Origin of the sequence: Acinetobacter sp. ABJ_C5_2, from assembly GCF_044538485.1 — a bacterium.
Classification (GTDB): Bacteria; Pseudomonadota; Gammaproteobacteria; order Pseudomonadales; family Moraxellaceae; genus Acinetobacter; species Acinetobacter nosocomialis_A.
The window spans coordinates 1-42,865 of record NZ_JBIUCS010000026.1; the positions used below are offsets into that span (position 1 = coordinate 1).

Genomic DNA, 42,865 nt, shown 5'->3' on the forward strand with positions numbered 1-42,865 from the left:
TCAGCATACCCTTCAATTTTAACAAAATTTTTAAAATTTAGATTAGACATTGCAAAATAATCAATATCTAATAAATTGATATTTTGCAATATTTTTTTATATTGTCTTTTGTATCTTTTAAAATTGGAAGACTTGTATTATAAAAATTAGAGCCTAGTGAAACATCAGGAAATATTACATATAGCTGTTCATTACCATTAAAAGAATCTAGATATTTTTCAAAAAAAATTATTTCGACTTTTCTTTTACAATCTACTTTTAGCTTTTCTTGACACTCAATATTTTGCAAAATTAGTGTAGTTTCTGGATAAAAAATTAAATTTTCCACATCGAATTGGAAATTATTTTTATTTAAAAATAATTTCCAATTTTGTCTTTGGCTAAATATTAATTTTTTTGTCTCAAAATTATTCATAATGACCTACTTCGATGCATGCTCTACTGTGATTCTACCAGTTTGATATTTCCAAGCACCATTATCAAAAGTCTCTGGTTTATTATCACTATTAAGTCGTTTAGGTATACCAACATGCCAATGTGCACAAACATGCTGCTTATCAGGTTAACGATGACTAACTATTCTATAGGATTTTACATCATTTGGATTGGCACTAACCTTATATAAATATTGCTTCCATCCGTTTACTTCCTTTGAGCTATTGGCTGACTTGAAACAGGAATTCCATTTTTAAATAATGCAAGCCTCCTTGTTCTTTTTTTGAAATTGTTGCTTTACATTTTGTGGTTTCTTTATCAAATTCACCGCTTTTAGGTATTCCACTTCTTGTCTTATGTTGCCCGCCTCTTGATTTCTTTTGTAAACCTAATAGATCTATCCATTCAATAGCATTCGGTGCATTGCATAAACATTATTACCACCCAATAATCCAATCGGATCTTGGGAAATAAAACGCCCTATATACGGTGAATAATAACAATTGTTATGTAAAATCGAACATGGTGGCGTAGATCTTGCTGCCTCTTCACTTCCATCATCTTCCCATTTACAAATACGACAAATTTCATATTCCAATAATGTCTTTAAAGAATAAAATTCACAACATGGACATTTATATAAACTCTTTCTCTCATCTCCTAATGTATAGAAGTACTACTTTTAATTTTGGAATACCCTTTATACCTTAACCATAAAAAAATTCTAAAAAATAATCTACATCCACTACTACATTTTCTTTTATAAGGGTTTTCTTTAGTTCGTCTAAGAAACCTGTCTTATATCCTCCATTTTCACCTCTAGGGTTAGAGTCATATAAATCAATAATTAAATTTTGTATAACATTAATTTGCGAAAAAAAATCAAATAAATTTTTAGCAATGATATGTAATTCATCGCCTGAAATACATGCTCCTATCTCGCCACTATTATGATTTATGTATACGACATTTACATCATGCTGTGTTAAGAATACTGTAGCACTTTCCCCATCAAATATATCTTCAAACATATATTGAATATTTTCTAACGAATCTTTTCCTAAAAAATCATTTATATTTCCTCCTAGATCAATATTAAAATCATTTCCAGGAATACAACTTAAATAGCTTTTAAATAGATCATCATTAACAGAATTATCCTGCTTAATAAGGAATCTTTCACCATAAATTATTTCATTACATTTATCAACTTCCTCTAATAATTTTTTAAAACAAACCTGCACTATTAAGACTCCCCATTTAATACAATTAAATAGTATCAAATATTTTATCTAAAAATCATTAAAACCCAACACAAAAACTAAAAATATTTGAAGGGATATCTTTCATATAAACCTTCATTAATAGAATTAACTAATTTCTTAAATTGATCTTGTTCAACTTTATTAAGCTCTTCGTTTATATCCAATTCTTCTTCAAGTTGTTGATAAGAAAATGCCATTTTAAGAAAGTCTTCAAAAGTAATTCTCATATCTATAAACTGATTAATATTCAAACACTCCCCTTGGTTATGATCATAAAACAAGATATTATTTTTTTCCTTATCTATAAACCATTCATCACCTTGACCAGTACGACCAATTATCCAAACTTTCTCACTAATTTCAGGATAATTTTCATGAAGATATTGATTTTCTTTTAATGCTGTTTCATACCCCAAAATTATAATATCAGGTGTAATTTCTATTTCTCTATATTTACCTAAAAAAGATAAATAATTATCATCAAGCTGAGGTAGATTGCCAAATTTCTTTATTTCGCTAGTTCTTTCAAATAATTTCGCTTTGATTTCTTGATCTGTCATTAATTTATCAAACATTTCATATACCTTTTAACTTACTGTAATTGACAAAAGTTTGCACCCTTAACAGCTGTAGCATTGTGCTTTCCAATACGCTCTTTCCTTGCTAATGCTCTCAAGCGTTGCTCCAAGATTTCCTTCGATTCAGCTTGTGATAAATTCATAGCTTCAACTTGGTTTAAAATTCCTCCCCAAGTTTTATTCCAATTCTGACCAGTACGCGAACTGTTAGTATGAATACCAGGAGATTTAGTATGCTTTTCTTTTGGAAGATTATAATAAAAAGCCTCATTTGTTTAATAATGAGGCTTTATTTACGTCTTGAGAATTACTTCACAATACTATTCATTAGAAAAAACAACTAGCTTTCCTTCTGGCAAATGGCCATCCCAACCACAGGGAAACCCACCATTTAAATAGACTTCAAGAATTTTTTTCCAGATTTCTGGGAAAAAATCATTCGCATAACACTGAAAAATAATCTCTATATCTCTATACATTAATTCAGTAAGTATACAAGCTTCCCCATAAACCCATTTTTCTTTAGCACCATTAAATTCTTTTTGTTCAAAATCAAAATAATTATTCTGTTTTAACTTGTATTTAATTTTATCACTCCATTCAAAATCATCTGGAAATACGTTGGGCGTATCTGTTACAGTTTCCCATTCATCAAAACTATCAAAGTCATCATTCGTAGCATAATTGATACCAACCTTAGCATCAGTAATGATTTTATAATCTCCACTCATTTGAAATGGTTTATTAAAGAAATTTCCTTGTTCTAAGAATGAAATAAAATCACTAGCCTCTTTAGTCACTTGATCCCAACTTTTCATTTATTTACTCATATAACTAACCTATATAAAACACCCTATTATTGAAAAATCATAATAAAACTATTTATTCAAAATTAAGGGTGTCTTTCAATATATTAAAATTATTTTTTTATCTCTAAAAAATCTTTTAGATTTTTGGTTAAAGTATTAATTTCTTTTGCAGTGGATACCTCTATATCAGGATTTCCTAAGATAGATACAAAGAAAACAATTTCTTCAATACTTTTACCCATTTTTTCTATTAATTTATTTTTTGCCTCTTTTAAAGCATATACATAGAGCTCTAAGTTTTCTTTAAATTCTACATCATAATCAAATCCTTTCTGAAACTTTGGAGCAATATCATTCTCATAATGTTCCATTATAATTGGAGTAAAAGCTCTAACTCCAAAAGTATCATCATCATCACTTAAGCCCTGCATCCATGAATGTGGTTCCCATTCAACTCCTGCATGTACACTATTTCTAGTACGTTCTGTCGATATCATTATATAATTTGTTAAAGCATCATCGTCAGTAATTAATGCTAAAGCATATATTTTATCTTCATCTTTATTATAATTTTCGTAAAGCACTAGAAACTCATCCACAATTAAATTTACTAACTTTTCTGAATATAACTTATGCCATGAATCCATTATCTATAACCTCCAAAAACTTTTTGCCCAATAATTTGCAATTCCGCACGCATCAATACTTTTGACTGAGCTACAGTAATTTGTCCACATTTTACAGCCGAACTAATTTCTTTATCAGCTTTAGTTAACTCAACAGATACTTTTTTTGCATTCTCTACAGTATGTACACCTTGTCCATTATTGGCAATCATCAAATTTGCTGGATCATTAACTGGATCAATACCATACTTTTTAAGAATAAATTTAGACTTATTCACGTAAGGCGCATACGCTGTTTTTTCAAATTTACCTTTAAAAACGATATGATGACCATGTGGTCTACTCATATCACTAGGAATAGTATGTCCTGCGTCTAAAGCCTTAGCTAACCATGACTTACATGTTAAGCCGAAAGGATCAATCCAAACCACTGGATTCGGCGCATACGCATAAACATTAAACCCACCCAATAATCCAATCGGGTCTTTGGAAATAAAACGCCCTACATACGGCGAATAATAACGATAACGGTTGTAATGAAGTCCTGTTTCCTCATCAAAATATTGACCTTGGAAACGGATATTATTTGAAATAATTTCACTGTTTTCGAAGAAATTCGACTTGGCTCTCTCTGCTTTACACTCACCCCAAGCCTTATATTCAGCTTTCCAAATGACCACACCTGTATGATCCGTCATTTCTTGTGGTGTACCCAAATGATCACAATGATAGAACCAAAAATCTTTAAAGTCTTTTGCAGTTTTGGTTACTTTCCATAATGGGTCACGTTGTAAACTATAAGGCTTATCTGCCCAGTCAGGTGGTTGATAAAGCTCTATTTCTTCTGCATAAACTGCCTGCGCCAGTGGTACAAATGAATCTTTCTCATATATAATGCTTGGTAATTTGCTCATTCGACTCATAAGCAAGTGTATTGCCATCCCACTCAAGATATAAATTACCCTTGGTTGATTTCTGGCAAACCAGTTGTCCATAAACATCATATTGGTATTGTTGATCTAGATATTCTTTAACTACGTTATTAACCAAACGATTATAACCATAACTCGTTTCGTCTAGCTTTTGTGAATGGCTTTGAGCCTTGTGACTATGATACGAATCTATAATGTTACTAGCAGGGTCAAAGTTAAATGTTTCTTTTCCAAGTTTACTGCTCGCTTCAAGTAAACGCCCTACAGGATCGTACTTATAGGCAATATTGCCACGGCGTGTATCTCGAATTGCCGTTAGCTCACCTGTTTTGTCATATTGATAAAGTCGCTGTACCAGTTGACTGGTCTGCTCTAATGCATTGTTGTGCGGCTTATATTGGTTTTGATAGCCCTTTTCATGTTCGCTCAGCATCATTTGGCTTTTCAAACGACCTACCAAATCATATTGCTGTTCTTGACTCACTACGCATATTAAATGCGAAAAAATTAAAAACTAAATAAATACTTAATAGTTTAAATGTTTACAAATTAACCATATAGATTGATCTTTTGAAAGACACTACAATTTAGTGACAAGTAAGGTACGTAGTATTTCGAGGTTGCTAACGGGGATTTACAGATCATTATGTGCATATCAACTCACCCATCGAAATAAGCCAATAATTCAAGTTATGGAACAATCGGCTTAAGTAGGATTTGGATTAACTAGATTTCGAATAAAAAACGTACCATCTGCATATCCAATATAAAATTTAATATACCTTAAAATTTAAATAGCATAATCAGGAATTTCTAGTTTTTTTAAAGAGCATATAAAAGATAGTCCATCATTTTTTTGTTTTACATGCCAAAGTATATAACCTGATTTCCAATTATTTATAAGATTATAGCCTTGTTCTAATTCCTCATTTAAAATAGAACCAATTGCAAATGGTGGAATCCATATCTCAGATATTACACCATCTCCACTCCATCCAGCAGCAATTAATTTCTCTTTAATGATATCTAAATTTGAACCATAATCATGCCTTTGGCACTCTTTCATATAACTTAAATTATCAATCCATTCATATATATACGTATAAACTGTTTGATTTAACTGTAGATATTCTAATTGAGCTTCTAAAGACATACTTAACTTTATCCTCTATTTAAAATTAAAAGATTTTAACCATTTTTTCACCAAATCGATCAGCATTTACAGGGAAATTCTGCCTTTGAGTTTTAAAAGAAAAAACTTTTGTTTTATTACCCAAACAAGGCAATGCCAATTTTATTGCACTGTTTATTGAGTTTTCTATCGGCTTAAGTTCTTTTGGAAATCTATTAGTACCATCTCCATATAATACCTTTGAAGCCACATAACCATCAATATCAGATTCTTTTTGACTCCATGGTTGTCCATTAGATCTAACCCCTGTAACTAAACTTCCTCGAATACCGACTCCTGCATTAGGATCAATTTTTTTATCAGCCCTTCATGAACTTTAACAATTGCTGTAACTTTAGCAATAACCTCTGGGCGAGAATAGACTGTACAACCTGATGACTGCATTAAACCTAACTTATCGACCCAATTAATCGGATTCAATGTATAGCTATATAAGTTTAATCCACCAAAAATTTTAATCGGGTCTTTGGAAATAAAACGTCCCACATAAGGCGAGTAATAACGATAACGGTTGTAATGTAATCCTGTCTCTTCATCAAAATACTGTCCTTGAAAACGGATATTATTACTGATGATCTCAGAGTTTTCGAAGAAATTGGACTTTGCTCTCTCCGCTTTACACTCGCCCCAAGCTTTATATTCGGCTTTCCAAATAATCGCACCTGTATGGTCGGTCATTTCTTGAGGTGTGCCTAAATGGTCACAGTGATAGAACCATACATCGTCAAACTCTTTACCCTCTTTTTCAGTTTTCCAAAGCGGGTCTCGGTGTATGTTATAAGGTCTATCTGTCCAATCTGGGGTGCTATGGAGTTCTATTGGACTTAAATAAACAGCCTGTAGCATTGGCACAAAACTGTCCTTTTCATAGATGTAATGCTTGGTCAACTGCTCGGTAGACTCATAAGCAAGCGTATCGCCATCCCATCCATAAATGATGTTCTGTTCTTGACCTGTATAGTGATGTTTACTCCGCTTTTGAATACGGCGACCTAATGCATCATAGCGATATTCTGCCGTATATTGGCTATTACGGCTCTTTATCATGCGGCCATAGACATCCCACTCAAGGTTTAAATCACCTTGACTCGTTTTTTGACGCACGAGTTGTCCATAAGCATCATATTGGTATTGTTGATCTAGATATTCTTTAACCACGTTATTAACTAAACGGTTATAACCATAGTCTTTTTCTTCAGCACTTTGTGAGTGGATTTGAGCTTTATGACTATGATATGAATCTAGAATGTTACTAGCAGGGTCAAAGTTAAACGTTTCTTTTCCAAGTTTACTGCTCGCTTCAAGTAAACGCCCAACTGGATCATATTTATAATTGATATTCCCCCTACGCGTATCATTAATTCCTGTTAATTGAACAGTTTTATCGTACTGATATAAACGTTGAATCAGTAGTTCTAGTTATTTTGCATTATAAAATCAGCCACCAATAAAAAAATCTTTGAAATAACAAAGGTCTTTTATTCTCTATTAACTTTTCTAAACTATCAATTGAACTTTATCTATTCAATTTTTTGATAGAAGATCATATTTCAATTGGATATTCATCTTGAAAATAGTCACTTCTTAGAAAATTTGATAATTCTAAATTTTCGGTCGAAGCTTTTATTATCTCCTTTATTCTAGTTTGATCATCAGCATTAATATAGCGACCAATAATAAGGAGTGGCCATTCTTGTTCAGATGATTTTTCCAATAAATGATGAAAATTTCTTAATAAACCCGAAATAAATTTATTATTAGATAACTGGTCTAATTTATTTAAAACTTTTTCCTGAACTCCAAAATCATCTTCATTACTAAATGTTAAAAAAAGTGCATCAACAATATCATCACTGGGATCATCGGGAATACTATTAACTATATTAATAAACTGATCAACATCATTATCATAACGATCTAAACCCAGTATCTTATATTTAAAATTCATACATATACCTTTTATTTATCAAGCATTTTAATACATTTTGCATAAACGAGCATTTCTTTGATTGCTACATTATATTTAGTTCTGTCTCCTGATAATGCAGCTACTCGTCTTACATCTTTGATTTCTTTTGCCATAGCTCCTCTCATATTACCTGCATCGATTAAAGCTTTTATATCTGCTCTATATGCTTTCCCAGCATTACCTTTATGACCATGACTAGATGTCTCAGAATGATCATTAGGATCCATTTGTATGGATGGACCTTGACTTTTAGCTAATATAGTTACGCTATTTGCGGGCATATGATGTGACTCAATTCCTGGTTTAGTTGTTCCCCCATATGAACCACCTCTATAATTGCCTGCACCACTTGGATTACCTTTTTTTTAGGCAATCACATTCACTTTTCAACCCCAATGGATCAACCCATTCCACTGGATTTGGTGCATATGCATATACATTATCTCCACCCAATAATCCAATCGGGTCTTTGGAAATAAAACCCTCTACATACGGCGAATAATAATGATAACGGTTGTAATGAAGACCTGTTTCTTGGTCGAAATATTGCCCTTGGAAACGGATATTATTTGAAATAATTTCACTATTTTCGAAGAAATTAGACTTAGCATTTTTAGATTTACACTTACATCACGCTAGTTGATTCGCTTTGTGTAAGAATCACTGCCTCCAATCCTTGCTTGAAGCGATTTCTGCTAATAAATCTATGTCTTCAGGATCTCCATCAAATCTAATAATAGAAGATTTCGAAGTATCTCCTGTGATACCTGTCAAAACATCACTAATATAATCAAATTGTTCTTGATATTAAGAATTACTTTCTACCATAATAACTTCATATTCTCTTAAAATCTCCATCAGTGAATTGTATGCTTCATAACGAGATATTTTTAACCGAATAAACTTATCTAATAAACTATCAATCTCAAGATTAGTAACTTCTTCATTTTGGAATCATGCGATTTCACGATGTAAATCATTATGATGAAAAGCAACCATATCTTGTTGATTGAAACCAACACCATAGACATGCCCTTAGCCATAGTTCAAATGAGAGATTGGGTTGAATGTTGCGAGAAATAAAAATAAACGGCATAGAACTAATGTTTCTATCATTTTTGGCAGAATCATTACCAAATAATTTCTATAGTAAATCAAAATATTACTGAAACTTATAAGCCCCTAACTTATTTTCCAGACTGATTTTTTTCAATACTCATTTCCTGTGCTTTTTTATCTTTTTCTACACCACGACTAATATGATTCGACGACCATACAAATGAAGTTATGATGATCAAAAGACAAATTAAAATATAAATTAAATTATTTCTGGTTCGCCATACTCTTAGATACCAATATAAAAATAGCAGAATATGCAGTACAGGGATTAAGCTCAATACAAAGGCAACAGCTCCCCACGCAACAACTTTACCGACTCTGACATCATCAAAAGTAATAGTTGAATTGAGTATCTTGACCAAAAAAACAAGCCATATGATTGCAAGTAACGACCACGAACCAAGATAAAGGATTAAAAAAAAATTTTTCTTCACTGAATTACTACTCAAGACCTTCATTTTTAATCCTCATAGCAAGTTCAGCCCAACGTCTTGGAGAATCTGGAACTACATGCGCATAATAAAAATGTCCTTCTGCCTTATTGTTGCTCATTTGTGTTCCAAGCAAAGGGGCATTTTTAACGAGATCGAAAAAACTCATCCCAGCATGAATAGGGTCACCATGTTCAGTTAAATCAATGATACTCACCTTTTTGATATTTTTATGCTTTTTTAACATCGCTAAAAAATCAGCATCTATGGGAGAACCGATCAAAACTAAATGATCAACCACATAACCAAGGTTTGCATAAGACTTTGCAGTTTGTGCAGCAAGCATTGAACCATAAGAATAACCAATCAAATTAAACTGCTTTGCTGTATTGGTCGAAACAGGTGGGTAAACACGCCAATCATCGGTTCCATCATTATTTTTGATCATCACACCAGTTCGAGCGGCATCCATCAAAGTACCAATAAAACCTTTACCTAAACTACCAATATAGGTTTTGGTTGAAGTATTACTCAATCCAGCCCAAACATAGTGAATTCCAGCAGTAGTAAATGCCTGAATCATTGGCTTTAAATATGCTCCATCCAATCCAGCCCCTCCCCAAAACACTGTACCGCGTGGTTTATTGACGGGAATTACAGTCTTAGTACCTGAATCCGATTTTAATACGAGTGTGCTACTGCCCGTGCCTACAATTAGAGGTATCATTTGGATTGCTCCTCATAATTCTCAGGATAAACCTCTATCAACACTTCTAACTTTTTAGATGCTGTCATTAATTGGGCTTGTCCTTGGCTATCTGTTTTCCCTGTAATTGTTTTACCATCTATGATTATTTTATAAAATCGATCCGCAAGCGGCATCTGAGTGAACTCATCGACCAATACAAATTGATGCTCATAGGCCTTTTCTGAAACAAAGCTTTGTGCAACAACATTATCAGTATTTGTTTTTGTTGATTTACTACTAGAATCGGTTCCAACCAGATCAACTGATTGAGTCGCCATCACAATATGATTTCCAGAGCAACCACATTGTACTTTGCATCCGTGGTATGCAACTCCAATATTCTGCACCAGTTGAAGGTTACTTGCCTGCACGATAGAGCCCATTTTTTTACAGACTGGGCAAAAAAATTTATCGCCTAATCGGATAATATTCTTGCCATTAGATTTGCGTGCCGTTTGAGACGGAATCATACGTCCGCCTGTAGTGGTTGGATCACCTTCTACAATAATTGGTTGGGACATTTAGCTGGCATCTCCTAACTCAGTCTCTGATTCAGAGAGTAGTTTTTTAGCAGGTGTAAGCAACCAGCTCAACCCAAGTTGATTTCCAGTATTGTTAATAAGTATAGATTGCTTTTGGTTTTCAGCCGTATTTGCAAGTGCAAGAGTTAATGAAAAGCCTGGAGCCATCGCAGAAGTATCATTTAATGCAGAACTTATGGAAACGATTTGATCATCTTCAATCTGAAAATGACTAGATACGGAAGTAAGCTCAACTAAAGATTTAGTCTGTGTTGCACCATGATCAGTAAATAGGAGCTCATCCGTTTCCAGCAGTTTGTCTTGATTATTTAAATTGTATGCTTGCTGAAGATGTTGTATCACCTGTACTAAATTCTCTGCAATGGTTGGATCTTGTTGAGCTGCTGAGTGTCTGTGTTGATACCGAACAGGTACGCTAATATTAGCAATAGGTTCTAGTTCAGTTGTTAGGAGTTGATCAGCAAAAAGTATTGCAAAGCCTCCTTCTGAAGGATTTACTGCTTTTTTTTCGTCCTCGAATTTAATGTCAAGATACTGTTGATCAATCCATGAATCTAATCCCATCATCAAAAGAAGTTGAGGATGCTTGTCATGGTCATGATTCGAGTGTTTCAACAATGCATCATAAATTAAACGTTGGGTATCTTCACTATTCTCAACATCAACAATATGATAGCTAAGCTCACGCTGCTCCCCCATATCTAACAAATTTAAATGCTGTTTTAGAATATCAGAGAGTATTTCCCTTTCTACTTCCAATATATGAGTAGGTAATATAAACAACACCTTCAAGCTCGGATCAGGACGATAGATAGTAGGAGTTTCTTCTGATATTGATTTTTTAGTTTGTGATATCCATTCAGGATGTAACCGTGCTTGATGAACTGACTTAGTACTTTCCTCTGGGTCTGGGTTCAATTTTTTAATATCAATACTTTGCAAAACCAAAGAAAGTTCTTTGAATAAATGAGCCATAATTTGCTCAACTCTTTTCGAACGATCAGTAAAAAGTGGTCTTGATGCTAAAGACTCTGATAAGTCTTCCTGTTTAAAAAATACTTTTTCCTGATTATTCAATGCTGGCATAGCTTGGATACGCCGACTTAAATAAGGATACGTTTTCTGAAATTTTAAGACTGGGTCTGGCTCTGCGAGTTTGTTGCTTCGTAATGACGCTATAATTTGAGTTACGTCATTTCCCAAAGGTGTTACCAGTGCTGTAGCTAAAATAGAGAGCGGTTGTTTAACCTCTAAGCTAAAAGGTTCTGCCACAGGTAAATCCCGATCTTCTTCTACAGCAGGTGACTCTACTGGATGATTTTCTTTCTTTGTAATATAAGAAAATAAGTAAGTGAGTGCATAGAAGCCTAGTACCAACGCTAAGGGTGCCACGATCAACATCTTTATGAGTAGTGATGCTGATACATCTAAATGTATGTCCTGCCAGTAACTAATGACAATCCAATCAAAAACAAGCAAAACAACAAGCGCAAATATAAGCCAACGTAAACCTTTAAACATCATAATTTCACTTTTTACTGACCAATGCCGGGTCTTGATAACTTGTATCAATTTGAACCCCTTGCGCTTTAAGCTCAGCTTCGGTTTTGACACGGATCTGGTTCATCTCTTTTTTTATGCCAGGATATAATGACACCCAACGTGCCTGATTTAGTGCCGATTTCTTTAAATCATCATCTTTAAAGTAAGGTGCATAATATTCTTTTTCTGATTCAAACTCATATCTTACAAAATACTCCCCTGGTTGTTGAGGATCCATTTTGCTTTGTTCTCTGTACATTTGAATGGTCAAATAAATACCATTGGCTTGAAATAACCATCGTGCACCATCTTTTAACTGCATCCATTCATCCAAGCTATATACATAATCTGGATCAAGCTCATAAATGTATAATTCTTTTTTTGCATAATTCCATGCATCTTTACCTGTCAATCTTGGATCAGATAAGCTGATATAACGTTGCCAGCCTTTATTTTTTAAATCTTTCAAAATAGCGAGCATTGCAAGGCGGGCTTGGTCATGACTCATGGTGTCGTCATTGCTTAAACCCGCACTGATATTATCGTAACCTGTAATCAAGGTATTACCATCTGCTGCCCCTGTTTGCACGCCAATTACATGATGAAGGGTAATACTGTTTTTCCCATGCTCAATCCTCACATCAATCGGGTTTTTATCCCAACCTTTATTGTAAAAAGTTGTGGTAGAGGTGGGTAATGGATTTTCTACATTTGTCTGTACACGAGCAGCAAACTGTGCACCTGTTTCTTTATTAAAGTATAAAGTTAAAGAGCTCATACTTTTTTGGTTTCCGCTATTAGACGGCATATTGTGTTCACTACAAGCAGCCAAGAAAAAGCCACAGAGTAGTAGACTCAACCTAAGGGAATGGCGTATAGCCTGTATTGTCATCTTTTCCACTCCCAAAACTTCCAGAACATAGCGGATACCTTATTTTTATTTTTTACTTACCAATGCTGGGTCTTGATAACTTGTATCAATTTGAACCCCTTGCACTTTAAGCTCAGCTTCGGTTTTTGCACGGATCTGGTTCATCTCTTTTTTTATACCAGGATATAATGACACCCAACGTGCCGCATTCATTTCCCATTTTTTTAAATCATCATCTTTAAAGTAAGGTGCATAGAACTCTTTCTCAGATACAATCTCATATCTTACAAAATATTCCCCTGGTTGTTTTGGGTCCATTTTGCTTTGTTCTCTATACATTTGAATGGTCAAATAAATACCATTGGCTTGAAACATCCATCGTACACCATCCTCCAATTGCATCCATTCATCCAATGTATATACATAATCTGGATCAAGCGCGTAAAGGTATAATTCTTTTTTTGCATAATCCAAAGCGTCTTTACCTGTTAGTCTTGGTTCAGACAGTCTAATAAAACGTTGCCAACCGTTATTTCTTAAATCTTTCAAAATAGCGAGCATTGCCAAGCGAGCTTGGTCATGACTTATGGTGTCATCATTGCTTAAACCTGCACTGATATTATTATAACTTGTAATAATTCCATAATTACCGGCTGTAGCAGTTTGTACACCAATTACATGATGGAGAGTAATACTGTTTTTCCCATGATCAATCAGCACATCAATAGGATGTTTGTTCCAATCCAAATTATAGAATGTGGTTTGCGATGTTGGTAACGGATTGGATGAACCCGCTTGAGTACGAGTAGCAAACTGTGCTCCTGTTTCTTTATTAAAGTATAAAGTTAAAGAGTTCATAGTTTTTTTGTTTCCATTATTGAGTGATAGGTCATCGCCACTACAAGCGGTTAAAGGTAAAAATAAAAGAAGTAAACATAGTTGCACTAAATGCCTGATTATTTTCATGACAAATCCTATAAGCTAAAATTATGTTTTAATTACATATAATTATTCAAGTAAATCTTTATGATTTACCCAACTAGCAATCGTTCTTAATTCTTGTTCCATATAGGCGATATCACTTTTGAATGTCGTACCTTGCATTAGACCATGGAACACCCCAGCCGCATCTGTAATCCATTTCATACGACTCTTAAGATTTTCCAATACTGTATCGTCTGGAGCAATCGACTCTAACCGAGGGTCATTGGTGTCACAACTGTGTGAAAATACAACATTTAAGGTTGGCGAAAACTTCTTAACCACTGGCCACCGCTGCCGCTCTACCCATTTTGAAAAATCACTGTCATCATAAATTAATGGTTGCAGCACGTTACCTTGTTCATGGTTGGCAATTGCCATCAGATGTTCAAATTGAATCGAGGGACGTAAATCTTTATTTGTTGTTTTTTCAAATTTATCGACCCAATCCATGCCTTTTTTAATATTGGGATTGGTTTCAAAATGCTTAATTTTAGGTAAAGCCTCGGTCGCCCAAGGCATTTTGTCTAGCACTGCTTTTACTTCTGGTACACATTTATTGGCACTCCGTAGTTTTTTGCATGTATCAAAACTACTCTTATGGTTACTCCAGTACCAATGCCAACCAGCAACATCCATAAATAACCAGAAGTTTCCTTTTCCCAGTCCTTCAGTTACAGTCTTAATCGCTGCAACGCGAGGGTCATTCAATGAACATGCTACCGTCTTACTGGCAAATGCACCCAGTGCCATCCAATAATAACGTCCTTTAAATTTTGGATTGCCACCTACTTCCATTTCTAAGTAAAAGCGGGCATACGTTGCAGCAATTCTTTTCGCACGAGTATTATAAATCTTTGATAGAACTAATTTATTTCCATCTTTCTTATCGCACAGTCTAGCATAGGCAAATTGTTGTGCCATTGACCACATATGGTCACAGTCAAAAGCAACATTCGAGCATGAATTTTGGTTTTGATTCGTTTTACTGATATTACCCATATATTTTTTCTCTGGTCAAAGTCAAATAATTATTCAGATGTTTCTTGATCTATAAGATCGTACCAAACAGGTTCAAATTTGATTTGTTGTTCGGTCGAAGAATATATTTGTTCAGAATGTCCTGTCTCGAGGGTTTCACCTGCTATATCAGTGTCCATACCTGTAATTTTATAAGATAACCCTGTAATAACTTCTCCATTTGGATCAGTCACTTTAAAGACTTCATTATAAGTTGTGACATTATTAAAAGTTGGAAGCGGTAATTTTAGCGTTGATGCACCAAGTGTATTAAATATTTGAGATTTAACTTCTACAGTAGCAGGGCTACCTATTTCAATTGAACCATTGGTTTTGATTTTAATATAGCCACCACTTTTATTACCAAGTGTTATCTCTTTATCCGCGACTATCGTAATTGAACCTTGACTACTTGTAATTGATACATCTTTTAAAGCAGCCATTTGTAATACATCATTTTGTGACTGAATTTGAACCGCTCCCTGATTGGCAAACGCTTTTATTCCTCCTTGTTGAGCATATAAGCTCATCCCACTAAGGCAGTTGGCTGTCAGTTGCCCCAGACTACTCATGTCAATTTGTTGATTTGCAATCATTGTTATATTTTCACCAGCATTATAACTATGACTTTTGGGTGTAGTTACAGATAAACCCGCAGGGGTACTTATTAAAATATTAGGCTTTGCCATAGATTTTAATTGGTCGTCAAGTTGCTGCTTTAAACTTGGGTAACGTGTATATCCTTCTTTCGGATCGGCCTTTGCTTGTACTGCACCTTTTTGTAAAATCTTGATTTTAGCTAAGGCTTGTTCAAGCTGTTGAATTGCTAGGTCTATATTCAGTTGTTTATCTTCTGCATTAATCTGTGCATCAGTACCAATGAAAAGTCCTTTTGCAGCTCTAATTGCACCCCACTCATCTGTTCTTAACTCAAACCCTTCTCCGCGGTCTTCGCTTTCCGCTTTGTCTTTAGGATGACTCAGTTTCCCGAGATTTAACTGGCTTGCACCATGACTGCTTTGAAGTTGGGTGCTAATTTGTCCCGGTGTATCATCAAATCTGAGTTGTCCAAAACCACCACCCGACACTTCTTTGGAACGGATACCACTCAGCTTTTTAGTATCGGGAAGTTTACCTTTGTTATCAAATTTGGTTGGATGGCGCTGAGCCTCATGAATTCGACCCATTACAAACGGTCGGTCGATATCGCCATTAAAGAAGTCAATAACGATAATTTCACCGATACGCGGTAAAAAACGTGCACCGTAACCTTCTCCAGCCCACGGTGTTAGAACGTCAATCCAAGCTGAATCGGTGTCATTGTTGTTGGTCCCTGCACCACCATCATGGCTATGGTCATCACTACGGGTAAACAGGAAGCGGACTTTAATACGTCCCCACTCATCTACATAGATTTCTTCACCTTCAGGACCCACCACTTTTGCACGTTGCGGATGAGTTGTAGGGCTATGAATTTGTGGGTTATAAGCTGGTGTTGTTGGAATCTGACGACGTTGTAAAATCAGTTGATTCGCTTGGCGTTCATCACTGTTCTCGGGGTTTTGTATTGACCAGTTACTTTGCGCCAATAGACCATTAATTTGGTCATTTAAATCTTTAGGTAAATTATTCTGATTAAAGAAATTTTTAGAAACAATCAAAAAGCTTTTATCTGAGCTTTCATGCTGGTCTATTTCTGGGTGTTCATTTAATTCGAAATAGTAACCCACATAGGCATCGCGGACCGTCGTTTGCGCAATAAAGCGTTTCGCCTGTGCCTCGTAGTAATTATGGAGGTTCTGGTTTAATCGTTCAACTTGTTGATTTCCAGATTTAGTTACACCATCCTCACCCTTTAAATCACCAATCCATGCAGGCGCATAGTTCCAAGCTTGCTCTAAGCCAAGTGTAGCATTATCATATTGTTCGCTATGCTGATGCTTACTTTGAACGCTTCCAATCCCTTCTTCTTGTTCTAATATTTCTGCTTGCCAACGTTGTATATGCATAACGTTGGGTTGAAGAGAACGTTCGGCAGTTAAGCGAGTCATACTGTCGTATTGTTCCACCGCACTACTACGGTGGTAACGAATCGTTTTACGGTCTAAAGGTTGATATTGGCTATTGGCATCAATCAACCTCAGTTTTTGAGCTTGAATAGATGTATCGGTACTTGGAACAATATGCTGAGCTTCATCAATGAGCCAACTGATATTTTCACTACGAAGTAAACGTGTAAGGAAGTCCCAATCACTTTCGTTATGTTGCATAACAAAAGGACGAACATCATAAGTTTGTGTTAAACCGCTTAAATCTAAACTTAAACTTGCAGCAAATAGCGGATTTTTAACTTGCCATTCTTTAAAGAGTATTTCCCATATTTCAACCACGCTTTTATTCATAAATACGCGCGAATTGCGGCGATATTTCCATAATGTGGTTGGATCTTCTAAGGTCAACTTATATAAAGTTAGACTTCCATCTGACTGACCCTGTCGAACTTGAGTAATAATGCCTGTAACGCGGGTTAATTCACCTCGTTCCGTCACTATATCTACAGCGGCCTGAACACCAATAAAAGATTTTAGTTGAATCGTTGCATTTGTTGATAGACATAAAAGTTCTGCTTTTAAGCCATCATTGAGTGCATGTACGCCATCAATTCTTTGCAGAAAGACTTGGTCATTCAATATCGGAGACGTAAATTGAATATGAATAGCACGTTTCTGTGGGCTAATACCCAAACTATCTAAAACTTGATGAATACTGTTCAACATCTTTATAGGACTGAATTATATTTAGCGGCATTTTACAAAGCATATACAAATCTGTCTATTTAATTAATAATTAATTTTACATTTAAATTAAATATTAAAACTTATTCTATTTAATAGAATAGAATCTAACCTTAGCATAATCAAAAGATTTGTTAATTTTGCTATATTAAACCTCATTTATAAAGCATTAATTTTTAAAAATAAGCCAATAAATCAATTGTTTAAAAAATGTATAAACATTAAACAGGCTTATACATTTTATTGGTCAATTTAAAAACAAGAAACAACGCAATATACTGTTATTTATATTATTTTTAAAATTCAAAAATAGATCTATTATTATTGAAAAATATTTCCAAATTACTTTCCATGCAAAGATTCAATTTAAAATAGTTTAGATATTTTAAATTATAATTAGAGACAATTTTTAATATTTCTTAACACTCATCTAATTGCAAGTAAAACACATTAGAAATCGCTCAAACAACTGTTCTTTCATATTTGAAATATCGGAGCTTAAAAGCTGAATAATGGTGCCTTCAATCATATATAAAAATAATTTGGCATCATGAAATGAGGCTTCCCTATTAAGCGTTCTAAGCTGGCTATAGATTTCATTGGTTAGCCATGTTCTATATTTGATGGCGACTTGGTAAGCATTTGAATAAGTATTTTTAGTTTCAAAAATGGCTTTAAATAGCAGGAAATACGGCCCTTCCAAGTCGGCATGCAAGTCATAAAGTATTTTGAGTTTGTCCGTCACGCTTGTGTTGTGGTCGTACTCGACCATTGCAATGACTTTCTCTTGTAGCCGTTCTTTTTGCACAAGTAGGCAAATTTCGATAAACCGCGCTTTGGACTGAAAATAATGATAGAAAGTCATTTTTGTAATTTCAGACTCTCTCACAATTCTGTCGACACCTACTAAATGGAATCCGTGGTGGTGAAATAAATCAATCGCCTTATTAATAACTTTTAAAGCACGTGTAGAAAATACTAAAGGTGGCATACTTTTTACCGTTATAAATTCTTGTTGTTTCTAAAAGAGAAAAAAGCCTGTGCCCTTTTTTGAGAGAAAAAAAGGCACAGCAAAGCCATAAAGACTGTGCTTGGCACATCTCAAGTTTTATTGTTGATACAAATTTTTGAGCCGTAATGACTTAAAGCCTGAAAACCCTAAAGGCCATCAAACTGTTTAAAGATGATTTAAGTGGTGTCGTTATAGCTTTTGGCATCGAGAGCCAAGAAATAATGAATGTGCAAAGCCAACTCCTTCTATTGGGAGTTCTGCCAGACATTAAAATTATGGTGGCAGAACGGAAGAGGGTTCGCGGACTGGTTTCGACTCCAGCACACCCGAAGGTGTCCCTCTCCCGTCCTACCGCTACGGGAGGAGACGAGGAGATGCTCACACAAAACTATTCCTCAGAAGAAATAATCCTGATGTGGTCGAAAACAGCGGTCCGCGACGACCGACTGGCAATGTGGCCAGCAGGCAAAGGATAGTGTCCAAGCCTTTCACAGTCAAGCACACAAAATGACATTTGCTTTAAAATAAATCATTAAAAAGTAAGGGTAAATAATTTAGTTTTATTATTAAATTAGGGTTTATAAAATCGAAGAAATTTATATAGATATATGAGTTTTGATAGTTCAAAATGAATGTTTATTTTAAAACCATTTATAAAAAACTGTAGATGAGTCTGAATATAAGAGGACATTTAATGAAGAACTTTCTAACCAAGAAAATGTATACAACTAGAGCTTTATTTTTTGCTGTAGGCGTTATGGCTTTAAATGTTTCCCCTATTGTTATTTCTACTACTCATGCAGCGACAGAACAAAAAATGGATAATTTATCGACTAAGCTTTCATCAATTTTTGCAGATAAACCCGTAGAACCTGCTTTATTTAGTCCTCAATTTTTAGGACAAGTTTCCATAACACAAATTCAAAAAATCGTTGATGATTTAAAAGCCTCTTTAGGCACTCTTAAAAGTATTAATATTTCTAATGGCTCAGGAACGATTGATTTCGAGAAAGGCGAATTACCTGTTTCAATTAGCTTAGATGAGCAAGGGCAAATTAGTACCCTTTGGTTTAGCGCGCCTCATTTTAAGACCGTAAGCCTAGACGAAATGGTTAAAGGTCTACATGAAAACGCAATCGGTAAAACTTCTCTTTTAGTTGTTATAGATAACAAACCTGTGATTGTTGAAAATGATAAAACTCCAATGGCTGTGGGTTCAACTTTTAAGTTACTCGTTTTAAAAGCGTATGAAGATGCAATAAAAAAAGGCGAATTAAAAAGAGAAACTATTGTTTCTTTAAAAGAAAAAAATCGCTCATTGCCAACTGGAGTTTTACAAAATTTACCTGATGGTACACCAGTAAATCTCGAACTTCTCGCGCAGTTAATGATACAAATTAGCGATAATACAGCGACCGATAGCCTGATAGAGGTATTAAAGAAACCTCGTATAGAAGCGTTGTCACCTAGAAACATCCCGATGCTGACGACACGAGAGCTATTTCAACTGATTGATCCAAGTAATGAAAAGCTAAAAAATAAGTTTAAAACAGGTACAAAGTCGGCTCGTTTAGAAGTGCTCTCTGAGCTAGACAAACTCCCGCTACCGAGTGTGAGTAGCATTGGGAAATCGGCTACTTGGCAAGATGCTGAATGGTATATGTCAGCCAATGAGATTTGTCCTCTGCTTGAAAGTGTTCAAAATGCCCCTGCTCTGAACAGCTCTTTAAACCCACTTTTTAAAAATTTAAATTGGCAAAAAATTGGTTTTAAAGGTGGTTCCGAATACGGCGTGATTAACTTTTCTGTGATTGGTAAAACTCAAAAAGGTCATAAAGTTTGTGCAGTATTTACCGCAAATGGAAATGAGCCACAGCCGGAAACAAAACTAGCCATATTATTTACAGGCATACTTCAAGCTGTTGATTCTATGAATCGTTAAACACATAAGCCCATCATGAGTAGTAGGCTTTTAGCAACTCCTTATGATGGGTTGATTTGGAGTTATACAAAGATTCCATGTTAAGATATATTATATTGATTTTTAATAAAATAATTTAAAACTATGTCTAATTTCTTGAAATATAAACATCTTTCAACAAAATCTATTTGCGATGCAGCTATGAGTTTCGATTTAGCTCGTTCAGCTGAAAAAATGATGAATTGGGAATATATTGGAGATGACAATCCTGCATGGAAAGAAGGCCCATATTTATCTTCTCCAGCAAATAGGAAAAATATTGATAGAAGTCATCCATATTGTATGCGATCAAGTATTTATATGCAGGCTATAGCAGGAATAGTTGTAGAAGATCAGTCTAATAAAGAAGGTAAAACTCGAATACCAGCATCTCAGCTGAAACCGAATGAATCAAGAGTAGAACCAATTATTTCAAAACTAGTTATTATTGAGCAATTTGAATTATTTAAAGCTTTTATGATTTGTTGTGATGGACCTTATAGTAAAAAACAAGTACATAAATGGGTGGGAAAACTACCTGAAGAAGTTTTAGATACAATATCTAGTTTAACTCTAAGAAGAAATGAATTAACGCATGACACAGATTATCAGTTACCAACTATGAAGGAAGCTGTTGAATTCTTTTATGCTTTAAGATTTATTTGCAGTAAATACTTTGATGAGAATTCTCCTAATTTTGTAACTATTTAACAGTATGGCTTTACTCCTCAAAAAACCGCCCCAGAAGGCGGTCATTGAGTATAAACCAGTAAGCACTGCCCACCCTGTTTAAGACATTGAGTACGACTTAGAAATCAGAATGAAATCTCAACGTTTGAGACGATCAATTTGTTCATTAATCAGATGTTGTGCAAGCCCAAGGTAGCCCCCTGAATCAACGTCCCAACTCTGTAACTGTCCATCAATATTCATACGGGCAAGGCCATAAGCCAATGCACGAGTAGATAACAAGGCATCTTCAGCCGAAATACCGACGAGCTCTCCACTCGATACAGCATCATTCAACAGTTGTCGCATCTGGCGACGAATCTTGTCGTTGGATGCCCGAAGCCCACTTCCCTCGAAATCGATGACGGCGCGCGTGGAAATCACTTGAAAGTGATGCGGATTTTCAAAGGCCCAAATCAGGAACGCCTGTCCTAATGCACGGTATTGCTCTAAGGGTGAGAGACTCGCTGCTTGTGTGAGTGCCTGATCGATTTGCATGGTGAGACGAACCATGGCCTCTTCTGCGACCGCATTCAGTAGTGCAGTTCTCGATGGAAAATGGCGAAACGGTGCACCTGGTGAAACGCCAGCCCGTTTAGCTGCCTCTCGCACAGAAACGGCTTCAATCCCACCCTCTTTTAAAAGAATCAACGTCGCATCAATAAGTGCGGCTTTCAGTGCGCCGTGGTGATAACCCCGTTGTGTGTCTGCCATGAATTTCATCACTTGTAAATTTACGATAGTTTAACTTTGACAGTACTTTGAGATCAATGTAATCTGTGCTTACATTAATCTCAGAGTGCTTCGTTATGAACACAAAGTTACTGGTCACAGGAATACTTGGGGTATTGCTTTTGGGATCGCAAGCCTATGCGAACGAGACCAGTGTTGGCGTATCACCAGTGCAGCAAAAGGATAATACACCCCATTTGATCATTGACTCTCCAACAGATCATCAGGTCATTAAAGGGGTCGTCATTATCCGCTGGCATGCGCAGAATATTCGAATATTGTCTGTTTATGGAGATGCGGCACTCGCGGTTAAACCAAAACTCGGTCACCTGCATGTTTCGCTTGATCACAATTCTTGGCATTGGGTACAAGCATCTGAAGAACCAATCGTCCTTCAGGGACTGGCTCCCGGTGAGCATACGGTTTCCATTGATTTGGCTGATGCGACACATCAAGTGTTAGATCATCAGACATTGACGTTTGTCACCACAAACATAGACTCTAGAAATACGCATTCCCATTGATCAGTGATGGTGTAATACCCATAAAAAAAACCGCCCCAGAAGGCGGTCGCTGAGTATAAACCAGCAGGTATATAGAAGTATGGTGGACGAATACTTCTATATTCTTTTATGAAGGAGTTTTCTCGGTTTTCAGAAAATCTTTCGATTTAAAATAATTAATAATCATATCCGCGTGCTCTTCTTTTTGAGGAGCGGCTGTCACAGGAAATGATTCTTTCGTCATTTTAAATCCGTGCGGGATGAGCTGTGAAATTGGCGGAAATTTAGGTTTCCCACCTTCTGTAATCCGCTCGATAAAACTTGCTAACCAGAGTAAATACTCTCCTTCATTTTCAAACTTAGGCATAACACTTAAATCGACTTTGACTTTACATTCACTAAGAGGCTTGGTGAGCTGTTCATCAAAATCAATGTAATTGAACTTAAGTTTAAACTCAGTCCCTTTAATGGCCTTACGTATCTGACTGATTAAACAATTCAGATTTTGTGTAAGGTCATTGGTGAATAAGTCGCCTTTTTTAATATTCTTATAAACCTTTTCAGCCACGGCTAAATACTTTGGCATTTTTTACCCTCCTCAATCTCAATTGTTATAAAGTTTTGATCTTAAAATGTTTTATGGTTCTGATTATGGTGAAACAAGTGTAAAGGAGTGAAACATTATTATAGTCAAAAGTAAGTAGTTAAAGCTTTATGTAAATCACACTGAACAATCACATAAAAAAAGTATGGTTTTGATAACTCATCCGCAATTTTTCTAAATTATTAAGATGTTTTGAAATATTTATTTTCAATTAAAATTTACCATTTGGTAAAATTAATACGGTCGCATTTGCTGATCTCGTCTTACCAGCCCTAAAACTGATCTACGAACTCTAATTTCTTCTTCAGAAAATGGTAAATGTTCTTTTAACTCATCTATAGAAAGAGAATTATTTTCTATTAAAAAACAGTCTTGTTCGGTCGTCCAATGTGAAGCCACCGTTCCAGTTTGCTTGTAGTAACGTTTCATATACCTGAGTAAATTTATGACCATAAAAAGCTTAAGAATACAGCAAGCTTTTTATAAGTTTTGAGCAGAAAGAAAAATAGGAATACTACCGAAATACGCCACAATAAAAAAGCCAAACATTGCAGTAAAGCCCTGTTTGGCACTTCTAAAAAATGAGTTTAATCCAACTCTAGCTGTTGTCTTAGTTTAAGAATATCGACTAGCCCTTTATCTCTTTTTTGATATAAATCGACATCTTTATAATGTGTTAAAAGCTCTTTGGTTTGTTCTTCTAACAACTCTGTCGTTTCTTCTGAGTGTTGGAAAGCCTGCATATCATTCCACCATTCGGTCATAGGTGGCCCAAGGTGATGAATTGCCTCTTTAAAGCCTTTCTGGTTCGCAAGCTCCATATTTATATAGGGGCCAAATAATGCCCATCTCAGCCCTGGCCCACTAGTAATTGCAATATCAACATCTTCAGCTGAACATACTCCTTCTTTCACCAAGGAAAAAGCTTCTCGCCATAAGGCTGCTTGCAAGCGGTTCGCGACATGCCCTTTTACTTCTTTATTTAAAATAATCGGGTGTTTGCCTAGTCCTTGATAAAACTCGGAAGCGTGCTTTAAAAACTGTGGATCTGTTAAATTTCCGCCTACTATTTCAACTAAAGGTAATAGATGAGGTGGGTTAAATGGATGGCCTAAAAGTATACGCTCGGGATGAGCTGCTTCTTTTTGAAAGTCTGAAACTTTTAGGCCTGAAGAACTTGAGGCAATCAGCGTCTTTTCAGGACAATATGACGTGATGTCTTGATATAACTTTTGCTTTAAATCTAAACGCTCTGGTGCATTTTCTTGAATAAAATGGACATCGGCTACAGCATCTTTTAAGCTGTTGTGAAGCTCTAGATTTGAAAGAACATCTTGTAAAGAATGGCTAGACTGCTTTTGCAAATCTAAATCTTGTAAATCTTTTAAATTTGCTTGTATTCTCTTTTTAAATAATTCTTCATCTATGGGATAAGGGTCATATACCTTTACCTTAAAGCCTTTATATAAAAATAATGCTGTCCAGCTTGCACCAATGACACCAACACCAACCACACCGATGGTTTTAATTTCTTCCATACTTTCCTCACAACCCTATTACTTTTAAAAACTGTCCTTATTTCCTTACACGACCATAAAAATAGTCGACTTCTCATCTTGTCTTGGTTACTTAAAGCCATTTTATAATAGGCAAGCTGAACCCAAAGTTCATATCATTATTGTACTTTTCTTGCATTATATTCATTTTTAACAACTAAAATTGCGGCTAAAGATTGCAGCCTCAGAAGCGCTAAACGTGTATGATTGGCAGGGTTTTGAGCGATTTAAATTTCATATGACAAATACATTTTCTGACCACAAGCAAGTTGAAGTGGTGTCTACTTTTGCTGAACTTGTAAATACACATTTTCAGGGAGATAAGAATGCTATTTGTTGGCACAGAAATTTGCTTGGCGACTTTAAAGAAATTGTGGCTAAACTTGAGTTAAAAGAAAATATTACTGAAATTTCTACTGAAGACCTGTTAGCACTTGAGCTTTCAGAACAAGGTGATTTGGCTCGAGACATTATTTTAAAAGACATGCAGCTTTTAACTGATATGGGTGCATCGCCTGTACTTAATTTACTTAAACACTATGAACGTGATGAAGAGCTAGATTTTATTTCAACAGATGTCTATTCATTTCACGTTGATCGCTCTCCTATAGAAACCGATACTTTTTTATGTACTTATCACGGTGCAGCCAGTGATATTGTGCCTAATGATCAGGTTGAACAAAAAATTTTAATTCCAGAAATTAGAGAAAAACTCAAAGCATTACACGACGGCCCAGAAGCGGAATTTGAAAGCTTTTTAGCAGAGTTTTTTTTTGATTTACATTACCAGCCTAAAGCCCATGCTCAACCTATAAATTTGGGTACAGGACACTTGTGGCGTTTGGCGGTAGATCATCCCAGTCAAAAGGTTTTACCGTGTGTGCATAGAGCACCAGTTGAAAATGATGGTGAATATCGGTTGCTACTCATCTGTTAATTTCCGACATATTGCTAATTTTAAAGACTTAAATATCTGTTCTTTCATTATTGAATTGGCTTAAAGTCAATTTATATTAAAAAGCATTTCTAATTTCTCGTCGTTCACTCCAATAATGAATAAAATAAATTTGAATATTTACCAAAGCGAAAATAATGAAAAAATATGATTTAAAGTAGTTGACCCTCACGTAACGTAAGCCCCTAGCATAAAACACGCCTAAGGAAGAAGGAGCTAAAAAGATGCTGTTAAAAGTTGGTGAATTGGCTAAACAAACAGGACTTACTGTCCGCGCTCTTCATCACTATGACGATATCGGTTTACTTCAGCCTTCGGTCCGTTCCGATGCTGGTTATCGACTATATACCCGTAAAGACATTACTCGTTTGCATCAGATTCAAGCATTACGAGGAATGGGAATGTCGTTAGCCGAAATCCATACGGTTCTTGAAGACCCCAATCTTGCGCTTTTACCCATTATTGATCAGCAGATTCAAGCAATTGATCAGAGACTGAATGAGCAAAAGAAATTGCGAAATCAGCTCAGTAAATTGAAATCTCAGATTATGAATGGTGAAGAACTTGGTTTGGAGGATTGGCTAAAAACACTGGAGCTTATAGCAATGTTTGAGAAATACTTTACAAAAGAAGAGCTTGAAAAACTTACTTTCTTACAAGCAGGTAGTAAAAGTCACCAAGAATGGCAAGAGTTAACTCAGGCAGCAAATGCACTATTTAATGCTGGCGAACCATCTAATAGTGAAGCTGCTCAAGATTTGGCACGAAAGTGGATGAAAACTCTTGAGCAGAATACGCGAGCTAACCCCGAATGGCTTGTTAAATTAAATGCCATAAATTCAGCCGAGTCTGAATTTCAGGAAAAATTAGGGGTTACACCAGAAGTTGTTGAGTTTTTACTTCAAGCGTTTTCTGAAAGTAAGCTGAGTATTTTTGCCCGCTATTTATCTGACAATGAATTTGCTTTTCTAAAAGAAAACTACATTCGTGAGATGAAAAAATGGCCTCAATTGTTGGTCGATATTGAAAAATTGATTGATGCCGAAGTCCAACCAGATAGTGAAGGTGCACGGCGTTTGGCTCAACAATGGCTTTCTATGCTACAAAGCTATGCTGGTAATAACCCAAGTACTCAAGAAAAAATTCGTAAGGCAATGCAAAATGAACCGAGCCTGGCGGACGGCACTTGGCTCAAACCAGTTACCCTACAATTTCTGGAAAAAGCAGTAGCAGCTTTAATGCGCAGTGCTTAGTTCTGTTAAATCGCTCTTTTTATACTAAGAAGGGTGATTTTCCCTAGGTTATTAAAGCACTTATTCAATATCGAATTTAAAATCGAGAAAGAAAAGCTAAACCTTATTGCCAAAAAAAAAGCCCTCTAAAGAGGGCTTTTTTATTTATTCTACAGAAATAATTACTGTGGAATAATTACTGTGGAATAATGTTAGTAGCGCTAGGGCCTTTTTGGCCTTGCACAACATTAAAAGTCACACGTTGACCTTCATGTAAAGTTTTGAAGCCAGAAGATGCGATTTCTTTGAAGTGAGCAAAAACGTCTGGACCAGAATCTTGTTGAATGAAACCAAAACCTTTAGTTTCGTTGAACCACTTAACTGTACCAGTAGCTGTGTTGTTAGACATGATATACATCCTATTGAATTTTAAGAACTTAATGTCATGAGACATGACAGGTTTAACTTGGAAAAAATAACGAATTGAGCTTAAGATCTTAAAAACGGAGGATTATGAATAAAGCTTCGATACTAAAAGAGGATTTACTAAACTAATAAGTCTTTTTTCTAGTTAAGCTAATTATACACCAAAAAATCACTTATACAAACTTTTTATATGAATTATTTATTACGACTATACTAAACATTTGTTTACATCTGTACAAATAATTACACTTTATGATCTAAACATATAACATTTTATTTGTTATAGCCCCTTCTTAAATCTTAGATTTATATTAATTCAAAACCTTTATCCGGCTTAACAGTATTGATTAATTACAATAAGTTAGGCTATGTCTCTGTCCTACTCTATAATATTACTAAATATTATGATTACCCTATGCTATTCAAAAACTGTCACAGTTAGAAATATATAAGAATATAAATATTATTAAAACTTCTATTAGAATAAATATAAATCAAATTAATTTTAAAATAAAAATTCAATCATTATTATATTTTAACCAGCATCGTTAAAATCATTATTAAACAAACTGTCTGTTGTAAGCGCCTTTGTATGGGAACATCCGCCTTTAACTGGACCATATAACTTTAAAAAACTGGATGTATTCATTAGGCCATAGGCTCCGTAACCTATCTTTGGCTTATATCTAGCAATGAACCTATCTATACACTCTTTAAATTTTGAGGACTATCATGCGCCTACATTTTATTGTTCATGAAGATTTTGAAGCACCTGGTGCATATGAAATTTGGGGTCAAAATAATCACTTCAAAATGACATATTCAAGAGTGTATTTAAATGAAGAATTACCTTCTACGGTTGAAGAAATTGATTTTCTTATTGTGATGGGTGGGCCGCAAAGTCCAGATACGACCATTGAAGCATGTTCTCATTTTAATTCACTCGCTGAACAAGCTGTCATTAAGAAAGCCATCCAAGCAAACAAAGTTGTTTTAGGGATATGTTTAGGTTCACAGCTCATCGGTGAAGCTTTAGGTGCCAAGTTTGAACATAGCCCTGAAAGAGAAATTGGTAAGTTTCCTATTATGCTGACAGAGTACGGTTTTAAACATTCTCTATTCTCACATTTAGGAAAAATGACAGAAGTTGGCCACTGGCACAATGATATGCCCGGGTTAACGAGCGATGCAAAAATTATTGCTTTTAGTGCAGGATGTCCACGACAAATCGTTGAATATTCGAAATTAGTTTATGGTTTACAGTGTCATATGGAACTAACGCCTGAAGTCGTCGAATTACTCATTCAACATTCAGCAACTGAACTCGATCAAGCTCATGATTATAAATTTGTTAACACCCGTGAAGAATTAAGAAAACACGATTACCAAGAAATGAATCAAAACCTATTTATTTTTCTAGATAAATTAAAAGATGAATATTTACAACTCAACTAAATCACAGTAAAGCCCTTTTATCAGGGCTTTCTTTCGTGAAGTGAGTTGAGCTGTCATGCAGGTAGCAATAAAGACCCAAGTAGTAGATGGTCGCTATACAACATCTAATAAAATAATAGCGCCTGTCACACATGAAGCGGCTGATGTGCAAAGTTAGCTTTTAGGTTTTAAGACAGCTATATCACACTTTCAACACGCATTTGTTCTGCGCACTGTAGGGCATGTTGCAAATCTTTTTGTAAATCGACCACCGACTCCAGCCCAATATTCAAGCGCACCAAATAGCCATCTTTGGGTAGATTGGTATGGGTTCGATAAGCTTGCCCAACAGGTAAAATCAGACTTTCAAACCCACCCCAAGACAAACCAATGTGAAATAATTGCAACGAATCAAAGAATTTTTGTACATAAGAAGGTTCAGATTCTTTTAAATAAAAAGCAAATACTCCAGATGAACCATCAAAATCTCTTAACCACAAATCATGATAAGGACTAGTTTCTAAGCCAGGATGAAGCACTTCCTTAATAGCCGGATGTGTTGCTAGAAATCGAGCAATAGTTAAAGCACTATCTTGATGCTGCTTTAACCTTACCGCTAAACTTCGCAAGCCCCGTGAAGCCAAATAAATGTCGTCTGGGCTTGTGGTCTCACCAAACAAATGTCCAGTTTTCGTGAGTTGTTCGTATGTTTCGGCGTTTGCAGTAGCCACACCCATTAGAATGTCAGAATGGCCGCCAATGTATTTGGTTACGGACTGAATAGAAATATCAGCGCCATGCTTTAAGGGTTGAAAAAGTAACGGCGTTGCCCAAGAGTTATCGACTAATACTTTTGCGCCGTATTGATGGCTAATTGCTGAAATTGCCGCAACATCACTCAGTTCAAATGTCATTGAACCCGGTGACTCAATAAACACCACACTGGTACGATGATTAATTTTTTCAGTTAATACCTCAAGGTTAGTAGAGTCAAAATAGTCAACACTTACCCCCATTCGGACTAAGATATTGTCAGCAAAATTCCGTGTTGGGCCATAGATGTTATCGGCAATCAAGACATGACTATTTGCCTCTACACAAGCCATAAGTGCATGTGTACATGCCGATAAGCCAGATGGAAACACCAGACTACCCGCACCACCTTCAAGTGCATTGATTGCACTTTCAAAAGATTTAGCTGTTGCGGCGCCGAAACGACCATAATGTCGATATACCCCACCATTTCGTTTAAATTCTTCCCACTCACTAAAGCTATTTACAACAATAGTAGAACCACGAAAAACAGGTGTGTTGACTAGACCATCAAAGCGCTCGGGTGTTCGTCCTAAATTAATGACATCTGTACTGAATTGATTCACTTTTATATTCCGAGAAACATATCAACTTTATTACCAATTCATGATAATGAGATTTCAATGGATATAAATTTTAATATTTTCTATATTTTATCTTTATATTAGATTTTTATTTCTTATTTTCACTTAAAATTAGAATTTAAATCCGACATTTATTTCTTAGAGTAAAATATGATTTTATAGCGTCCTGTGAAGAACTGCTTGTTGTTCGAACTTGCTATTATAAAAGGTACTTCTCACACTATTCTTCATGCATGATTTGCTGGATACGCTTTTGGTAATTATTTAAAAAATCATGCGTCACGCGGAAATGTTCCGTTTGCTCATACTGGATTTCACGGATTCCAATGTCAGAAAAGTGATAGATTTTAGCGTTGGGATAAGCCAGTAAAATTGGGGAATGCGTTGCAATGATCAGTTGTGACTGGTTTTTGCATAATTCATGAATAGCCGACAAAGCGACAAATTGCATGGTAGGTGAAAGAGCAGCTTCAGGTTCATCTAATAAATAAAGCCCTTCACCTTGTAATTTATGAGTCAGCAACTTTAAAAAGCTTTCTCCATGTGAACAAGCATGGATATTGCCACCATAACTTTTTACATAGTTCAATTCATTCATATATGTGCCGACATTGTAATAACTCTCGGCTCTTAAAAAGTAATAGTCTTTAGGCTTTTTAAAGCTTTTAATCATTCTTAAATGCTGAAATAAACCTGATGAACTACTCGCTGAATTAAGTCGCACGTTTAGAGTGCCGCCCTCTTCGGAAAAGCCAAGTGCCAAAGCGATGGCTTCCATAATCGTCGACTTACCGGAACCATTTTCACCAACAAAAAAAGTAACGTCTGGATGGAAGCTTAATTGTTCAATATCATTAACGGCTGGTATTGCAAAAGGATAAATTGACCAGTCTGCCTGTATATTTGCTTTAATTTGTACCGAACGTAAATAAGGTTTAGCTTCTAGCATTTTTGCTGGTCCTTAATTTTTAATAGTATTCGCAGTTTTTATTAGAAAAAATTTAAAGGAAGTTCTGTCGTATATTTAATTTGCTCCATAGCAAAACTAGAACTCACATCAGCCAAACCATTAATTTCAATTAATTTTTTATAAACTTTATCGAACTCAGCAACATCCGATACGGCGACTTTAAGTAAATAATCTGTTTCACCTGCCATTCTATACACTTCAATCACTTCATCTATGCTATAGATATGAGAGTGAAATTTTTGAATCCACTCAATATTGTGTTGAGCGGTTTTGATAAACACCATCACAATCACATTAATATTGAGTTTTTTACGGTCTAGCAAAGCGACTTTTGCACGAATAATACCCTCTTCTTCCATTTTATGTATTCTGCGCCAGCAAGCCGTGTTGCTTAATCCCACCTTTTCAGCAATATCACCTATTGCCAATGTGCAGTCCTTCTGTAGAAGATCTAATATTACACGGTCATATTTATCTAAATTTAACTTCATACCTTCAAGCTTCTCTGCACTATGTATTTGCAATAAATCAAATCAATGAACAATATATTAGATTGTTATTCTAATTTTAATAAAAAAGATATTTACCTATATTTTAAATGATCTTCGTGCATTCGAGACGCATTTATTTCTATTGTCCACCTAACAATTTATTTTTAAAGCTTGAAAGTTTAGATGAGCTTTTATTATTATCTTGTACATATTCGGTACAATAAAAGAGACAAGAAAAATGCCAAATCAATTTGATGCTGTGTCTATAACAAAAAAAGCGAATGTTCATTACGAAGGACACTCTATTAGCCATGTTATTGAACTTGAAGACGGTACAAAAAAGACTTTAGGTGTGATTCTTCCAACAGAGAAAGCTTTAACTTTTAAGACCCACGTTTCGGAACGCATTGAGATTATTTCAGGAAAATGTAGTGTTCAAATTGGCGATGATCCGGATACTAAAGTCTATGCAAGTGGTGAGTCTTTTAATGTTCCAGAAAATAGTAAATTTAAAATTATCACAGATGAAGTGATTGATTACGTCTGCCATTTAGAATGAATTAAAATTACAAAGTCATACCTTTCATAGGATGTGGTTTTCCTATGAACAATTTCATCTTTTCTTAAAACTAGACAAGATGAAGTTTAAATTTTACTACTAAGCACTGTTAAGATTATCTATAAGCTTCCACCACCATCAACATTGAGAACTTGGCCGGTAATAAAACCTGCATGATCTGACAATAAAAAAGCGACTGCATGTGCAACATCTTGTGGAGTACCTATTCTTCCCAAAGGAATACTTTCTAATATCGCTTTTTCAGCTTCACTTCCAACGGGTCGGGTTTTTCTAAAAAGTTCCGTTTCAATTGGCCCCGGCGCAATACAGTTTACCGTTATTCCAAACTCAGCCAACTCAAGTGCCCAAGTTTTAGTACACCCGACCAATGCATTTTTTGCTGCCGAGTATGCTGTCCGTTGTTTTGCTCCGTAAATTGCCCTGCTGCCAATATTAATAATTCGCCCAAAGCGCTGTTCTTTTAGTTGCGCAACAAAATGCTGAGTCACTTGTATAGCCGCTCTTACATTTAAGTTCCAAACTTCCTCTAAGGCAAGAAAGGAAATCTGGCCTAAAGGCTGGGGCAAACTAATTCCTGAGTTATTTACGATTCCATGTATGACATGAGATTTAGAAATTAAAGCTAAGGTTTCTTCAGTTTGTTCTATATTGGATAAATCACAACTAAAAAGCTGTCCGGGAAAGTCTATATGGTCGATATTTCTGGCAATACCAATAACGTGATGTCCCTGCAAGGACAGTTCGTCGCTAATTGCTTTTCCAATACCTTTCGTAGCGCCTGTAACTAAATAAGTGTTTTTCATAGCGGGTCCTTATTAGACATAAAATAGTTTCCGGTTCGTTCTCCCCTGTTAACTACAAAAATAATAAAACACTCACTATGATTTTTTATGACGATAAACAGATTTATATAAATTCAAGAAAACTATAATCAATATCCCCAAAATGGACATGACTTTATTTTGATTTTCTTATTTGAAATTAAGAAGTGGTTGTATTTGTATACGTTAAAAAGTTGTTATAGTCATTCGACTTGAGTTGGTCTTTCAAGCTCTTAGTTTAAAGGCAAAATTGAGTGGCTAAGTTTAAGTAAATACATTAAAAAGAGCACGAAATAATGAAAAATTCAGTCGATGAGAAAAGAAAATTTTTCCGCGATCTCCATAAAGACGGATGCTTTATTTTACCCAACCCTTGGGACGCAGGCAGTGCAAAAATACTCGAACAACTGGGCTATAAAGCGCTAGCAACAACAAGCTCAAGTTATGCATGGTCTTGCGGAAAGGCTGATGGTCAACTCGACCGAGATGAAACCTTGGCACATCTACGTTATATGGTTCAGTCCACTAATCTACCTATAAATGCTGATTTTGAAAGTGGCTTTTCAGATACAACTCAAGGCGTCATTGAAAATGTTCTGATGGCACTTGATACAGGTATAGCGGGTATTTCTATTGAAGATTCAACGGGAAATAGTGAAAAGCCGCTTCGTGATATTCCTGAGGCATTTAAAAGAATACGAGCAGCTCGCGTAGCGATCGATCAAAGTGGAACTAACGTCATGCTTATTGGTCGTGCTGAAAACTTCTTTGTGGGTATACCCGATTTAGAAGATACCATTAACAGGTTAAAAGCATATTCAGAAGCTGGTGCTGACTGCCTGTATGCGCCTGGTATTAAAACTCGTGAACAAATCATCGCTGTGATGAATGCCGTTTCACCAAAACCTGTAAACGTTTTAATTGGTTGGGATAGCGATTTAACGGCAGCAGAACTTGCAGACTTGGGTGTAAGACGTATTAGCCTTGGTGGTGCATTAGCTCGTTCAGCTTGGGATGGTTTTATTAAAACAGCAAGTGCGATTGCCGAGTCAGGCAATTTTCATTCGCTCAATACTTCGGTTTCAAGTGGCGATCTTAATAGTCGATTTAAATAAGATTGGGATAGACCTCTTTATTTAGTACCTTTTAGCTAGGGCCTCTGTTATGCCTTTAAACATAACGCTTTCAAGCCATCGTATACGACTACGCCTATTCACTATTGAAGATTCAAAAGACCTTGTTAACGCTGCTTCAGATGGAGAACTATGGAACCTTCCTTTCACTGTAGTTCCTTCAACAGAAACAGTAAATGACTATATTCAGCATGCACTAGAAGGTTACCAAGCTGGTACGGTTCTGCCTTTTGTAGTCGAAGACATTGCTACAGGAAAAATTATTGGGTCTACCAGATTTTGGAAAATAGATAGAAAAAATTTAAAGTTAGAAATTGGAAGTACTTGGTACTCAAAATCGTGGCAGCGGACATACGCAAATACAGAAGCAAAATATTTACTGCTTCAATATGCCTTTGAAGAGCTAAATTGCGTTAGAGTTCAGTTCACAACAGATGTACTTAATGAAAAATCCCAGAATGCGATTTTAAGACTCGGTGCCCAGAAAGAAGGTGTGGTTAGAAATGAGCGAATTATGCCTGATGGCAGGAAAAGGAATTCAGTCAGGTTCAGTATTATTGATGAAGAGTGGCCGAGCATAAAAGATAATCTAATTAAAAAGTTAAATTATTATTAATTTTTCCTTAGGCTTTATTGCCTGCAAAACATTGCAAATGAGTCTCATTTATATATACTTTACACACTTTTTTGAGTCTAGTCGGCACTCCTGTTTGTTCGCTTGAATAGTCGCTCTTTTTTAGCCTTTCACGATTTTTATATCACTTAGGTATACTTATGTTTGCTTTCTCCCCGCGTAAAAATTTAATTACTGTTGAAATTTTAAAACATAGTAGCCCCTTACTTTTATCCCTCATCCCGATGATGTCTTGGGCAGAAACAACCGCGATTCAACCAGCACAACTAGAAACGATTAAGGTTCAGGCTGAAGCAGACTCAAGTTATATCGCAACACAAACGGCGTCGACGCTTAGAGGCAAACAAAAAAATCTAGAAAGCCCGCAAACTGTAAACGTTGTATCGAAGCAATACATGAAAGATTATTTGCCTGCAAACTTGGACAATGCACTAACTCAAGTCAGCGGCATTACGCAGGGTAATACTTTAGGCGGTACACAAGACACCGTAATGAAACGCGGCTTTGGTGATAACCGTGACGGTTCAATTACTGTAAATGGCATGCCAATTGTGCAAGGCCGAACCATGAATGCGGCAGTTGAACAAGTTGAAGTTTTAAAAGGCCCATCTTCATTGCTCTATGGCATTATGGACCCGGGTGGTGTGGTCAATGTCATTACAAAAAAACCTGAGACAACTCAGAAAACTGAACTTTCCGTTTACGGCTCAAGCTTTGCAGCAGGCAAAAATGGCTTAGGTGCAAGCATAGATACTACAGGTGCAATTGGTGACAGTAACTTTGCTTATCGCTTTATTGCCGATCATTCCGATGCGGACTATTGGCGTAATTTTGGTAATCTCAAACAGACTTTAATTGCTCCGTCTGTAGCATGGGATAATGGTCAAACTAAAGTGAACCTAAGTTATCAATACCGTCACTTTGATGTACCTTTTGACCGTTCTACCGTTTTTGACCCGAAAACCAATAAAGCCTTACCGATCTCTAAATACCAACGTCTAGATGAAGCTTTTAACCAAATGAAAGGTGAAGATCATTTGGCGCAATTGTTAGTTGACCATCAAATTAATGATAATTGGTCGGCTCACTTCGGCTATACCTACAACTACGAAACTTATGATGCCAACCAGTTACGTGTACTTTCATTAGATACTGCTAATCACACCGTTAAACGCCGTGCAGATGCGACCTTAAATGCACAAAGTGTAGATAGTAATGCTCAAGCTTACATCAATGGTTCAACCAATCTGTTTGGTTTAAAACATGATATTCAATTCGGTTCAGACATTGAGTACCGTAAGTATTTCCGTCCCGACATGGTCCGTAGTACTACTACTTCGACAATAGATTATTTAAATCCAAGTTTTGGAACTGTCGAACCATCTCAAAATATTGTGGCAACAGAGAGTGATCAAACCGATAAACTGCATACCTACGGTTTTTATGTACAAGATGCAATTCACTTAAATGAAAAATGGATTGCTGTACTGGGTGGACGTTACCTGAACTATCAGCAAACTGCTGGACGTGGCAGACCGTTTAAAGAAAATACCAACACCAATGATGATGCTTGGCTCCCACATGCAGGTTTAGTTTATAAATGGAATGACCAGCTTTCATTCTATAGTAGCTATACAGAGTCGCTTAAACCATCTTCATCAATCGCTCCTTTAGGTAGCAATGGTAATGTTATCATCGATTCTAATGTTCAACCTGAACAAGCCAAGTCTTATGAAGTTGGCGCAAAATATGAGTTAAATGACCGTATCAAAGCCAACTTTGCGCTCTATGATATTAAAAAACGTAATGTTTTAGTCACCATCACTAATGATCAGAGCACAGAATTACATACTACAGGTGCGGTGCGTTCTAAAGGTGCTGAACTCGACCTAACAGGACGTGTAACCGATCAGCTTGATGCGACCCTCACCTATGCCTATACAGATGCTAAAGTCACTAAGGATGAAAATGGCCTTGAGGGCAATCGCTTAAATAATGTAGCGAAAAATACCGCATCTTTAGCATTAGCGTATAATTATGGCGAACTTTACAACGGTAATTTACGTTTTGGTGTAAGCAGTAATTATGTTGGCAAACGTGCTGGGGATTCAAAAAATACCTTTGACCTGCCAGACTATACTCTTGCCAATGCTTTTGTCAGTTATGACACCACCATTGCCAAACAAGCAGTTACGTTCCAATTTAATTTAAATAATATCTTTGATAAAACTTACTACACAGCCAGCGTAAGTAATGTGACAGTGTCTCAAGGTGACTCTCGCCAAGCGGTATTACGTGCAACCTTTAAATTTTAAAACATGGGATCAGAGCAGTGCATAAATCACTGCTCTTTTGAGAACATTATGAAAAAGCTTCTTTCTACCCTGATGATGGTCACTGCACTCTGTGTGTGGACATCTTCTATTTATGCTCAAACACGAATTGCTTTGATCTCACAGGTTAAGGGTGCCTCTGCAAATACCGATATTGCCATTCAAAAATACTTGCAAAGCAAGGGCTACCAAGTTGAGGTGTTAGATCAATCTGTTTCACCAAATAGTTTAAAGAACACAGACTTAGTCATTATTTCATCTACGGTTGCTTCTAAAAATCTTCAATCTGGTTGGCGTCAACTTCCCCTTCCACTCATGACGTGGGAAAACGATTATCTTGATGACTTGGCTATGACAGGTAAACGCATTAATAGCGATTTTGGTGAAGTCGAGAAAGAACGTTATTTGTGGTTAGTCAATGCACCGCATCCATTGTCTGCACATCTTCCTGCCGGAACCCGCAATGTGTATAAAGCTCAAGCGCCTATGAGTTGGGGTAAGCCGGGTTTAGGTGCCACCATTATCGCAACGATTTATGGCCAACCTGAAAAAGTAGCCATTTGGGGATATGAGAAAGGTGCAACGATGGACTATGAATCTTTAGCACCTGCAAAACGTCTTATGTTTTTTCTTAACAATGACACCTTTACCAATCTATCTGACGACGGCTTAAAGCTGTTTGATGCCTCAATTGAGTGGCTCACCAATAAATAAAACTATTTGTGCAGCTCTCAAGGTTTCTCATTACACTTTGTAGAGCTGCAATTAATAAACAACATTTACACGCACCCAATCTTCATACTTTGTAGCCTGAACATTGGTACTCGATGTAATTACCCCATGTATAGGAATATTTTCTTTCATACCTGTTGCTACACCTGAGTGTATGTTACTTCCTGCCCCGCCCCAAATTTGGGTATGACCAGCATCTTGATACAGCACATATGCCACAGAAGCAGGACTGGTAGCTGACTTAAGTTTAAAGTTATTGTCTGAGGTAACCGCCACTTGATATGGCGTATTCTGGCTGCATTGGACAGATACATCGGTTCTTGCAGCAGTAACTGGTTGAGCACGTACAACTGAACCAAAATCTAAATTTCCTTGGGTTGAAACTTCACAAGTGTCTACAATGGTTAAGCTAACCTTTAATGAAGTAGATGCATTTCCAGCCTCTGCGCTATTTATTATCAACATTCCCATAAGGGAAAATAAGGCGTATTTAATGACTTTCATTTCTTCTCCTTATCTTTTTTGTTCTATTTTCTACTCATCTTTATATTGTCATTTTTCTGTTTTACTAAAGAAACAGTTTCAGGGTCATTAAGTTATAAAACTTAATATCGCCTACTGTCAATCGATAATAATCACATGATTTTCATATTATTCTTATAATTTGTGATGAATTAAACGTAATTTATTTAGTTTAAAAAGTAGTTAATATTTTTTATTACCATTCAATATTAATTAATTTTCTTCAGGTTTTACTTTTCTAAATACTTTAGAAAACCATTGTTTGATCTTAGCCCAATATTCCTTACCTAATAGAGCAATTGCAATTAAAAATAGAACCTCTCCTAGTACCATCAACCCTGTGATCACGGCTGCTTTATAAGGAATATCTAGAAAAGGAAGAATAGGAAACGAAATCCAATACAAAGCAACAAATCCTAATAAAACTAAGCCTATTCTCTTTTTGAGGTTCAATTGAGGACGTGTCATAAACAGCTTTTAAACTTAAAAATTTATAAATCCCATTATTCACTTCTTTGTGTATAGAGCATTGAAGAAGTGTGTAAAAAGCATGGAGAAATAAAAATCTCTAAAAACCGAATAATTCTGTCCATTCTCGCAATTGCATAAAAAAAGGCATCAAAATAATATAATCCCAGATAGAATATAACTTTACATATTGTTTAGCTTATAGATTGAATACTAAGAAAACTGTGAAGCTAAATTTAAAATGAATAATTCTAGCGGCTAAAATCATCCACCTTTAAATCGAGAATCCATTGATATGAAAAAATATTTATTATTACTTTTACTTAGCTTTTATTCGATTCATTCATTTGCTTCGGACAAACTACATGGCAGTGTTTGGAAAACCATTGATGATGCAACCAATCAACCTAGAGCACTAGTTAGATTTAGCGAAGACAAAAACGGTCTTCTCTTTGCGAATATTGAAAAAATCCTTGTTCCAAGCGAAGCCAACAAATGTACGATGTGTGAAGGTACTTATAAAAACAAATCTTTAATTGGTTTAACCATCGTCAAAAATTTAAAAAGTATAGGTAAAAATAAATATGACAAAGGATCTATTCTCGACCCTCAGTCAGACAAGACCTATCGCTTTAGCGTAACTGTATCGCCAGATGGTGAAAAACTTACCGCGCGTGGCTACATTGGTATTTCTGCAATTGGCCGAAACCAAACGTGGTATCGAGTTAAATAATTCATGAAGTAGCTTTTGATTAACTCTCTTTAGCTACTCACCGATCATAATTACAGTCTATATGTGCACTATGTAAATTCTGTATGTAGACAGTGTTATGATCGGTACTTAGCCTGAATAATCAACATAATAATCACGAATAGCGAAGGTATGGCAGCAATTACAAATAAATGGGTAATAACCAGAAATTGAGAGAGATACCCACCAAATAACGGCCCAATGACCGAACCCAAGCGCGCAATACCGATACTCCAGCCCACCCCTGTAGTCCGAAGTGAAACTGGATAATAACTGGCAGATAAGGCATTAATAGCAGGTTGTCCACCCACAATGGCAAAACCAGCAATAAAAATAATCATAAACAATAAAACGATATGGCTAACAGCATAGCCAATTAGAGCAACACTTATCACTGCGACTAAAAACACAGGAATTAATACTTTATAAAATCCAGTCTTATCAATTTTAAGGCCCATCACCACACTACCAATCGTACCGCCTAATTGTAGGGTCGAGCCAATCATTAATGCCTGATTTAATGAAAGTCCTGACTCTTTGGCTAAAGTGGGTAGCCAGTTCGCCAGAAAATATAGGCTGATCATATTTAAAATACTAATGATCCAGATCGAATAGGTAAAAAATGCACGCTGATTTTTAAATAACTCAAGCGGTGACTTTTTAACCTCAACTTCAGTGTTATTGATAATTTTTATTTCTGAATTAAACGTTAATGCGGGATAAAACTTCTTTAACCAAAACAAAATTTTAGAAGTGTTTTTGCTATTTTCACTCAAAAAATATAAAGACTCTGGCAGTTTAAAGAAGGTAATAAAGAAAATGATTAGAGGGATAATTCCGCCAAAATAAAAAATTGACTGCCATCCCCCCCAAGGAACTAATAAGGCGGATATACCGCCCCCTAACATTGCCCCTACCGTATAGCCACAAGAAATGACCATCATGGTAAAAATACGAGATTTGTATGGAACAATTTCGGAGCTATAAGCCATCACATTTGGCATGATACCGCCTAAAAAAATTCCTGTAACAAAGCGGATTGCGGTCAGTTGTTCAATATTGCCTACATGGGGTGTTAACAGCATTAGTACCGAGAACATAAAGGTCGAGATAAGTAATATCGGACGGCGACCAAAACGATCGGAAAGTGAACTTAATAAAAATGATCCGACAAATAATCCAAATAAGCTTGCGCTAAACACAACGCCTAGCATGGTTTTTTGAACGCCCCAGTCTTCTATAATCATTGGGGCTGCGTAAGCCATGGACTGGATGTCATAACCATCCATAATCATGAGCAGTAAACAGGTAACCAGAATAAATTTTTGATAAGGTCCAACTTTCTGCTGATTGATCAAATCACTTAATGCAACTTCTTTCATGGTATTCCTTTCTCCATGAGGCGCTTTAAATTAATTCCATTTTAATTATTATATACGTAATCTATTTACGATTAGCGTAAAACAAAATAGCACACCTCATCGCACGGCGTCTATGGTCTGCTCATCTCACAAAACCCCAAGCAAACCATATATCCTATTATTTAAATAACCCCATTTACCTGAAACAAGTCGACTTAAAAAAGCACTCTACGGCTATATCCCTGTGCTCAAAGCTGTTCGAGCTTAAAACCTGTAGCAGCAAACCATCTATCAGGTTTACCACCATGTTGGCATCGAATTTTGGCTCATTAATTTCTCCGCTAAAAATCAGGTCAAAAATTTCATGGCGCAGCCACTTTCGATATTCAACCGCCATACGGTAAGCCTGCGGGTGAAGCAGTTTTATTTCAAAAATAGCTTTAAGTAAAAGGTTATACAGACTGTTTAAATTGGTATGTAAAACAATAATTTCTTTGAGTTTATCTTTTGAAGTGTAGTAACGGCTTGAGTAAATGATGGCGAGCGCTTCTTCTCTGAGCAAGCTTTTTTGAAAGGCGATGCACATTTCGATTAGGTGTTCTTTCGAGCCAAAATATTTATAAAATGTGGATTTGGTGATGTTGGCTTCTTTAGCAATCAGGTCTACGCCTGAGGTGTGAAAGCCACGAGTGGTAAAGAGTTGGATTGCGGTTTGAATAACCTGTAATTTCTTGGAAGATAGTTCTAAAGTTGACATAGTTTTACAGTTATAAAATTCTTGTTGTGTCTAAATGAGATAAAAAGCCTGTGCCCTTTTTGGGAGAAAAAAAGGCACAGCAAAGCCGTAAAGACTGTGCTTGGCACATCTCAAGTTTTATTGTTGATGCAAGTTTTTGAGCCGTAATGACTTAAAGCCTGAGAACCTTAAAGGCCATCAAGCTGTTTAAAGATGATTTAAGTGGTGTCGTTATAGCTTTTGGCAATGAGTGCCAAGAAATTAAGAATGTGCAAAGCCAACTCCTTTTTATTAGGAGTTCTGCCAGACATTTATAGAATTATGGTGGCAGAACGAAAGGGGGTTAGCAGACTGGCCTTAAGATTCCAGCACACCCAAAGGTGCCCCCTCCCGTTCTGAACTGCACCCCATAAGTTAGACTTTTTAAACTTATGAGGTGTGCCCTATGCCAATTCCGAAGCATTCAAAAGAGTTAAAATTAAAAGTCATTCAAGCTTATTTAGAGGGAAGTAAAGGATATAAAATCCTTTCACAAGAATTTAATGTAGATCTCCAAACCATAAGAAGGTGGCTAGCTCAGTATCATAAAGAAGGGATTGCTGGGTTTAATACCACGAAGATTTATACCAATATGCTTAAACAAGATAAAACTAAAATAACCAAGCCTGTAAAAGATGACAAAGATAAATCTCAGCAGGAGCTCATTGATGAAGTGACTGCTTTACGAGCAGAGGTTGCCTTTTTAAAAAAGCTAAAAGCCTTAAAACTGAAGCAACGTACTTAAATTCAATTTCTACTGCAGACAGTGTTCAAGTTATTTCAGAATTAAGGCAAATTTATCCATTAAAGCTCTTACTCAGTATTGCCAAGATTGCTCGTAGTACTTATTTCTATCACATGAAAGCTGTACGCTCTAATGATAAATATACTGAGTTAAA

At 35.9% G+C, this 42,865-nt stretch carries 44 protein-coding genes and 5 pseudogenes; 14 read left to right on the forward strand and 35 right to left on the reverse strand.

What is annotated here, in order from left to right; genetic code table 11:
- Window positions 1-67 precede the first annotated feature (67 nt).
- The 7 genes and pseudogenes from ACH8JV_RS15795 to ACH8JV_RS15825 form a co-directional block, all read right to left on the reverse strand.
- A complete protein-coding gene (locus ACH8JV_RS15795) occupies window positions 68-415 on the reverse strand; it encodes a hypothetical protein (protein ID WP_396522324.1) in 348 nt (115 codons plus the stop codon).
- Between the two features lie 417 nt (window positions 416-832).
- Window positions 833-1,063 (reverse strand): annotated as a pseudogene (locus ACH8JV_RS15800) (CPCC family cysteine-rich protein); the annotation flags it as partial.
- Window positions 1,064-1,142: 79 nt separating this feature from the next.
- Entirely contained in the window at window positions 1,143-1,679 is a 537-nt protein-coding gene (locus ACH8JV_RS15805; RefSeq protein WP_396522326.1) for a hypothetical protein, read from the reverse strand.
- Window positions 1,680-1,756: 77 nt separating this feature from the next.
- On the reverse strand, window positions 1,757-2,275 hold the full coding sequence (locus ACH8JV_RS15810; RefSeq protein WP_396522328.1) for an SMI1/KNR4 family protein: 519 nt from the start codon (window positions 2,273-2,275) through the stop codon (window positions 1,757-1,759).
- Between the two features lie 323 nt (window positions 2,276-2,598).
- Complete coding sequence (locus ACH8JV_RS15815) at window positions 2,599-3,096, reverse strand: hypothetical protein (protein ID WP_396522330.1); 498 nt, start codon at window positions 3,094-3,096, stop codon at window positions 2,599-2,601.
- Window positions 3,097-3,197: 101 nt separating this feature from the next.
- On the reverse strand, window positions 3,198-3,734 hold the full coding sequence (locus ACH8JV_RS15820) for a DUF4303 domain-containing protein (RefSeq protein ID WP_016685091.1): 537 nt from the start codon (window positions 3,732-3,734) through the stop codon (window positions 3,198-3,200).
- Window positions 3,734-5,153: pseudogene (locus tag ACH8JV_RS15825) on the reverse strand (RHS repeat domain-containing protein); the annotation flags it as partial. The pseudogene ACH8JV_RS15825 and the gene ACH8JV_RS15820, both read right to left, overlap by 1 nt.
- A gap of 73 nt (window positions 5,154-5,226) precedes the next feature.
- On the opposite strand from ACH8JV_RS15825, the pseudogene ACH8JV_RS15830 reads away from it, so the two are divergent.
- A pseudogene (locus ACH8JV_RS15830) lies at window positions 5,227-5,355 on the forward strand (IS982 family transposase); the annotation flags it as partial.
- Between the two features lie 80 nt (window positions 5,356-5,435).
- Here ACH8JV_RS15830 and ACH8JV_RS15835 read toward each other — a convergent pair.
- From ACH8JV_RS15835 to ACH8JV_RS15905, 15 genes and pseudogenes are all read right to left on the reverse strand, one after another.
- Entirely contained in the window at window positions 5,436-5,798 is a 363-nt protein-coding gene (locus ACH8JV_RS15835) for a hypothetical protein (RefSeq protein WP_396522332.1), read from the reverse strand.
- Between the two features lie 25 nt (window positions 5,799-5,823).
- Window positions 5,824-6,027, reverse strand: a complete 204-nt coding sequence (locus ACH8JV_RS15840; RefSeq protein WP_396522334.1) for a hypothetical protein — start codon at window positions 6,025-6,027, stop codon at window positions 5,824-5,826.
- A gap of 182 nt (window positions 6,028-6,209) precedes the next feature.
- A pseudogene (locus tag ACH8JV_RS15845) lies at window positions 6,210-7,247 on the reverse strand (RHS repeat domain-containing protein); the annotation flags it as partial.
- Between the two features lie 133 nt (window positions 7,248-7,380).
- Window positions 7,381-7,785, reverse strand: a complete 405-nt coding sequence (locus tag ACH8JV_RS15850; protein WP_396522336.1) for a hypothetical protein — start codon at window positions 7,783-7,785, stop codon at window positions 7,381-7,383.
- An 11-nt stretch (window positions 7,786-7,796) separates the two neighbouring features.
- The gene (locus tag ACH8JV_RS15855; RefSeq protein WP_396522338.1) at window positions 7,797-8,033 is read right to left on the reverse strand and encodes a hypothetical protein; all 237 of its coding nucleotides are present in this window, start codon (window positions 8,031-8,033) and stop codon (window positions 7,797-7,799) included.
- A gap of 154 nt (window positions 8,034-8,187) precedes the next feature.
- Window positions 8,188-8,433 (reverse strand): annotated as a pseudogene (locus tag ACH8JV_RS15860) (RHS repeat-associated core domain-containing protein); the annotation flags it as partial.
- 560 nt (window positions 8,434-8,993) lie between these two features.
- Complete coding sequence (locus tag ACH8JV_RS15865; RefSeq protein WP_396522340.1) at window positions 8,994-9,383, reverse strand: hypothetical protein; 390 nt, start codon at window positions 9,381-9,383, stop codon at window positions 8,994-8,996.
- Window positions 9,367-10,083, reverse strand: a complete 717-nt coding sequence (locus ACH8JV_RS15870; protein ID WP_396522342.1) for a hypothetical protein — start codon at window positions 10,081-10,083, stop codon at window positions 9,367-9,369. The genes ACH8JV_RS15865 and ACH8JV_RS15870 overlap by 17 nt, the downstream gene beginning before the upstream one ends.
- On the reverse strand, window positions 10,080-10,625 hold the full coding sequence (locus ACH8JV_RS15875) for a PAAR domain-containing protein (protein ID WP_396522344.1): 546 nt from the start codon (window positions 10,623-10,625) through the stop codon (window positions 10,080-10,082). The genes ACH8JV_RS15870 and ACH8JV_RS15875 overlap by 4 nt, the downstream gene beginning before the upstream one ends.
- The gene (locus ACH8JV_RS15880; RefSeq protein ID WP_396522346.1) at window positions 10,626-12,218 is read right to left on the reverse strand and encodes a hypothetical protein; all 1,593 of its coding nucleotides are present in this window, start codon (window positions 12,216-12,218) and stop codon (window positions 10,626-10,628) included.
- The gene (locus tag ACH8JV_RS15885) at window positions 12,175-12,966 is read right to left on the reverse strand and encodes a hypothetical protein (RefSeq protein WP_396522348.1); all 792 of its coding nucleotides are present in this window, start codon (window positions 12,964-12,966) and stop codon (window positions 12,175-12,177) included. The genes ACH8JV_RS15880 and ACH8JV_RS15885 overlap by 44 nt, the downstream gene beginning before the upstream one ends.
- Before the next feature lie 159 nt (window positions 12,967-13,125).
- On the reverse strand, window positions 13,126-14,025 hold the full coding sequence (locus tag ACH8JV_RS15890) for a hypothetical protein (protein WP_396522350.1): 900 nt from the start codon (window positions 14,023-14,025) through the stop codon (window positions 13,126-13,128).
- A gap of 42 nt (window positions 14,026-14,067) precedes the next feature.
- Entirely contained in the window at window positions 14,068-15,042 is a 975-nt protein-coding gene (locus ACH8JV_RS15895; protein ID WP_396522352.1) for a DUF2515 family protein, read from the reverse strand.
- A gap of 29 nt (window positions 15,043-15,071) precedes the next feature.
- Window positions 15,072-17,837: a type VI secretion system Vgr family protein gene (locus tag ACH8JV_RS15900; protein ID WP_396522354.1), complete on the reverse strand. Its 2,766-nt coding sequence runs from the start codon at window positions 17,835-17,837 to the stop codon at window positions 15,072-15,074.
- Window positions 17,838-18,285: 448 nt separating this feature from the next.
- Window positions 18,286-18,846: a TetR/AcrR family transcriptional regulator gene (locus ACH8JV_RS15905; RefSeq protein ID WP_396522356.1), complete on the reverse strand. Its 561-nt coding sequence runs from the start codon at window positions 18,844-18,846 to the stop codon at window positions 18,286-18,288.
- A 715-nt stretch (window positions 18,847-19,561) separates the two neighbouring features.
- Here ACH8JV_RS15905 and ACH8JV_RS15910 point away from each other — a divergent pair.
- On the forward strand, window positions 19,562-20,809 hold the full coding sequence (locus ACH8JV_RS15910) for a serine hydrolase (RefSeq protein WP_396522358.1): 1,248 nt from the start codon (window positions 19,562-19,564) through the stop codon (window positions 20,807-20,809).
- A gap of 123 nt (window positions 20,810-20,932) precedes the next feature.
- A complete protein-coding gene (locus ACH8JV_RS15915; protein ID WP_396522360.1) occupies window positions 20,933-21,538 on the forward strand; it encodes a hypothetical protein in 606 nt (201 codons plus the stop codon).
- A 117-nt stretch (window positions 21,539-21,655) separates the two neighbouring features.
- Here the strand turns inward: ACH8JV_RS15915 and ACH8JV_RS15920 are convergent, their stop codons facing one another.
- Complete coding sequence (locus ACH8JV_RS15920) at window positions 21,656-22,270, reverse strand: TetR/AcrR family transcriptional regulator (protein WP_396522362.1); 615 nt, start codon at window positions 22,268-22,270, stop codon at window positions 21,656-21,658.
- 95 nt (window positions 22,271-22,365) lie between these two features.
- Between ACH8JV_RS15920 and ACH8JV_RS15925 the strand changes: the two genes are divergently transcribed.
- Entirely contained in the window at window positions 22,366-22,812 is a 447-nt protein-coding gene (locus tag ACH8JV_RS15925; RefSeq protein ID WP_396522364.1) for a DUF6130 family protein, read from the forward strand.
- 106 nt (window positions 22,813-22,918) lie between these two features.
- Here the strand turns inward: ACH8JV_RS15925 and ACH8JV_RS15930 are convergent, their stop codons facing one another.
- The 3 genes from ACH8JV_RS15930 to ACH8JV_RS15940 form a co-directional block, all read right to left on the reverse strand.
- Window positions 22,919-23,377 carry a hypothetical protein gene (locus ACH8JV_RS15930; RefSeq protein WP_396522366.1) on the reverse strand — a complete coding sequence of 153 codons (459 nt, stop codon included), beginning with the start codon at window positions 23,375-23,377 and terminating at the stop codon, window positions 22,919-22,921.
- 252 nt (window positions 23,378-23,629) lie between these two features.
- Entirely contained in the window at window positions 23,630-23,824 is a 195-nt protein-coding gene (locus ACH8JV_RS15935) for a hypothetical protein (protein WP_396522368.1), read from the reverse strand.
- Window positions 23,825-23,982: 158 nt separating this feature from the next.
- Window positions 23,983-24,933, reverse strand: coding sequence for a 3-hydroxyacyl-CoA dehydrogenase NAD-binding domain-containing protein (locus tag ACH8JV_RS15940; protein WP_396522370.1), 951 nt, complete (start codon window positions 24,931-24,933; stop codon window positions 23,983-23,985).
- 256 nt (window positions 24,934-25,189) lie between these two features.
- Between ACH8JV_RS15940 and ACH8JV_RS15945 the strand changes: the two genes are divergently transcribed.
- Window positions 25,190-25,888 carry a DUF1826 domain-containing protein gene (locus ACH8JV_RS15945; RefSeq protein ID WP_396522372.1) on the forward strand — a complete coding sequence of 233 codons (699 nt, stop codon included), beginning with the start codon at window positions 25,190-25,192 and terminating at the stop codon, window positions 25,886-25,888.
- A 242-nt stretch (window positions 25,889-26,130) separates the two neighbouring features.
- Window positions 26,131-27,159 (forward strand): MerR family transcriptional regulator, encoded by a 1,029-nt coding sequence (locus ACH8JV_RS15950; protein ID WP_396522374.1) that lies wholly within the window; start codon window positions 26,131-26,133, stop codon window positions 27,157-27,159.
- Between the two features lie 175 nt (window positions 27,160-27,334).
- On the opposite strand, the gene ACH8JV_RS15955 is transcribed toward ACH8JV_RS15950, so the two are convergent.
- On the reverse strand, window positions 27,335-27,547 hold the full coding sequence (locus ACH8JV_RS15955; protein WP_002054492.1) for a cold-shock protein: 213 nt from the start codon (window positions 27,545-27,547) through the stop codon (window positions 27,335-27,337).
- A gap of 749 nt (window positions 27,548-28,296) precedes the next feature.
- On the opposite strand from ACH8JV_RS15955, the gene ACH8JV_RS15960 reads away from it, so the two are divergent.
- Window positions 28,297-29,019 (forward strand): type 1 glutamine amidotransferase, encoded by a 723-nt coding sequence (locus ACH8JV_RS15960; protein ID WP_396522376.1) that lies wholly within the window; start codon window positions 28,297-28,299, stop codon window positions 29,017-29,019.
- 176 nt (window positions 29,020-29,195) lie between these two features.
- Here ACH8JV_RS15960 and metC read toward each other — a convergent pair whose 3' ends face one another.
- The 3 genes from metC to ACH8JV_RS15975 all read right to left on the reverse strand — a co-directional run bounded on the left by metC (window position 29,196) and on the right by ACH8JV_RS15975 (window position 31,856).
- On the reverse strand, window positions 29,196-30,377 hold the full coding sequence (gene metC / locus ACH8JV_RS15965) for a cystathionine beta-lyase (RefSeq protein WP_396522378.1): 1,182 nt from the start codon (window positions 30,375-30,377) through the stop codon (window positions 29,196-29,198).
- Between the two features lie 238 nt (window positions 30,378-30,615).
- Window positions 30,616-31,344 carry an AAA family ATPase gene (locus ACH8JV_RS15970; protein WP_396522380.1) on the reverse strand — a complete coding sequence of 243 codons (729 nt, stop codon included), beginning with the start codon at window positions 31,342-31,344 and terminating at the stop codon, window positions 30,616-30,618.
- A 41-nt stretch (window positions 31,345-31,385) separates the two neighbouring features.
- Window positions 31,386-31,856: an Lrp/AsnC family transcriptional regulator gene (locus ACH8JV_RS15975; RefSeq protein WP_004702573.1), complete on the reverse strand. Its 471-nt coding sequence runs from the start codon at window positions 31,854-31,856 to the stop codon at window positions 31,386-31,388.
- A gap of 238 nt (window positions 31,857-32,094) precedes the next feature.
- On the opposite strand from ACH8JV_RS15975, the gene ACH8JV_RS15980 reads away from it, so the two are divergent.
- On the forward strand, window positions 32,095-32,415 hold the full coding sequence (locus tag ACH8JV_RS15980; protein WP_396522382.1) for a pyrimidine/purine nucleoside phosphorylase: 321 nt from the start codon (window positions 32,095-32,097) through the stop codon (window positions 32,413-32,415).
- A 119-nt stretch (window positions 32,416-32,534) separates the two neighbouring features.
- Here ACH8JV_RS15980 and ACH8JV_RS15985 read toward each other — a convergent pair whose 3' ends face one another.
- Window positions 32,535-33,239 (reverse strand): SDR family oxidoreductase, encoded by a 705-nt coding sequence (locus ACH8JV_RS15985; RefSeq protein ID WP_396522384.1) that lies wholly within the window; start codon window positions 33,237-33,239, stop codon window positions 32,535-32,537.
- A 314-nt stretch (window positions 33,240-33,553) separates the two neighbouring features.
- On the opposite strand from ACH8JV_RS15985, the gene ACH8JV_RS15990 reads away from it, so the two are divergent.
- From ACH8JV_RS15990 to ACH8JV_RS16005, 4 genes are all read left to right on the forward strand, one after another.
- A complete protein-coding gene (locus ACH8JV_RS15990) occupies window positions 33,554-34,372 on the forward strand; it encodes an isocitrate lyase/phosphoenolpyruvate mutase family protein (RefSeq protein ID WP_396522386.1) in 819 nt (272 codons plus the stop codon).
- 49 nt (window positions 34,373-34,421) lie between these two features.
- Window positions 34,422-35,006: a GNAT family N-acetyltransferase gene (locus ACH8JV_RS15995; protein ID WP_396522388.1), complete on the forward strand. Its 585-nt coding sequence runs from the start codon at window positions 34,422-34,424 to the stop codon at window positions 35,004-35,006.
- Window positions 35,007-35,164: 158 nt separating this feature from the next.
- Complete coding sequence (locus ACH8JV_RS16000) at window positions 35,165-37,339, forward strand: TonB-dependent siderophore receptor (RefSeq protein WP_396522390.1); 2,175 nt, start codon at window positions 35,165-35,167, stop codon at window positions 37,337-37,339.
- A gap of 48 nt (window positions 37,340-37,387) precedes the next feature.
- Entirely contained in the window at window positions 37,388-38,071 is a 684-nt protein-coding gene (locus tag ACH8JV_RS16005) for a hypothetical protein (RefSeq protein WP_396522392.1), read from the forward strand.
- Between the two features lie 51 nt (window positions 38,072-38,122).
- Here the strand turns inward: ACH8JV_RS16005 and ACH8JV_RS16010 are convergent, their stop codons facing one another.
- The gene (locus ACH8JV_RS16010; RefSeq protein WP_396522394.1) at window positions 38,123-38,593 is read right to left on the reverse strand and encodes a spore coat U domain-containing protein; all 471 of its coding nucleotides are present in this window, start codon (window positions 38,591-38,593) and stop codon (window positions 38,123-38,125) included.
- Window positions 38,594-38,824: 231 nt separating this feature from the next.
- On the reverse strand, window positions 38,825-39,079 hold the full coding sequence (locus tag ACH8JV_RS16015; protein ID WP_396522396.1) for a transporter suffix domain-containing protein: 255 nt from the start codon (window positions 39,077-39,079) through the stop codon (window positions 38,825-38,827).
- A 295-nt stretch (window positions 39,080-39,374) separates the two neighbouring features.
- Between ACH8JV_RS16015 and ACH8JV_RS16020 the strand changes: the two genes are divergently transcribed.
- Window positions 39,375-39,812 (forward strand): DUF2147 domain-containing protein, encoded by a 438-nt coding sequence (locus ACH8JV_RS16020; RefSeq protein ID WP_263613352.1) that lies wholly within the window; start codon window positions 39,375-39,377, stop codon window positions 39,810-39,812.
- A 95-nt stretch (window positions 39,813-39,907) separates the two neighbouring features.
- Here ACH8JV_RS16020 and ACH8JV_RS16025 read toward each other — a convergent pair whose 3' ends face one another.
- Both ACH8JV_RS16025 and ACH8JV_RS16030 read right to left on the reverse strand, forming a co-directional pair.
- Entirely contained in the window at window positions 39,908-41,212 is a 1,305-nt protein-coding gene (locus ACH8JV_RS16025; RefSeq protein ID WP_396522398.1) for an MFS transporter, read from the reverse strand.
- Window positions 41,213-41,387: 175 nt separating this feature from the next.
- A complete protein-coding gene (locus ACH8JV_RS16030) occupies window positions 41,388-41,948 on the reverse strand; it encodes a TetR/AcrR family transcriptional regulator (protein ID WP_396522400.1) in 561 nt (186 codons plus the stop codon).
- A 424-nt stretch (window positions 41,949-42,372) separates the two neighbouring features.
- Here ACH8JV_RS16030 and ACH8JV_RS16035 point away from each other — a divergent pair, with 424 nt between their 5' ends.
- Window positions 42,373-42,711: a helix-turn-helix domain-containing protein gene (locus ACH8JV_RS16035; RefSeq protein WP_396522402.1), complete on the forward strand. Its 339-nt coding sequence runs from the start codon at window positions 42,373-42,375 to the stop codon at window positions 42,709-42,711.
- The last annotated feature ends 154 nt before the right edge of the window (window positions 42,712-42,865 follow it).

Coding starts and splice junctions, on each gene's coding strand:
- ACH8JV_RS15920 (WP_396522362.1), bottom strand. CDS start 22,270: ATGGCAGACACACAACGGGGTTATCACCACGGCGCACTGAAAGCCGCA.
- ACH8JV_RS16005 (WP_396522392.1), top strand. CDS start 37,388: ATGAAAAAGCTTCTTTCTACCCTGATGATGGTCACTGCACTCTGTGTG.
- ACH8JV_RS15815 (WP_396522330.1), bottom strand. CDS start 3,096: ATGAAAAGTTGGGATCAAGTGACTAAAGAGGCTAGTGATTTTATTTCA.
- ACH8JV_RS15865 (WP_396522340.1), bottom strand. CDS start 9,383: ATGAAGGTCTTGAGTAGTAATTCAGTGAAGAAAAATTTTTTTTTAATC.
- ACH8JV_RS15890 (WP_396522350.1), bottom strand. CDS start 14,025: ATGAAAATAATCAGGCATTTAGTGCAACTATGTTTACTTCTTTTATTT.
- ACH8JV_RS15995 (WP_396522388.1), top strand. CDS start 34,422: ATGCCTTTAAACATAACGCTTTCAAGCCATCGTATACGACTACGCCTA.
- ACH8JV_RS15940 (WP_396522370.1), bottom strand. CDS start 24,933: ATGGAAGAAATTAAAACCATCGGTGTGGTTGGTGTTGGTGTCATTGGT.
- ACH8JV_RS15910 (WP_396522358.1), top strand. CDS start 19,562: ATGAAGAACTTTCTAACCAAGAAAATGTATACAACTAGAGCTTTATTT.
- ACH8JV_RS15875 (WP_396522344.1), bottom strand. CDS start 10,625: ATGTCCCAACCAATTATTGTAGAAGGTGATCCAACCACTACAGGCGGA.
- ACH8JV_RS16035 (WP_396522402.1), top strand. CDS start 42,373: ATGCCAATTCCGAAGCATTCAAAAGAGTTAAAATTAAAAGTCATTCAA.
- ACH8JV_RS15935 (WP_396522368.1), bottom strand. CDS start 23,824: ATGAAACGTTACTACAAGCAAACTGGAACGGTGGCTTCACATTGGACG.
- ACH8JV_RS15945 (WP_396522372.1), top strand. CDS start 25,190: ATGACAAATACATTTTCTGACCACAAGCAAGTTGAAGTGGTGTCTACT.
- ACH8JV_RS16000 (WP_396522390.1), top strand. CDS start 35,165: ATGTTTGCTTTCTCCCCGCGTAAAAATTTAATTACTGTTGAAATTTTA.
- ACH8JV_RS15835 (WP_396522332.1), bottom strand. CDS start 5,798: ATGTCTTTAGAAGCTCAATTAGAATATCTACAGTTAAATCAAACAGTT.
- ACH8JV_RS16015 (WP_396522396.1), bottom strand. CDS start 39,079: ATGACACGTCCTCAATTGAACCTCAAAAAGAGAATAGGCTTAGTTTTA.
- ACH8JV_RS15960 (WP_396522376.1), top strand. CDS start 28,297: ATGCGCCTACATTTTATTGTTCATGAAGATTTTGAAGCACCTGGTGCA.
- ACH8JV_RS15820 (WP_016685091.1), bottom strand. CDS start 3,734: ATGGATTCATGGCATAAGTTATATTCAGAAAAGTTAGTAAATTTAATT.
- ACH8JV_RS15975 (WP_004702573.1), bottom strand. CDS start 31,856: ATGAAGTTAAATTTAGATAAATATGACCGTGTAATATTAGATCTTCTA.
- ACH8JV_RS15980 (WP_396522382.1), top strand. CDS start 32,095: ATGCCAAATCAATTTGATGCTGTGTCTATAACAAAAAAAGCGAATGTT.
- ACH8JV_RS15895 (WP_396522352.1), bottom strand. CDS start 15,042: ATGGGTAATATCAGTAAAACGAATCAAAACCAAAATTCATGCTCGAAT.
- ACH8JV_RS16020 (WP_263613352.1), top strand. CDS start 39,375: ATGAAAAAATATTTATTATTACTTTTACTTAGCTTTTATTCGATTCAT.
- ACH8JV_RS15990 (WP_396522386.1), top strand. CDS start 33,554: ATGAAAAATTCAGTCGATGAGAAAAGAAAATTTTTCCGCGATCTCCAT.
- ACH8JV_RS15930 (WP_396522366.1), bottom strand. CDS start 23,377: ATGCCAAAGTATTTAGCCGTGGCTGAAAAGGTTTATAAGAATATTAAA.
- ACH8JV_RS15855 (WP_396522338.1), bottom strand. CDS start 8,033: ATGGATCCTAATGATCATTCTGAGACATCTAGTCATGGTCATAAAGGT.
- ACH8JV_RS16025 (WP_396522398.1), bottom strand. CDS start 41,212: ATGAAAGAAGTTGCATTAAGTGATTTGATCAATCAGCAGAAAGTTGGA.
- ACH8JV_RS15795 (WP_396522324.1), bottom strand. CDS start 415: ATGAATAATTTTGAGACAAAAAAATTAATATTTAGCCAAAGACAAAAT.
- ACH8JV_RS15870 (WP_396522342.1), bottom strand. CDS start 10,083: ATGATACCTCTAATTGTAGGCACGGGCAGTAGCACACTCGTATTAAAA.
- ACH8JV_RS15955 (WP_002054492.1), bottom strand. CDS start 27,547: ATGTCTAACAACACAGCTACTGGTACAGTTAAGTGGTTCAACGAAACT.
- ACH8JV_RS15810 (WP_396522328.1), bottom strand. CDS start 2,275: ATGTTTGATAAATTAATGACAGATCAAGAAATCAAAGCGAAATTATTT.
- ACH8JV_RS15915 (WP_396522360.1), top strand. CDS start 20,933: ATGTCTAATTTCTTGAAATATAAACATCTTTCAACAAAATCTATTTGC.
- ACH8JV_RS16030 (WP_396522400.1), bottom strand. CDS start 41,948: ATGTCAACTTTAGAACTATCTTCCAAGAAATTACAGGTTATTCAAACC.
- ACH8JV_RS15970 (WP_396522380.1), bottom strand. CDS start 31,344: ATGCTAGAAGCTAAACCTTATTTACGTTCGGTACAAATTAAAGCAAAT.
- ACH8JV_RS15885 (WP_396522348.1), bottom strand. CDS start 12,966: ATGAGCTCTTTAACTTTATACTTTAATAAAGAAACAGGTGCACAGTTT.
- ACH8JV_RS15900 (WP_396522354.1), bottom strand. CDS start 17,837: ATGTTGAACAGTATTCATCAAGTTTTAGATAGTTTGGGTATTAGCCCA.
- ACH8JV_RS15905 (WP_396522356.1), bottom strand. CDS start 18,846: ATGCCACCTTTAGTATTTTCTACACGTGCTTTAAAAGTTATTAATAAG.
- ACH8JV_RS16010 (WP_396522394.1), bottom strand. CDS start 38,593: ATGAAAGTCATTAAATACGCCTTATTTTCCCTTATGGGAATGTTGATA.
- ACH8JV_RS15950 (WP_396522374.1), top strand. CDS start 26,131: ATGCTGTTAAAAGTTGGTGAATTGGCTAAACAAACAGGACTTACTGTC.
- ACH8JV_RS15925 (WP_396522364.1), top strand. CDS start 22,366: ATGAACACAAAGTTACTGGTCACAGGAATACTTGGGGTATTGCTTTTG.
- ACH8JV_RS15985 (WP_396522384.1), bottom strand. CDS start 33,239: ATGAAAAACACTTATTTAGTTACAGGCGCTACGAAAGGTATTGGAAAA.
- ACH8JV_RS15850 (WP_396522336.1), bottom strand. CDS start 7,785: ATGAATTTTAAATATAAGATACTGGGTTTAGATCGTTATGATAATGAT.